Annotated in this window: 55 protein-coding genes (1 of these 55 only partly in view); 30 read left to right on the forward strand and 25 right to left on the reverse strand. The window is 70.3% G+C overall.

The genetic code is table 11. From position 1 onward, the window contains the following. Positions 1-133: 133 nt before the first annotated feature. Positions 134-490, reverse strand: a complete 357-nt coding sequence (locus IT293_19055; protein ID MCC6766764.1) for a Rieske 2Fe-2S domain-containing protein — start codon at positions 488-490, stop codon at positions 134-136. A gap of 38 nt (positions 491-528) precedes the next feature. Between IT293_19055 and IT293_19060 the strand changes: the two genes are divergently transcribed. After that, positions 529-1,131 (forward strand): CoA pyrophosphatase, encoded by a 603-nt coding sequence (locus tag IT293_19060; protein MCC6766765.1) that lies wholly within the window; start codon positions 529-531, stop codon positions 1,129-1,131. A 13-nt stretch (positions 1,132-1,144) separates the two neighbouring features. On the opposite strand, the gene IT293_19065 is transcribed toward IT293_19060, so the two are convergent. Beyond that, positions 1,145-2,416 (reverse strand): VWA domain-containing protein, encoded by a 1,272-nt coding sequence (locus IT293_19065; protein MCC6766766.1) that lies wholly within the window; start codon positions 2,414-2,416, stop codon positions 1,145-1,147. Between the two features lie 117 nt (positions 2,417-2,533). Between IT293_19065 and IT293_19070 the strand changes: the two genes are divergently transcribed. After that, the gene (locus IT293_19070) at positions 2,534-2,836 is read left to right on the forward strand and encodes a hypothetical protein (protein MCC6766767.1); all 303 of its coding nucleotides are present in this window, start codon (positions 2,534-2,536) and stop codon (positions 2,834-2,836) included. 6 nt (positions 2,837-2,842) lie between these two features. On the opposite strand, the gene IT293_19075 is transcribed toward IT293_19070, so the two are convergent. From IT293_19075 to IT293_19090, 4 genes are all read right to left on the reverse strand, one after another. Next, positions 2,843-3,721: a MoxR family ATPase gene (locus IT293_19075; protein MCC6766768.1), complete on the reverse strand. Its 879-nt coding sequence runs from the start codon at positions 3,719-3,721 to the stop codon at positions 2,843-2,845. 167 nt (positions 3,722-3,888) lie between these two features. After that, on the reverse strand, positions 3,889-5,196 hold the full coding sequence (locus IT293_19080; protein MCC6766769.1) for a DUF1015 domain-containing protein: 1,308 nt from the start codon (positions 5,194-5,196) through the stop codon (positions 3,889-3,891). A gap of 10 nt (positions 5,197-5,206) precedes the next feature. After that, positions 5,207-5,824 (reverse strand): threonylcarbamoyl-AMP synthase, encoded by a 618-nt coding sequence (locus tag IT293_19085; GenBank protein MCC6766770.1) that lies wholly within the window; start codon positions 5,822-5,824, stop codon positions 5,207-5,209. Next, complete coding sequence (locus IT293_19090) at positions 5,824-6,492, reverse strand: TVP38/TMEM64 family protein (GenBank protein ID MCC6766771.1); 669 nt, start codon at positions 6,490-6,492, stop codon at positions 5,824-5,826. The genes IT293_19085 and IT293_19090 overlap by 1 nt, the downstream gene beginning before the upstream one ends. Positions 6,493-6,659: 167 nt before the next feature. On the opposite strand from IT293_19090, the gene IT293_19095 reads away from it, so the two are divergent. The 6 genes from IT293_19095 (at position 6,660) to IT293_19120 (ending at position 13,150) form a co-directional block, all read left to right on the forward strand. Beyond that, entirely contained in the window at positions 6,660-8,606 is a 1,947-nt protein-coding gene (locus IT293_19095; protein ID MCC6766772.1) for a potassium transporter Kup, read from the forward strand. A gap of 99 nt (positions 8,607-8,705) precedes the next feature. Then, a complete protein-coding gene (locus tag IT293_19100; GenBank protein ID MCC6766773.1) occupies positions 8,706-9,131 on the forward strand; it encodes a helix-turn-helix transcriptional regulator in 426 nt (141 codons plus the stop codon). Beyond that, positions 9,128-10,531, forward strand: a complete 1,404-nt coding sequence (locus IT293_19105) for an alginate export family protein (protein ID MCC6766774.1) — start codon at positions 9,128-9,130, stop codon at positions 10,529-10,531. Before IT293_19100 ends, IT293_19105 begins: the two co-directional genes overlap by 4 nt. Further along, the gene (modA, locus tag IT293_19110; protein MCC6766775.1) at positions 10,528-11,307 is read left to right on the forward strand and encodes a molybdate ABC transporter substrate-binding protein; all 780 of its coding nucleotides are present in this window, start codon (positions 10,528-10,530) and stop codon (positions 11,305-11,307) included. Before IT293_19105 ends, modA begins: the two co-directional genes overlap by 4 nt. After that, positions 11,256-12,101 carry a molybdate ABC transporter permease subunit gene (gene modB, locus IT293_19115; GenBank protein MCC6766776.1) on the forward strand — a complete coding sequence of 282 codons (846 nt, stop codon included), beginning with the start codon at positions 11,256-11,258 and terminating at the stop codon, positions 12,099-12,101. Before modA ends, modB begins: the two co-directional genes overlap by 52 nt. Continuing rightward, positions 12,098-13,150, forward strand: a complete 1,053-nt coding sequence (locus IT293_19120) for an ABC transporter ATP-binding protein (protein ID MCC6766777.1) — start codon at positions 12,098-12,100, stop codon at positions 13,148-13,150. Before modB ends, IT293_19120 begins: the two co-directional genes overlap by 4 nt. A gap of 142 nt (positions 13,151-13,292) precedes the next feature. Here the strand turns inward: IT293_19120 and purE are convergent, their stop codons facing one another. From purE to alr, 4 genes are read right to left on the reverse strand one after another with little or no spacing between them, the layout of a single operon-like run. Beyond that, positions 13,293-13,853 carry a 5-(carboxyamino)imidazole ribonucleotide mutase gene (gene purE, locus IT293_19125; protein MCC6766778.1) on the reverse strand — a complete coding sequence of 187 codons (561 nt, stop codon included), beginning with the start codon at positions 13,851-13,853 and terminating at the stop codon, positions 13,293-13,295. Further along, positions 13,850-15,136 carry a phosphoribosylamine--glycine ligase gene (purD, locus tag IT293_19130; GenBank protein ID MCC6766779.1) on the reverse strand — a complete coding sequence of 429 codons (1,287 nt, stop codon included), beginning with the start codon at positions 15,134-15,136 and terminating at the stop codon, positions 13,850-13,852. The genes purE and purD overlap by 4 nt, the downstream gene beginning before the upstream one ends. Before the next feature lie 3 nt (positions 15,137-15,139). Continuing rightward, on the reverse strand, positions 15,140-16,747 hold the full coding sequence (purH, locus tag IT293_19135) for a bifunctional phosphoribosylaminoimidazolecarboxamide formyltransferase/IMP cyclohydrolase (GenBank protein ID MCC6766780.1): 1,608 nt from the start codon (positions 16,745-16,747) through the stop codon (positions 15,140-15,142). Positions 16,748-16,759: 12 nt separating this feature from the next. Continuing rightward, complete coding sequence (gene alr / locus IT293_19140; protein ID MCC6766781.1) at positions 16,760-17,878, reverse strand: alanine racemase; 1,119 nt, start codon at positions 17,876-17,878, stop codon at positions 16,760-16,762. 142 nt (positions 17,879-18,020) lie between these two features. Here alr and thiS point away from each other — a divergent pair, with 142 nt between their 5' ends. The 8 genes from thiS to IT293_19180 all read left to right on the forward strand — a co-directional run bounded on the left by thiS (position 18,021) and on the right by IT293_19180 (position 26,913). Beyond that, positions 18,021-18,221: a sulfur carrier protein ThiS gene (gene thiS, locus IT293_19145; protein MCC6766782.1), complete on the forward strand. Its 201-nt coding sequence runs from the start codon at positions 18,021-18,023 to the stop codon at positions 18,219-18,221. Between the two features lie 18 nt (positions 18,222-18,239). Next, on the forward strand, positions 18,240-19,013 hold the full coding sequence (locus IT293_19150) for a thiazole synthase (GenBank protein MCC6766783.1): 774 nt from the start codon (positions 18,240-18,242) through the stop codon (positions 19,011-19,013). Next, positions 19,010-19,666: a thiamine phosphate synthase gene (thiE, locus tag IT293_19155; GenBank protein MCC6766784.1), complete on the forward strand. Its 657-nt coding sequence runs from the start codon at positions 19,010-19,012 to the stop codon at positions 19,664-19,666. The genes IT293_19150 and thiE overlap by 4 nt, the downstream gene beginning before the upstream one ends. Before the next feature lie 208 nt (positions 19,667-19,874). Continuing rightward, a complete protein-coding gene (locus IT293_19160; GenBank protein ID MCC6766785.1) occupies positions 19,875-21,068 on the forward strand; it encodes a right-handed parallel beta-helix repeat-containing protein in 1,194 nt (397 codons plus the stop codon). A 55-nt stretch (positions 21,069-21,123) separates the two neighbouring features. Beyond that, positions 21,124-22,308: a hypothetical protein gene (locus IT293_19165; protein ID MCC6766786.1), complete on the forward strand. Its 1,185-nt coding sequence runs from the start codon at positions 21,124-21,126 to the stop codon at positions 22,306-22,308. 15 nt (positions 22,309-22,323) lie between these two features. Further along, positions 22,324-24,693, forward strand: a complete 2,370-nt coding sequence (locus tag IT293_19170; GenBank protein ID MCC6766787.1) for a tetratricopeptide repeat protein — start codon at positions 22,324-22,326, stop codon at positions 24,691-24,693. Between the two features lie 139 nt (positions 24,694-24,832). Next, positions 24,833-26,041, forward strand: coding sequence for a hypothetical protein (locus IT293_19175; GenBank protein ID MCC6766788.1), 1,209 nt, complete (start codon positions 24,833-24,835; stop codon positions 26,039-26,041). A gap of 77 nt (positions 26,042-26,118) precedes the next feature. Continuing rightward, entirely contained in the window at positions 26,119-26,913 is a 795-nt protein-coding gene (locus tag IT293_19180) for an outer membrane lipoprotein-sorting protein (protein ID MCC6766789.1), read from the forward strand. A 16-nt stretch (positions 26,914-26,929) separates the two neighbouring features. On the opposite strand, the gene IT293_19185 is transcribed toward IT293_19180, so the two are convergent. The 11 genes from IT293_19185 to grpE form a co-directional block, all read right to left on the reverse strand. Then, positions 26,930-27,550, reverse strand: coding sequence for a DJ-1/PfpI family protein (locus IT293_19185; protein MCC6766790.1), 621 nt, complete (start codon positions 27,548-27,550; stop codon positions 26,930-26,932). Positions 27,551-27,553: 3 nt separating this feature from the next. Continuing rightward, positions 27,554-28,204 carry a DJ-1/PfpI family protein gene (locus IT293_19190; protein ID MCC6766791.1) on the reverse strand — a complete coding sequence of 217 codons (651 nt, stop codon included), beginning with the start codon at positions 28,202-28,204 and terminating at the stop codon, positions 27,554-27,556. Between the two features lie 18 nt (positions 28,205-28,222). After that, the gene (locus tag IT293_19195; GenBank protein ID MCC6766792.1) at positions 28,223-29,221 is read right to left on the reverse strand and encodes a GlxA family transcriptional regulator; all 999 of its coding nucleotides are present in this window, start codon (positions 29,219-29,221) and stop codon (positions 28,223-28,225) included. A gap of 100 nt (positions 29,222-29,321) precedes the next feature. Then, positions 29,322-30,740, reverse strand: coding sequence for an AarF/ABC1/UbiB kinase family protein (locus tag IT293_19200; GenBank protein MCC6766793.1), 1,419 nt, complete (start codon positions 30,738-30,740; stop codon positions 29,322-29,324). After that, the gene (gene larB / locus IT293_19205) at positions 30,737-31,489 is read right to left on the reverse strand and encodes a nickel pincer cofactor biosynthesis protein LarB (protein MCC6766794.1); all 753 of its coding nucleotides are present in this window, start codon (positions 31,487-31,489) and stop codon (positions 30,737-30,739) included. The genes IT293_19200 and larB overlap by 4 nt, the downstream gene beginning before the upstream one ends. 11 nt (positions 31,490-31,500) lie before the next feature. Continuing rightward, complete coding sequence (locus tag IT293_19210; protein MCC6766795.1) at positions 31,501-32,661, reverse strand: CBS domain-containing protein; 1,161 nt, start codon at positions 32,659-32,661, stop codon at positions 31,501-31,503. After that, a complete protein-coding gene (locus tag IT293_19215) occupies positions 32,637-33,911 on the reverse strand; it encodes an HlyC/CorC family transporter (GenBank protein MCC6766796.1) in 1,275 nt (424 codons plus the stop codon). Before IT293_19215 ends, IT293_19210 begins: the two co-directional genes overlap by 25 nt. Beyond that, entirely contained in the window at positions 33,908-34,876 is a 969-nt protein-coding gene (gene thiL / locus IT293_19220) for a thiamine-phosphate kinase (protein MCC6766797.1), read from the reverse strand. Before thiL ends, IT293_19215 begins: the two co-directional genes overlap by 4 nt. Before the next feature lie 182 nt (positions 34,877-35,058). Then, positions 35,059-36,174, reverse strand: coding sequence for a molecular chaperone DnaJ (gene dnaJ / locus IT293_19225; GenBank protein ID MCC6766798.1), 1,116 nt, complete (start codon positions 36,172-36,174; stop codon positions 35,059-35,061). A gap of 33 nt (positions 36,175-36,207) precedes the next feature. Beyond that, entirely contained in the window at positions 36,208-38,127 is a 1,920-nt protein-coding gene (dnaK, locus tag IT293_19230; protein MCC6766799.1) for a molecular chaperone DnaK, read from the reverse strand. A gap of 27 nt (positions 38,128-38,154) precedes the next feature. Next, entirely contained in the window at positions 38,155-38,775 is a 621-nt protein-coding gene (gene grpE, locus IT293_19235; protein MCC6766800.1) for a nucleotide exchange factor GrpE, read from the reverse strand. A 138-nt stretch (positions 38,776-38,913) separates the two neighbouring features. Here grpE and recO point away from each other — a divergent pair, with 138 nt between their 5' ends. From recO to IT293_19275, 8 genes are all read left to right on the forward strand, one after another. Then, positions 38,914-39,687, forward strand: coding sequence for a DNA repair protein RecO (gene recO, locus IT293_19240; GenBank protein ID MCC6766801.1), 774 nt, complete (start codon positions 38,914-38,916; stop codon positions 39,685-39,687). Between the two features lie 96 nt (positions 39,688-39,783). Continuing rightward, positions 39,784-41,841 (forward strand): hypothetical protein, encoded by a 2,058-nt coding sequence (locus tag IT293_19245; protein MCC6766802.1) that lies wholly within the window; start codon positions 39,784-39,786, stop codon positions 41,839-41,841. A 128-nt stretch (positions 41,842-41,969) separates the two neighbouring features. After that, positions 41,970-43,286, forward strand: coding sequence for a glycine--tRNA ligase (locus tag IT293_19250; protein MCC6766803.1), 1,317 nt, complete (start codon positions 41,970-41,972; stop codon positions 43,284-43,286). A gap of 73 nt (positions 43,287-43,359) precedes the next feature. Continuing rightward, positions 43,360-46,215 carry a pyruvate, phosphate dikinase gene (locus IT293_19255; protein ID MCC6766804.1) on the forward strand — a complete coding sequence of 952 codons (2,856 nt, stop codon included), beginning with the start codon at positions 43,360-43,362 and terminating at the stop codon, positions 46,213-46,215. Further along, entirely contained in the window at positions 46,212-47,084 is an 873-nt protein-coding gene (aroE, locus tag IT293_19260; GenBank protein MCC6766805.1) for a shikimate dehydrogenase, read from the forward strand. The genes IT293_19255 and aroE overlap by 4 nt, the downstream gene beginning before the upstream one ends. Before the next feature lie 142 nt (positions 47,085-47,226). After that, positions 47,227-47,538 carry a hypothetical protein gene (locus IT293_19265; GenBank protein ID MCC6766806.1) on the forward strand — a complete coding sequence of 104 codons (312 nt, stop codon included), beginning with the start codon at positions 47,227-47,229 and terminating at the stop codon, positions 47,536-47,538. A 166-nt stretch (positions 47,539-47,704) separates the two neighbouring features. Beyond that, a complete protein-coding gene (locus tag IT293_19270) occupies positions 47,705-47,950 on the forward strand; it encodes an antitoxin MazE family protein (protein ID MCC6766807.1) in 246 nt (81 codons plus the stop codon). Further along, positions 47,947-48,276 (forward strand): type II toxin-antitoxin system PemK/MazF family toxin, encoded by a 330-nt coding sequence (locus tag IT293_19275; protein MCC6766808.1) that lies wholly within the window; start codon positions 47,947-47,949, stop codon positions 48,274-48,276. The genes IT293_19270 and IT293_19275 overlap by 4 nt, the downstream gene beginning before the upstream one ends. A gap of 62 nt (positions 48,277-48,338) precedes the next feature. On the opposite strand, the gene IT293_19280 is transcribed toward IT293_19275, so the two are convergent. Continuing rightward, complete coding sequence (locus tag IT293_19280; GenBank protein ID MCC6766809.1) at positions 48,339-48,734, reverse strand: hypothetical protein; 396 nt, start codon at positions 48,732-48,734, stop codon at positions 48,339-48,341. Positions 48,735-48,796: 62 nt separating this feature from the next. Here IT293_19280 and IT293_19285 point away from each other — a divergent pair, with 62 nt between their 5' ends. Both IT293_19285 and IT293_19290 read left to right on the forward strand, forming a co-directional pair. Then, complete coding sequence (locus IT293_19285) at positions 48,797-49,051, forward strand: type II toxin-antitoxin system prevent-host-death family antitoxin (protein ID MCC6766810.1); 255 nt, start codon at positions 48,797-48,799, stop codon at positions 49,049-49,051. Beyond that, positions 48,987-49,454, forward strand: coding sequence for a type II toxin-antitoxin system VapC family toxin (locus IT293_19290; protein ID MCC6766811.1), 468 nt, complete (start codon positions 48,987-48,989; stop codon positions 49,452-49,454). The genes IT293_19285 and IT293_19290 overlap by 65 nt, the downstream gene beginning before the upstream one ends. 30 nt (positions 49,455-49,484) lie before the next feature. Here IT293_19290 and IT293_19295 read toward each other — a convergent pair whose 3' ends face one another. Beyond that, positions 49,485-50,000, reverse strand: a complete 516-nt coding sequence (locus tag IT293_19295; GenBank protein MCC6766812.1) for a hypothetical protein — start codon at positions 49,998-50,000, stop codon at positions 49,485-49,487. Positions 50,001-50,354: 354 nt separating this feature from the next. Between IT293_19295 and cas1 the strand changes: the two genes are divergently transcribed. From cas1 to IT293_19310, 3 genes are all read left to right on the forward strand, one after another. Next, on the forward strand, positions 50,355-52,715 hold the full coding sequence (cas1, locus tag IT293_19300; GenBank protein ID MCC6766813.1) for a CRISPR-associated endonuclease Cas1: 2,361 nt from the start codon (positions 50,355-50,357) through the stop codon (positions 52,713-52,715). Positions 52,716-52,976: 261 nt separating this feature from the next. Then, positions 52,977-53,696: a hypothetical protein gene (locus IT293_19305; protein MCC6766814.1), complete on the forward strand. Its 720-nt coding sequence runs from the start codon at positions 52,977-52,979 to the stop codon at positions 53,694-53,696. A gap of 142 nt (positions 53,697-53,838) precedes the next feature. Further along, positions 53,839-54,171: a hypothetical protein gene (locus IT293_19310; GenBank protein MCC6766815.1), complete on the forward strand. Its 333-nt coding sequence runs from the start codon at positions 53,839-53,841 to the stop codon at positions 54,169-54,171. Between the two features lie 372 nt (positions 54,172-54,543). Here IT293_19310 and IT293_19315 read toward each other — a convergent pair whose 3' ends face one another. Next, entirely contained in the window at positions 54,544-55,695 is a 1,152-nt protein-coding gene (locus tag IT293_19315; GenBank protein MCC6766816.1) for an ATP-binding protein, read from the reverse strand. Between the two features lie 118 nt (positions 55,696-55,813). Here IT293_19315 and IT293_19320 point away from each other — a divergent pair, with 118 nt between their 5' ends. Further along, complete coding sequence (locus tag IT293_19320) at positions 55,814-56,005, forward strand: hypothetical protein (protein ID MCC6766817.1); 192 nt, start codon at positions 55,814-55,816, stop codon at positions 56,003-56,005. A 625-nt stretch (positions 56,006-56,630) separates the two neighbouring features. Here the strand turns inward: IT293_19320 and IT293_19325 are convergent. Beyond that, positions 56,631-56,826 carry the 3' portion of a hypothetical protein gene (locus tag IT293_19325; GenBank protein MCC6766818.1) on the reverse strand. 413 nt of this gene lie beyond the right edge of the window, so the window shows 196 of its 609 coding nt (coding positions 414-609); the start codon falls outside the window, past its right edge; the stop codon is at positions 56,631-56,633.

Genomic DNA, 56,826 nt, shown 5'->3' on the forward strand with positions numbered 1-56,826 from the left:
CGGACGCAACAAGAGCGGCGAGATCTTCTTCTACGACACCGGCGGCGACATCGTCGAAGACCTCGGCACCCTCGAGTACCTGAAGCAGCGGATCATCCGCGCCCACTTCGGCGACGAGCCGGAGTGATCACCGCTACAGATCCTCGGGCACCGTCGCGATCACGCGATCGCCGTCGACGCGCAGCGGAACGCGGATGAGGAAACGTCCGAACGGCGGGCCGGAGACGCACTTTCCGGTATCCGGCTCGTACAGGGCGCCGTGCGTGGAGCACACCACGTAGCGGCCGCTCTCGTCGAGGAAGCGTCCCTCGACCCAGTCCATCGTGATCTCGACGTGCTGGCAGCGGTTCACCCACGCGTGCAGCGTGCCGTCGAGGTTCACGAGGAAGGCCTCGGTCGGATCGCCCGCGGTCGGCAGCAGGAATTTTCGCGTCGTGCCCGGCGCGAGATCGCCGACGGTCGCGACGACGACCTCGCGTGATTGCTCCATGCGCGCGCCTTGCCTAGCATGCCGGTGCCGCGTCACCAATGGACACGCCGCTTCCGAAGCTCCGCGTCGGCGAGATCCGGCGTCGCCTCGGCGCGCACGCGCCGAGCATCCTCGTGCCGAGCGCGAAGCACGCGGCGGTCGCCGCGGTGCTGCACGGCACCGACACCGGCAGCGAGCTGCTCTTCATCGAGCGCGCCGAGCACCCGCGCGATCCGTGGTCGGGCCACATGGCGTTCCCGGGCGGCCGCGTCGATCCGGGCGACGCGTCGGCGCGCCACGCCGCCGAGCGCGAGACGCTCGAGGAGGTCGGCCTGGATCTCGCGGGCGCCGAGCTCCTGGGGCGCCTCGACGACGTCGAGGGCGCGCCGCCCGGGTTCGACTCGCTGGTGGTGTCGGCGTTCGTCTACCATCTCGATCGCCGCGTCGCGGCGACGCCGAACTCCGAGGTGCGCAACGTGCTCTGGGTCCCGATGGCGCACCTCGAGGACCGAGAGCGCCGCGTCCCCTTCTACTGGCCGCGGCAGCAGCACGACGTGCACTATCCCGGCATCCTCGTCGGCCAGCCCGACCGCCACGTCGTGTGGGGGCTCACGTACCGCTTCCTCGAGCTCTTCTTCGTGGCGCTCGGCCGGCAGCTCTAGCCCGGGTCAGGAGCTACACGACCGCGAGCGCGCGCTCGAGCTCGGCGAGCGTACCGCACGCGACGACCGCGTCGACGTGCCGCGCATAGGCCGCGACCACGCTGTCGCCGGTGTTCCAGCGCTCGCGCGGCTCGGGGTTCAGCCAGAGCGCGCGCCGGACGCGCGCCCGAGCGGCCGCCAGCAGGTCCGCCCGCGGCGGGCGGCGGTTGTTGCGCGCGTCCCCGAGGATCAGGAGCACGGTGTCCGCCCCGAGCGCGTCCGCTTCCCGCTCCGCGAGGTCGCGCAGCACCCGGCCGAAGTCGGAGCGGGCCATGAGGTCGATATGCGCCGCCGGGCGCACCTGTCCCTCCACGAACTCGATCTCGACCAGACGATCGACGAAACCGAAGAAGCGGACCCGGCGGAAGCACGGGGCCGCCGGGGCGAGGAGTGCGAGGAAGAAGTCGGTCGCGGTCGCCGCCGACGCCGAGAGATCGCAGAGCGCGACGAGGTCCGGCGCGCCGGGGCGCCGGCCGCGCCAGCGCCGATCGAACGGTACGCCGCCGCGCGGAACCGCGGCGCGGATGGTGCGTCGGAAGTCGAGGCGGCCCCGCGGGCGGGCCCGCAAGCGGCGCCGGAGGCGCGCCGTGATCCGCGCGGCGATCGTACGCGCGAGCTCGGCGCAGGCTTCCACGTCGGCGGCGCTCATCGCGCGGAACGGAAGGCGGAGGAGCCGGCGCTCGCGGTCGAGGCGGGCAAGCGTCGCGCCGCCGCCGGGCGCGGTCGAGGCGTCGTCCGCCGACGCGCGGCGCGCGGCGGCGGGAGCCGCGGATGCCGCAGCGGTCCGGTCGTCGCCCTCTCGTCGCGGCTCCGCGTCGCGCTCGCGCGGCTCCGCGTGCACGGACCGCGCGTCCTCCTCGCGACCTTCCGTTCCGCGCGCGCCGCGCGCCGGCCCCGAGCGAGGCTCCCGCTCCGCGGCCGGCCGCCGTTCGTCGCGCCGCCCGCCGCCCGCCGACGTCGGCGCCCCACCGCCCGTTCCTCCTCCCTCTCCCGCGCCGCGCGCGCGCCGCCGCCTCGCCGCCTCGGCGGCGGCGCCGCGCGCGGGGAAGACCGCCTCGAACGCGGCGACGTAGGTCGCGCGGTCGCGCTCGTCCTTCACGAGCGCCGCGGCGAGCGCTTCGCGGAGCGCCGTCCGGTCGACTCCCACCACCGCCGCCGCCCGCGCGGCATCCATGGCTTCTGCGATGCTGACGGCGACGCCGTCGCGGCGAAGAGCCGCCACGAGCGCCTCGATCCGCGTCCTCATTTCTTGCGACGAGGCGGGCGCGCACCCGCGATCGTGCGCCGCTGCGGCACCCGCCTCCCAGAGAATTCGAGGATTTCCACCAACCTGCGTGGCACCGGCGTTGCTCTCCCGAGGGACGTGCACGGCAGCATCCAGCTCGCGATCCTCGTCGTCCTGAACCTGGCGCTCCAGCTCTTCGACGGCGTCGCCACGTACGTCGGCTGGCAGCAGCACGGCGAGATGAATCCGATCCTGCTCGCGGGATTCGGCCGCTTCGGAGCCGGTCCGACGCTCGTGGCGGCGAAGGCGCTCGCGATCGTGCTCGTGCTCGTGCTCGCCGCGACGCCACGCCGCCGGCTCGCCGTGTTCGGCCTCGCCCTCACGCTCACGGCGTACACGACGCTCTCGTTCGTGCCGTGGACGCAGCGCCTCTTCGGCTGATCCGCCTCAACGTTTGGCCGGCGGCGTCCTGCCGAGGCCGGCGATCGCGGGCTCCGCCTTGCGGAAGTCCTCCTCGTGCTTCAACAACACGGCGAGCGTCCGCCGCACCGGCTCCGGCTCGAGCTCGCGGATGCCGAGCGCGAGGAGCGCACGCGCCCAGTCGAGCGTCTCGGCGATGCTCGGCGACTTCTTGAGCCCGAGCCTGCGGAGCTGCGCCACGAACTCCGCGACCCGCATCCGCAGCTGCGCGTCGAGCGCCGGCACCTTGAGCGCGATGATCTCGCGCTCCTTCTCGACGCCGGGGAAGTCCAGATAGAGGTGCAGACAGCGCCGCTTGAGCGCCTCCGAGAGCTCGCGCCGCTGGTTCGACGTGAGGACCACCACCGGACGCTCGCGAGCGACGATCGTTCCGAGCTCCGGCACCGTCACCTGGGACTCGGCCAGCACCTCGAGGAGGAACGCCTCGAGCTCCTCGTCGGCCTTGTCGATCTCGTCGATCAGGAGCACCGTCCGTCGCGGCGCGCTGATGGCCTTGAGGAGCGGACGCTCGAGCAGGTACTCGCGCGAGAAGATGTGGTCCTTGAGCTCGTCCCAGCCCGCGTGCTCGCGGTCGGCCTGCAGCCGCATGAGCTGCTTCTGGTAGTTCCACTCGTAGAGCGCGTGCGAGGCGTCGAGGCCCTCGTAGCATTGCAGGCGGATGACCTCGGTCCCGAGCATCGCGGCGACGACCTTCGCGAGCTCGGTCTTGCCCGCGCCCGCGGGTCCTTCGACCAGGAGCGGCTTCTCGAGCACGAGCGCCAGGTACACGACGGTCTCGACCCGCGGCGTGGTGACGTAGCGGGCCGCCGTCATGCCCGCCCGCACCGCCTCGGCCGTGATGTCCATGGTGCCTTTCAATCGTCGAGGCCGTAGACGGCAAGGACGGCCATGAGGTCCATGGTACCTTTCAATCGTCGAGGCCGGAGAAGGCAAGGACGGCCGTGATGTCCATGGTGCCTTTCAATCGTCGAGGCCGGAGAAGGCAAGGACGGCCATGAGGTCCATGGTACCTTTCAATCGTCGAGGCAGTAGAAGACGAGCCCGGTCAGGAGCTTCGGGAAGAAGTAGGTCGACTTCTCGGGCATCGTGAGGCCGGCGAGACCGACCGCGCGGAGATCGCCGACGCTCGTCGCGGGAAGGAAGAACGCGGCGGCCGCCTCGCCGCGGTCGACGAGGCCGAGGGCGCGCCGCGCGTCCTGCGTGTACGTGAGGCCGGGCGCGCCGCCGCGCTCGCCGATCGGCAGCCGGAGGATGCCGGCGAGCACGATCTGGTGCAGCACGGTCACGTCGAGGACGCGCAGCGCGGGCGGCACCGTCGTCGCGAACGGCAGCGCGTGCGTCGGCGCCGTGCAGAACCAGAGCTGCGTCGCGCCGCGCACCGCGACGCCGAGGTGCGCCCTGTCGCTGGTGCGGTCGCCAGCCGCCGCGTCGAGGCGGCGGAGCATGGCCGCGAGGCCGTCCTCGGACCACGGCAGCTCCTCCACCGTGAAATGCTCGGCGAGGGCGCCGCGCAGCGCCTCCGGCACGAGCGGCAGCGTCGCCAGCACGCGATGGGTCGGGAAGATCACGAGCCCCGCGTTCTCCATGGTCGTGAGATAGCAGAGCACGTAGTCGTAGGGCGCCTCGCCGAGCGGCGGCGCGCCGGCGCCGGCGGCCGCGCGGCGCTCGTCACGGTAGCGGAGCGCCGTCTCGTAGCGATGGTGACCGTCGGCGATGAAGACCTCGTGCGGCGCGACGCGCGCCTCGATCTCGGCGATCACCCGCGGGTCGTCGAGACGCCACATGCGGTCGTGGGAGCCGTCTTTGCCGCGCACGTCGACGTCGGGCGGCCGGGTCGTCGGGACGAGCGCCGCGAGATCGAGCCCGGGCGCCGACACGAGCCCGAAGATCGGCGAGAGCGAGACGCCGGTCGCTTGCAGCAGCGCGAAGCGGTCGTCCTTGGCCTTCTGCAGCGTCCGCTCGTGCGGCCGCACCTTCCCGGACTCGAAGCTCTCGACCCGGAGCGCGCCGATCACGCCGACGCGGTCGCGCGTCGAGCCGTCGGGAAGCGGGAACTTCTGCGCGTAGAGATAGAGCGAAGGGTTCGCGTCGACAGCGACGGCGCCCTCCTCGCGCCAGGCGGCGAGGGTCGCCGCGGCGCCGCCGTAGGGATCCGGATCGCGACAGAGGTCGATGCGCACGACGTTGTAGTCGCTCTGCGCGTACAGGCGATCGCGCTGCGCGCCGTCAATGACGTCGTACGGAGGCGCAGTGACGGCCGCGGGATCGCCGACGACGCCGGCGTCGTAGCGCAGTCCTGGAAACGATCGAAAAGTAGCCACGGGATCTTCCTTAGACGTTCGAGAGTGGCGTCGTTCCGAGCACGCCTCGGAGCGCGTCGATCGGCGTCGCGCCGCGACGGATGACCCGCGCCGCGTCGCCGACGACGAGTAGCACGGTGGACCCGAGGCCGCCAGCGAGACGGCCGCCGTCCACGTACGCGACGGCGTCGCCGAAGTACCCCCGCGCCTCCGCGACGTCGAGCGCCGGCCCCGCGCCGCCCGGATTGGCGCTCGTCGCCGTGAGCGGCTCGCCGAGCGCCGTCACCAGCGCCCGCGCGATCGGATGGCTCGACACGCGGACGCCGATCATGCCGGTCCCGCCGGTGAGCGCGGGCGGCAGATCGGCGTGCGCGGGCATCACGAGCGTGAGGGGTCCGGGCCAGAACGCGTCGACGAGACGGCGCGCCGGCGCCGGAACGTGCGCCACGACGCGGCCGAGCATCCCCGCGTCGGCGACGACGAGCGCGATCGGCTTCCCCGCATCGCGGCCTTTGAGCCGCGCGATCCCGGCGACCGCCTCGTAGGAAAGGGCGCGCGCGCCGAGCCCGTAGAACGTCTCGGTCGGGTATACGACCGCGCCGCCGCGGCGGAGCATCGCGAGCGCCGCGTCGATCTCGCGCGCCGCCATCAGTCGCTCGGCGTCGCCGGCCACTCGAAGAGCCGGCGGCGAAGGCGCGGCACGGCGAGCGGCACGATCACGGCCGCCAGCAGCACCCCGGTCATCAGCAGGGACTCGGACGACCCCCATTCGCCGATCGTCGACCCGAACGTGGCCAGCGCCGCCGCCCGCGCGTAGCTCGCCGGCACGACGACGGCGAGGAAGGTCGAGGTGGCAAGCGTCGAGCAGCCCGCCGTCCAATGGGCCGCCATCAACGGACCGACGGGATGGAGGGTCGCGACCCCCGTGAAGAGCGCGACCGGCGTCGCGCCGCGCGTCGTCAGGTAGCGCAGCCGCGCCCGCCATTCCGCCGGAACCATCGTGTCGCCGATGCGGCGCGCGAGCCCGAAGTTGACCACGCCCGAGATGATGATCGCGGTGCCGCCGAGCATCGTGCCGAGGGGACCGCCGAAGATGAAGCCGCCCGCCGTGAGCAGCACGACCGCCGGCAGCAGAATCAGCTGCCGTAGGACGACCAGGACGAAGAAGGCCGCCGGCGCGTGCCAGCCGAGGGCCTCGGCCCACGCGCGCACGGCGTCGACCGACGGATGCAGGCCGAGCTCGCTCCGGAGCCATTGCCCCGCGACGACGAGCGCCGTAACGAGGAGCGCGAGGCGCCACCCGGCGCGCGACCTCACGGCGCCGCTCCACGAGCGGGGCAACGCGGCTCGGCCAGAATGATCGCGCTCGGGATCATCGCGCAGCGCGCAATCTAGAGAATCACACGGGCGAGGCCAAGGTCGCCACGCGCTCCGGCCCCCGCTTTGTCGGCGGGACGGAAAGGCGATAGATCGGCCCGACTCGCATGTCCGCGCCGGTTACGGACTCTTCCTCCGAAGACGGATCCACTCCGCACACCGCCAGGCACGGGACCGGCGTGCTGGTGCTCGGCCTCGCCGCCCTCGGCGTGGTCTACGGCGACCTCGGCACGTCGCCGCTCTACGCCATCAAGGAGTGCTTCGGCATCGAGCACGGCCTGCACCCGTCGCACGCGAACGTCCTCGGCATCCTGTCGCTCGTGTTCTGGTCGCTGCTGATCGTCGTCGTCGTCAAGTACCTGACGTTCATCATGCGGGCCGACAACCGCGGCGAGGGCGGCATCCTGGCGCTCCTGGCGCTCTTACGACCCGCCGACCAGCCGCGGTCGCACTTGATCACGCTCGGCCTCTTCGGCGCCGCCCTCCTGTACGGCGACGGCGTCATCACGCCGGCGATCTCGGTGTTGAGCGCGGTCGAGGGCCTGGAGGTGGGCGCCCCGAGCCTCGAGCCGTTCGTGGTGCCGATCACCGTCCTCATCCTGGCCGCGCTGTTCTTCGTACAACGTCGGGGCACCGCGAACGTCGGCGCGGTGTTCGGTCCGGTGACCCTCGTCTGGTTCATCAGCATCGCGGCGGCGGGCGCGCCGTGGATCGCGCGCGAGCCCGGCGTGCTGCTGGCGCTCGACCCCCGCCACGCGGCGACCTTCCTCTTCGCGCACGGCTACCATGGCTTCCTCGTGCTCGGCGCCGTCGTGCTCTGCATCACCGGCGGCGAGGCGCTCTACGCCGACATGGGTCATTTCGGCCGCCAACCGATCCGCGCCGCCTGGTACACGGTCGTGCTCCCCGCGTTGCTCCTCAACTACCTCGGGCAGGGCGCGCTCCTGATCCACAGTTGCGACGGACCGGAAGGCACCGCGGCGGCCGTATGCCGCGCGGCCGTCGAGCGGCCCTTCTACGAGCTCGTCCCGTCGATGCTGCTCTATCCCATGGTACTGATCGCGACGGTCGCGACCGTGGTCGCCTCCCAGGCGCTGATCTCGGGCGCCTTCTCGCTCACGCAGCAGGCCGTGCAGCTCGGCTTCATCCCCCGTGTCCAGATCGTCCACACCTCGGCGACTACCGAAGGACAGATCTTCGTGCCGAGCGTGAACGGCGCGCTCGCGCTCGCGTGCATTGCGGTCGTGATGGTCGCCGGCAGCTCGTCGAAGCTGGCGGCGGCCTACGGTATCGCCGTGACCGGCACGATGGCGGTCACCTCCGTCCTGTTCTACGCGGTCGCCCACACGCATTGGGGGTGGTCGCGTCTGCGCGCGGGAAGCCTCGTCGCGCTCTTCCTCACGGTCGATCTCGCTTTCTTCGGCGCGAATCTCGCGAAGATCTTCCACGGCGGCTGGTTCCCGATGGTGGCAGCGCTCGGCGTGTTCAGCATCATGACCACCTGGCGCATGGGCGCGCGCTGGCGCTACCGCGAGCTCTCGAAGGTGCGCATCAAGTTCGAGGACTTCTTCACGAGCATGAAGCTGCAGCCGCCGGCGCGCGTGAAGGGCACGGCGGTGTTCATGACGCAGGACGCGGAGGGCACGCCGATGGCCCTCCTCCACCAGCTCAAGCACAATCAGGTGTTGCACGAGCAGGTCGTGCTGCTCACCATCGTCACGCTCAACGAGCCGACGGTGCCCGACGACCAGCGCGTGCAGGTGGCGCAGCTGCACGCCGGCTTCTGGCGCGTCATCGCGCGCTACGGCTTCATGGAGACGCCCAACGTTCCCGAGGTCATGACGCTCGCCGCCGGGCAGGGCCTCGCCATCTATCGCGGCCGCACGAGCTACTTCCTCGGCCGCGAGACCTTCATCGCGACCGGCCGCTCGAACATGCCGCGCTGGCGGCGCGTGCTCTTCGCCTTCCTCGCGAAGAACGCCCGGTCGCCGACCGAGTTCTTCGGCATCCCCGCCAACGAGGTCGTCGAGCTCGGCGCGCAGATCGAGATCTGACGGGAACTTCTCTTGCATTCGCTAGCCAGGTAACGATTGACACCTGGCCTTTGCGGGGCTCGTTGCGTCTGAAGCTCGCATATGCGAAGAAGCGGCCCCATGCCTACACGCGCTTCGACGTTTCGCATCGGTGAGGTGGCGACCATCCTCGGCGCCAGCGCGGACACCGTCCGCCGGCTCGCCGACACCGGGAAGCTCCGCACCAGGCGCACCGCCGCGGGCCACCGCGTCGTCGCCGGCGCCGAGCTCGCGCGCTTCCTCGTGACCAACCTCGGCGCACCCGAAGCCGACGTCATCGTCGCCCGCTCGGCGCGCAACCGCTTCCCGGGGATCGTCACGCGCGTCGTCAAGGACAAGGTGGCCGCCCAGGTGGAGATCCACGCCGGCCCGCATCGCATCGTCTCGCTGATGACGCGCGAGGCCGCGGACGAGCTCGGGCTCGCGCCCGGCGTGCGGGCGGTCGCCGCCGTCAAGGCCACCAACGTCGTCATCGAGCTTCCCGGCTCCCGGTCGAAAAACACATGAGCCACCGACGCACGATCGGGGCCGTCCTGCTCGTCTGGGCGTTGGCGGCGGCGCCGCCGCCGGCCCCGGCCCAGATCGCGACGCCGCCGCCGTCCGGCCCCCTGCACCGCCTGCTCGCCACCCCCGACTGGCTCTCGCTCCGGCTCGAGCACCGGTCGCGCTTCGAGCACCTCCAGAACGACTTCCGCTCCGGCTCCGCGGGCAAGGACGAAACCGCGGCCGTCCTGCGGACGCTCCTCGCGGCCGAGCTCCATATCCAGCGCCTCTCTGCCGGCGTCGAGATCGAGGACTCCCGCGCCTACGCCGACGATCAGACGCCGCTCAACACGACCGCCGTGGATGCGCTCGAGGTCCTCCAGGCCTACCTCGGATGGCGTCAGGCGAACGCCTTCCGCGCCGGCGATCAGCTGGCGCTCACCGCGGGACGCATGACCATCGACCTCGGCAGCCGGCGGCTCGTCGCCCGCAACGAGTTCCGCAACACCATCAACGCCTTCACGGGTCTCGACTTGCAGTGGACGAGCCCCGGACGGCACGTGATCCGCGGCTTCGCGACGATGCCGGTCGTCCGCCTCCCGACGGATCCCGAGCGGCTGGAGGACAATGAAATCGAGCTCGATCAGGAAAACGACCGCACGGCGCTCTGGGGGCTCTTCTATGCCTCGCCGGCGCTCTACGCCGACGCGCGTCTCGAGGCCTACGTCGTCGGCATCATGGAGGGGGACCGCCACGACGCGCCGTCGGCGAACCGCCGCCTCGCGACACCGGGCTTCCGCATCCTCCGGCCGCCCGCGACCGGTCGCCTCGACTTCCAGCTCGAGTCGATGCTGCAGGCCGGCGAGTCGCGCGCATCGACCGCGGCGAAGGACACCAGGGACCTCGATCATCTCGCCTTCTCCATCCACGCCTCGACGGGGTACCGTTTCGACGCGCCGTGGACGCCGCGGCTCGTGCTCCAGTACGACGTCGCGAGCGGCGACTCCTCCCCGAACGACCGCGACAACAACCGCTTCGATCCCCTGTTCGGCGCCCGCCGCTTCGAACTCGGGCCGACGAGCCTCTACGGCGCGCTCGCGCGCAGCAACCTGAACAGCCCGGGCCTCCGCCTCGAGGTCGCGCCGCGATCCGACGTCGACGCGTTCGTGGCCTATCGCCCCACGTGGCTCGAAGCCGACCGCGACGCCTGGACGACAGCGGGCCTCCGCGACCCCGCGGGGAACTCCGGCGCCTTCCTCGGGCATCAGATCGAAGGGCGCGTCCGCTGGCACGTGCGACCGAGCCGGCTCGTGCTCGACCTCGGCTGCGCCTACCTCGCCAAGGGCGAGTTCTCCAAGGACGCGCCCGGCGCCGTCGACGCGTCACCGCTCTACTTCTACACGCAGCTCACGGTGACCCTGTGACCACGACCGCCCGCCTCCTGACCGCGCTGCTGCTCGCCTGGACCTCCGTCGCGACCTCGTCGGTAAGGGCGCACGCCGCCGACCCATCGCCCCGGCCGCGGACGCGCGAGGTCGTCGTCTTCGCCGCCGCCTCGCTGACCGCCTCCTTCCGCGCCGCCGCAACCGCGTTCGAGGCGGCGCACCCGGACACCAAGGTCACCCTCAACTTCGCGGGCTCGCCGACCCTCGTGCAGCAGATCCGCGAGGGCGCCCCGGCCGACGTGTTCGCGGCCGCCGACGAAGCGAACATGCGGAAGCTCGTCGACGCGGGCGCCGTCGCCGGGGCGCCGCGCGTCTTCGCGCGCAACGTGCTGCAGATCGCCGTCGCCAAGGGGAATCTGCACCGCATCGCCGGCCTCGCCGACCTCGTCCGTCCGGGGCTCGTCGTGGTGCTGTGCGGGGAGACCGTACCGTGCGGGAAATACGCCCTCGAGGCGTTCGGCAAGGCCGCGCTCGCACCGCCCCCCGGCAGCCGCGAGACCGACGTGAAAGCGGTGGTCACGAAGGTCGCCCTCGGCGAGGCCGACGCCGGCATCGTCTACGCGACCGATGTCCGGGCCGCCGCCGACAAGATCACGGGGGTCGATCTCGCGCCCGCACACGCCGTCGGCGCCGAGTATCCGATCGCCATCCTCCGCGAGGCGACGCACGCCGAGACGGCGCGGGCTTTCGTGGCGTTCGTGCTATCCGGTCCCGGGACGACGATCCTGGGAGCGCACGGATTCCTGCCACCCTGACAAAGCATCATCGCGAGCGGCCGCCGCTCGCCGTCGTGTCGTTGGCGGCGACGGCGACGGCGTTCTTCGCTCTGCCCCTCGTCGGGCTGCTCTGGCGCGCGCCCCTCGCCACGCTCTGGAGCGAGCTCACCGCCCCGCCGATCCTGGCCGCGCTCCGGCTGTCGCTCGTGTGCTCGGTCGCGGCGACCGGGCTCGCCGTCGCCTTCGGCCTGCCGCTCGCCTGGATCCAGGCCCGCACGACCTTCCCGGGCCAGGGGCTCCTGCGCGCCGCGACCACGCTCCCGATCGTGCTGCCGCCGGTCGTCGCGGGGGTCGCGCTGCTGGTCGTGTTCGGCCGCCGCGGCATGCTGGGGGCGTGGCTCGACGCCTGGTTTGGCATCCGGCTGCCGTTCACGGTCGCCGGCGCAACGCTCGCCGAGACGTTCGTCGCGATGCCCTTCTTCGTGCTCACCATGGAGGGCGCGTTCCGCTCGGCAGACCGGCGGCTCGAGGAGGTCGCCCGCACGCTCGGGGCGTCGCGCTGGACCGTCTTCCGGCGCGTGACGCTGCCGCTGGTCCGGCCGTCGCTGCAGGCCGGAGCCATCCTGGCGTGGGCCCGCGCGCTCGGCGAGTTCGGCGCGACGATCACGTTCGCCGGCAACGTCGAGGGTCGCACGCAGACCTTGCCGCTGGCGGTGTACCTCGCGCTCGAGACGCGACCGGAATCGGCCTTCGTCCTGAGCCTCGTGTTGCTGGCGGTGTCGCTCGCCGTGCTGGTGGGCCTGCGGCGCCGCTGGCTCGGAGGCCTCACGTGAGCCTCGACGCCGCGATCGTGGTGCGCCGCGACCGCTTCACGCTCGACATCGGCCTGCGCATCGCGAGCGGCGAGGTCGTCGCGGTGCTCGGCCCGAGCGGCGCCGGCAAGACGACGCTCCTCCGCGCTATCGCCGGGCTCGCCAGGCTGAGCGCGGGGCGCATCGCGATCGACGGCGTGGTCTACGAGGACACCGCGACCGGAACGTGGATTCCGCCCGAGCGCCGGTGTCTCGGGGTCGTCTTCCAGGACGCCCTCCTCTTCCCGCACCTGAGCGTGCTCGACAACATCGCGTCGGGGCTCCGCTTCACGGGCGTCTCCCGCATGGTGGCGCGGAAACGCGCGCGTGAATGGCTGGCGCGCCTCGGGCTCGAGGCGCTCGCCGACGCCCGCCCGGCGTCGCTTTCGGGCGGCCAGGCGCAGCGCATCGCCCTGGCGCGCGCGCTCGCGCCGAAGCCGCGCCTCCTCCTGCTCGACGAGCCGCTCTCGGCCCTCGACGTCGCGACGCGGGCCGAGGTCCGGCGCGAGCTGCGCCGCCAGCTCGCGTCCTTCGGCGGCATCCGCCTCATCGTGACCCACGATCCGATCGACGCGCTCGCCCTCGCCGATCGCCTGGTGGTGGTGGAGGCGGGCCGGGTCGTCCAGGCGGGTGCGCCGCTCGAGGTCACGGCGCGCCCGCGCTCGCGCTACGTCGCGGACTTCGTCGGAGTGAACTGGTTCTGCGGACGGGCGCACGGGGACGTGGTCACGCTCGACGCCGGCGCCGCGCTGACAGTGCCGGACGCCGAGGCCGGCGAGGTGTTCGTCGTCGTCCATCCGCGCGCCGTGGCGCTCCACCGCGCGAAGCCGGAGGGAAGCCCGCGAAACGTGCTGGCGAGCACGGTGGTCGCGGTCGACGACGAAGGGACCCGCGTCCGCGTCCACCTGGCGGTGCCCTTCCCGCTCGTCGCCGAGGTCACACGTACCGCCGCCGCCGAACTCGAGCTCGACCGCGGCGGCGCACTCTGGGTCACCGTCAAAGCGACCGAGATCACGACCTATCCGGCGTGAAACCCGGGACGCCCGGACGAGCGCCGCGACCCCGTCGCGTCTGCCGGGAGCCGGGAGCGCCTCGTCGGGACGCTGTCGCAGCTCGCGGACGGGGTCGGCGACTCCGGAGGATGCCGCCGATCTCGCCGTGCTGCACGCGGCGTTACTTCCTGGACGAACGCTTGGCGGCGATCGCCTCCTGGAGCCGGTGATCCTTCTCGGCGACGCCCTCGGCGAGTCCGACCTTGTGGCCCTCGAGCTCGGCCGCGAGATGCGGGTCGGAGAGGGCGAGGATCTGCACCGCGAGGATCGCGGCGTTGTCGGCGCCGGCCTTGCCGATCGCGAGCGTGCCGACCGGGATGCCGGCCGGCATCTGCACCGTCGCGAGGAGCGCGTCGAGCCCGCCGAGCCCCGACGCGTCGAGCGGCACGCCGAGAACGGGCAGCGTCGTCTGCGCCGACACCGCGCCCGCGAGGTGCGCGGCCGCGCCGGCCCCGCAGATGAAGACGGCGAGGCCGCGCTTCTTCGCGTCGCGAGCGAAGCGCGCGGTCTCTTCCGGCGCGCGATGCGCCGAGAGGACGTGGGCCTCGTGCGCGACGCCGAAGCTCGCGAGCCGATCCGACGCCGCCGACATGACGCCCCAATCGCTGTCGCTCCCCATGAGGATCGCGACCCGCGGCGCCGCCGGCGCCTTCTTCACCTTCCCGTTCGCCGTCTTCTTCATCTCGCCCCTCCGACGCGCGCGAGCGCGCGGTATCCGATGTCCTTCCGATAGTGCATGCCGCGAAAGCCGACGCTCGCGACGACCTCGTACGCGTTGGCGATCGCGCTCGCGAAATCGGCACCGAGCGCGCACGCCGTCAGCACGCGTCCGCCGCTCGTCACGACCTCGGCGCCGCGCCGCGCGGTGCCGGCGTGGAAGAGCGCCCGCTCGGTCGACGCCGGCCGCCCGGCGGCGCCCGCGATCGCATCGCCCTTCGCCGGATCTCCGGGGTAGCCTTCCGCCGCGAGCACGACGCCGGCCGCGGGCCGCGGGTCCCACTCCGCCCGGCAGCCCGCGAGGCGGCCAGCGATCGCGGCCTCGACGAGATCGACGAGATCCGAGCGCAGCCGCATCATCAGCACCTGGCACTCGGGATCGCCGAAGCGGACGTTGAACTCGAGCACCTTCGGACGCCCGTGCGCGATCATGAGCCCCGCGTAGAGCACGCCGCGGTAGACGATTCCGTCGGCGGCGAGCCCGGCGACGACCGGGTGCACGATGGTCTCCATCACCTCCGCCTCGAGGGCGGGCGTGAGCACCGGCGCCGGCGAATACGCGCCCATGCCGCCGGTGTTGGGACCCGTATCGCCGTCGCCGACGCGCTTGTGGTCCTGCGACGACGCGAGCGGCAGAACCGTCGTGCCGTCGGTGAGCGCCATGAACGACAGCTCCTCGCCCGGCAGGAACTCCTCGACGACCACGTGCTCGCCGGCGGCGCCGAAGGCGCGCCGCACCATGATCTCCTCGAGGCCGGCGCGCGCGCTCGCGAGGTCGTCGCAGACCAGCACGCCCTTGCCCGCCGCGAGGCCGTCGGCCTTGAGCACGACCGGCGCGCCGACCGTCTCGAGGTACCGCACGGCGTCCGCGTGCTCGCGGAACGTCCGGTGCGCGGCGGTCGGCACGCCGAGGCGCGCCAGCAGCGACTTCATGAACGCCTTGCTGCCCTCGAGCTCGGCGGCGCGGCGACTCGGCCCGAAGATGCGCCGACCGTTCGCCTCGAAGGCGTCGACGATTCCCGCGGTGAGCGGCAGCTCCGGACCGACGATCGTGAGATCGACGTCGCGCGATTCGGCGAGCGCAACGAGCCCCGCGACGTCGTCCGCGGCGACGGCACAGTTTTCCGCGAGCTCGGCGGTTCCGGCGTTTCCGGGCGCGCAGAGAAGCTCCGGCTTCCGCGCGCTCTGCGCGAGCTTCCAGAGGAGCGCGTGCTCGCGGCCGCCGCCGCCGACCACCAGGATCCGCATGGTCTAGTGCCGGAAGTGACGCCGGCCGGTCAGGATCATCGTCATGCCGTGCTCGTTCGCCGCGGCGATCACCTCGCCGTCACGGACGCTGCCGCCCGGCTGGATGACGGCGCGCACACCCGCCGCCGCGAGCACGTCGAGCCCGTCACGGAAGGGAAAGAACGCGTCCGACGCCGCGACCGTGTTCGCCGTCGCGAGCCCGGCCTGGCCCGCGCGCAGGATCGAGAGCCGGGCCGAGTCGACCCGGCTCATCTGGCCGGCGCCGACGCCGATCACCTGATCGCGGCTCGTCACGACGATCGCGTTCGATTTGACGTGCTTGCAGATGCGCCAGGAGAAATCGAGCGCCGCGAGGTCGTCGGCCGACGGCGCCCGCGTCGTCGCGACCTCGCACTTGGTGACGTCGACCTCGGCCAGATCGCGGTCCTGTACGAGAAAGCCGCCGACCACGCGCTTCACGTCGCGGCTGCGTCCCGCCGGGCCGCGCCAGGCCTCGCGGGCGGCATCGAAGAGGTCGACCTCCTCGTCCAGGTCGAGCGAGAGCACGCGGACGTTGGCGAGCTTCTTCGACGACTGGAACACGTCCATCGCCGCCGGCGCGACGCGCGGCGCGATCACCACCTCGAGGAAGAGATCCTGCATCGCCTCGGCGGTCGCGCGGTCGAGCACCCGGTTCACGGCGACGATGCCGCCGAAGATCGAGACGGGATCGGACGCCCGCGCCTTGGCGAACGCGTCGACGAGCTCGGCGGCGATGGCGACGCCACAGGGGTTCATGTGCTTGATCGCGACCGCCGCCGGCACCCGGAACTCCTTCACCAACTCGAGCGCGGCGTTGGCGTCGACGAGGTTGTTGAAGGACAGCTCTTTGCCGTGGATCTGGCGGGCGTTCGTCACCGACGGCTCGTCGACCGGCGCCGCGTCACGATAGAACGCCGCCCGCTGGTGCGGGTTCTCGCCGTAGCGGAGATCCTGCACCTTGACGCCGACGAGACGCGCGCTCGGCCCGAAGGGCTTGTCGTTCGTCGCCGCCGCGAGGTAGTCGGCGATCGCGGCATCGTAGCGTGCGGTCAGCGCAAACGCCTTCTGCGCGAGCCGGCGATTGGTCGCCGCCGATACCCCGCCGTCACGCGCGAGCTCGGCCATGACCTCCTCGTAGTCGGCCGGATCGGTGAGCACCGTGACGTCGGCGTGGTTCTTCGCGGCCGACCGCACCATCGACGGGCCGCCGATGTCGATGTTCTCGATCGCCTCGGCGAGCTTCGTGTTGGGCCGCGCGACGGTCTGCTCGAACGGATAGAGGTTCACGACCACCAGGTCGATCGGGCCGATGCCGTGGCGCGCCATCTGCTCGCGATGGCTCGGCTCGCCGCGGATGCCGAGGATGCCGCCGTGGATCTTCGGGTGCAACGTCTTCACGCGTCCGTCGAGGATCTCCGGCTGCCCGGTGTAGTCGCTGACCGCGGTGACCGGGATGCCCCAGGCGACGAGCGCCTTCGCGGTGCCCCCGGTCGAGAGGATCTCGACGCCGGCCGCGGCGAGCGCGCGGGCCAGGCCCTCCAACCCCGTCTTGTCGCTGACGCTCACGAGCGCGCGCGCGATGCGTGCCATGTGAACCTCCTCCTATTGCTCGGCTGCGACCCGCGGGACGCGGGCCCCGACGCGGGTCACGAGCTCGTAGGGAATGGTACCGACGGCCGCGGCGACCTCCTCGACCGGCACGTCGCGCCCCCACAGCTCGACCTCGTCGCCGATCGCGACGCCCGGGACGTCGGTCACGTCGATCATGATCTGGTCCATGCAGACGCGCCCCGCGATCGGCACCCGGCCGCCGCGCAGGCTCACCTGCGCCCGATTCGAGAGCGCGCGCGGATAGCCGTCGGCATAACCGACCGGCAGCGTCGCGATCACGCTCGGCCGCGGCGCGACGAACGTGGCGCCGTAGCCGACCGCATCGCCGGCGCCGATCAGGCGGAGCGCGATCACGCGGGTGACGAAGCGCATCACCGGGCGCAGGCGGGCGCGGGCGCGGAGCTCCGGCGCGGGGTGGATGCCGTAGAGCGCGATCCCGGGACGCACGAGATCGAAGTGCGCCGCCGGCGCGACCAGCGTCGCCGCGCTGTTCGCCGCGTGCACGAAGCGGGGCCTGAGACGCGCCGCCTCGAGCGCGCGCACCAGGGCGGTGAAGCGCTCCAGCTGCCGCCGCGTCTCGGGGCCCTCCACGCTCTCCGCGTCGCAGAAATGCGTCATCAGGCCCTCGACGGTGACGCCGTCGATCCCGGCGAGGCTCGCGAGGAGATCCGCCGTATCGGCGGGCGCGATGCCGAGCCGGCTCATGCCGGTATCGACCTTCACGTGGAGCGAGACCACGCGGCCGGCGGCGCGCGCCGCCTCCGCGAGCGCCCGCGGCGTCTCGGCTTCCCAGACGACGGGCGCCAAGCGCGACTCGACGACGGTCGCGTAATCCGCCGGATACACGCCGCCGAGCACGACGATCGTCCCCTGCACGCCGGCCGCCCGCAGATCGCGCCCTTCAGCGGCGGTCGCGACGGCGAAGCGTTCCGCGCCCGCGTCGCGCAGCAGGCGACCGACGAGCGTCAGGCCGTGACCGTACGCGTCGGATTTCACCACGGGCAGCACCCCGACCGTGCCCGCAATCCGCCCGAGCTCGGCGAAATTGTCGGCGAGCGCGCGCCCGTCGATTTCGGCGACGGTCGGCCTCGCCTGCAGCTCGGGTCCCATCTGGAGTGTCGTCGCGAGTCGGAAAACGAAGAACGGACCTCGTAGCCCAGGGTCGGCGGGTTGTAAAGGATTCCTCCCCGCGACGCCGGATTTTGCGCGCACCGCGCCGGCATGGCACGCTCGGGCATCGATGTCGCCCTCGCTGTCTCTCACCGTCAACGGCGAGCCGTACGATCTGCCGGAGCCGATGACGGTCGGCGCGCTCCTCGCGCGCCTCGGCGTCGCCGCCGCGCGCGTCGCCGTCGAGGTGAACGAGGACGTCGTTCCGCGCGGCTCGTACGACACACATCGACTCGCCGCCGGCGACCGCGTCGAGATCGTCCATTTCGTCGGCGGCGGCTGAGCCGCAAAGGAGCACTCCGTGCACGATCCGTTCGTTCTCGCAGGCAGGAGCTACACGTCGCGCCTCATCGTCGGCACGGGGAAGTACCGCGACTTCGAGGAGACCCGCCGCGCCGTCGAGATCGCGGGCGCCGAGATCGTCACGGTCGCGGTGCGACGGGTGAACATCACCGACCCGAAGGCCCCGAACCTGCTCGATCACCTCGACCCCAAGCGCTACACGATCCTGCCGAACACCGCCGGCTGCTACACCGCGGAGGACGCGATCCGCACGTGTCGGCTCGCACGCGACGCCGGCGTCGGCGACCTCGTGAAGCTCGAGGTGATCGGCGACGAACGGACGCTCTTCCCCGACGTCGCCGCAACGCTCGCGGCCGCCGAGAAGCTCGTCGGCGAGGGATTCCAGGTGTTGCCCTACGTCACCGACGACCCGGTCGCCTGCAAGCGCCTCGAGGAGATGGGCTGCGCGGCCGTGATGCCGCTCGCCGCGCCGATCGGCTCGGGCCTCGGCATCCGCAATCCCTACAACCTCCGCATCATCCTCGAGCACGCGAAGGTGCCGGTGATCGTCGACGCGGGCGTCGGCACCGCGTCCGACGCCGCGGCGGCGCTCGAGCTCGGGTGTGACGCCGTGCTCATGAACACCGCGATCGCCGGCGCCGCCGATCCGCTCCTCATGGCCGAAGCCATGCGGCTCGGCGTCGAGGCGGGACGGAAGGCGTTCAAGGCCGGCCGCATCGCGCGGAAGCTCTACGCCACCGCGTCGAGCCCCCTCTCCGGCCTGATCCAATGACCGCGGGCGCGGCGACGCCGCGCGCGCCGCGCGTGATGTTGGTCGTCACCGTCGACGACGCGATGGCGCGGCGGGAGACCATCGCCGCGGCGCTCGCCGCCGGCGCCGACGCGCTCCAGCTCCGCGATCGGCGCGCGGGCGGCGGCGCGCTCCTCGTCGCCGCCCGCGCGCTGCGCGCGCTCACGCGCGCGCACGGCGCAGCGCTCGTCGTGAACGACCGCGCCGACGTCGCGCTCGCGGCCGCCGCCGACGGCATCCACCTCCCGGCGGCGGCGTTCCCGATCGCCGCCGCGCGCCGCCTCCTCGGACCGGAACCATGGGTCGGCCGCTCCACCCACACCCCCGAGGAAGCCGCCCGGGCCGCCGCCGACGGAGCGGACTACGTCGTTCTCGGCCCCGTCTTCGCGACCCCGTCGAAAGAGGCCTACGGTCCTCCGCTCGGGCTCGAAGCCCTCGCCACCGGGGTCGGGCGCGCGGCGTGCCCGGTGATCGCCATCGGGGGTATCACGAGCTCGAACGCGGCCGACGTCCGTCGTGCCGGCGCCCACGGTCTCGCCGTGATCCGCGCCGTCCTCGACGCGCCCGATCCGGCAGCGGAGACGCGCGCGCTCGCGGCGGCGATGCGCGGGCGGGCGACATCGCGATCGCCTTAGGGACCACGCAGGCGCCTGCCGTCGACTGGCACCTGCCGTCGAGCGGAGCCAACGTTCAGGGCGTGAAGGGAATACCTGCTTCGCGCCAGAAAGTTCCCTGACTCCATTGGTATTATTCCCTTGACTCGATCGTCGGCTACCGTCTAAGCCCTGATCGTACTCTCACCTTACGCGGCGTCTTCGGGGCCCGCACCTGGAGGAAATGCAGATGAAGCCAGTCCATTCGGTCACGCTGTTGGGTCTCGCGGTGGGCCTGTCGATGTCATTCGCGCCTGCCGCAGCGACGGCGGCCACGATCACGGTCAACCCCGGCGACTCGATCCAGGCGGCGGTCGACGCCGCGTCGCCCGGCGACACGGTCAAGGTCATGCCCGGCGACTATACCGAGCCTGCACTGTCCGGCCCGGCGGTGCGCATCACCAAGTCGATCAAGCTGCTCGCCAAGAGCAAGCTCAAGGACAACGTTCGGGTGCGCATCCTGGCGGGCCCCGGACAGAGCGACGGCATCCTCGTTGAGCCCGCCAATCCGGGCGATCCGGACATCGTCGGCCTCAAGATCCAGGGCTTCACCGTCGAGGGGTTCCCGGGCAACGGCATCTGGCTGAAGCACGTGCAGAAGTTCACGATCCAGGGCAACGAATCGGTCAACAACCTGGAGAACGGCATCTGGCCGACCCTCTCGGCGAACGGCAACGTAAAGAAGAACGTGTCCTACGGCGCGCAGGACAGCGCGCTCTGGGTCGAGGCGTCGGAGAACGTCCGCGTCATGCAGAACGAGCTCTACGACAGCCCGACGGGCCTCGAGGTCACGATCTCCAAGGGCGTGAAGGCGACGAAGAACTACATCCACGACAACACGGTCGGCGTCGGCCTGTACCATCCCAACGGGGCGGGTATGGTCGCTCCGCCGAACCTCCTCGCCGGCGGCGACTGGGTGTTCAAGAGCAACCGCATCGTCAACAACAACAAGCCGAACACGGCGCCGCCCGGGTCCATGTCGGCGGCGCTGCCGCCGGGCGTGGGCGTCCTGGTGCTCGGCGTGGACGGCGTCACCCTCGAGAAGAACGAGATCACGGGGAACGACTTCGTCGGGGTCGCCGCGCTCGACTGGTGTATCGCGGTGGACGATTCGGATTTCGATTGCGACACCAATCCGCCGGCCTACCAGTCGGCACCGGACAACAACTTGATCAGGAAAAACGAGCTGGGGACCAACGGCGCCAATCCGCCCCCCGGCATTTTCGGGCTCCTCGCGGGGGATCTAGCGATGGCGGCGTTCCCCTTCCCCCCGTACGCGGCGATCGGCGGACACAACAATTGCTTCACCGACAACGAGCCGGTGCCGCCCCAAGCGAGCGTATCGTTCAACAAGATCGGCACGAATGGCATCGAGTGCAACTAGAGCGGCCTAGGCCGGCGGGCGCGCGTTCAGCGCGCGCCCGAGGTGCCGCGCGGGGGTGACAGAGCCCCTGCGCGGCAGCTCGACCATCCTCCGACGCTTCGGTGGGCCGGAGGCGGACGAGCTGACGATCCTCTGTCGTGCCGAAGATCCGTGGAAGAATCCGGCGGCGGAGGCTGAGGCGGCCTACCAATCGCTGGCCGTCCGGCTCACCGGCGAGCAGGCGTCGTTTCGGGATCTCGTCACCGAGACGATCTTTCTGCGCGACATTCGCCGCGACCTGCCCTCGGTGCTCGACGCACGGGCACGTGTCCTGGCGGCGGTCGAGCACGGCGCCGATGCCCCGCCGCCGGCGTTCATGCAAGAAGCGCCGCTCGCCGGCGGGGACGTGGAAATCGCGGCGGCGGCGGTGGTTCCGCGTCGCCGCGACGCCTGGGCGGTGCGCGACGTCGCGGCGGCGCCGGCGTGCCCGTGTGCGGGGTGCGCTCGGTCGGCTGCGCGTCTGGTGCGCCTCGGCGACCAGACGTCGCTCCACACCACCAACGTGCACGGCACGGGCAGCGACGCCTTCGCGCAGGCGCTCGACATGTTCGACGCCGCCGAACGGTTGCTCGCGCGCTGCGGCATGGGGTTTCGCGATGTCGTCCGCACCTGGATTTACCTGCGCAACATCGATCGCGACTACGACGCGCTGAACCGCGCGCGGCGCGAGTTCTTCGAGCGCCACGGCCTCGACCTGCGGCCGGCCAGCACCGGCGTCGCGGGCGTGCCGTTCCCCGACGTGCACGACTTCTCGATCCGCCTGCATGCGGTGCGATCGGCGCGCCCGCTCGCCATCGCGCCGATGTCCACCCCGACGCTCAACGAGGCATGGAGCTACGGCGCCGACTTCTCGCGCGGCCTGCGGGTCGCCGAGGCGAACAAGGTCGCCCTCTACGTCTCGGGCACCGCGAGCATCGACGAGGCCGGGCGGACCGTCCACGTCGGCGACGTCGCGGCCCAGGGCGAGCGCATGCTGCGCAACATCGCGACGCTGCTCGCCGGCCAGGGGGCTAGTTTTGCCGACGTGGCGTCCGGGGTGCTCTACCTGAAGCGACCCGAAGACGCGCCGGTGCTGCGCGCGCTCTGCCGCCAGCGCGGCTTCGACGGTTTTCCCTGCGCGCTGGTCGAGGCGCCGCTCTGCCGGCCCGAGCTGCTCTGCGAGGCGGAAGCGGTAGCCCTGCTCCCCTTCGACGTCGCGTAGGCGTAGATACCTACCATGCTCAGATCGGATCAGTCGGCCGCGATCGCGGCCATCCTCGGGGTGGCGCTCCTGGCGCCGCCGTTCCTCGCCGGCTGCAATCGCGAGCCCCGTACGCAAGCGATCGTCGCCGCCGCCGACACGGCTACGGCGCAAATGAGGATCACCTACCCACAGGAGGGCACCCTCTTCCCGCCCGAGATCGTCGCCCCGACCGTGCTCTGGAACGACGAGACCGCCGGGGTCGATCGCTGGTACGTGGTGGTGCGCGACGACGCCGGCGTCGAGGTGCTGCGCGAGACGGTCGACGCGCCGCGCTGGCGCCCGACCGAGGCGCGCTGGCGCGAGATCAAACTTCGCAGCGCGGAGCGCGACGCCGAAGTCATCGTCGCGGGCGTCAACCAGGCCCGCCTGGGGGACGTGCTGTCCGCGGCGCGCGTTCGCATCCGGACCTCCAGGGATCCGGTCGACGACGCGCTCTTCTACCGCGAAGTGCCGTTGCCGTTCCTCACCGCCGTCCAGGATCCCTCCCGCATCCGCTGGCGCTTCGGCAGCATCGATCAGGAGGCCGGGCCGCCGATCGTGCTGCAGAATCTGCCGGTGTGCGGCAACTGCCACTCCTTCGCCGACAACGGCAGCGCGCTCGGGCTCGACGTCGACTACGGCAACGACAAGGGCGGCTACGGCATCCTGCCGGTGTCCTCGCACATGGTGATGAACGACGAGAAGATCATCACCTGGGCCGACTACAAGCGCGCCGACGGCGAGCTCACCTTCGGCCTGCTGTCGCGCATGTCGCCGACCGGGCGCTACGTGGTCAGCACGGTCAAGGATCGTTCGGTGTTCGTCGCCATCCCCGACCTGATGATCTCGCAGCTCTTCTTCCCCATCAAAGGCATCCTCGTCGTGTACGATCGGGAGGCGAAGACCTTCACCGCGCTGCCGGGCGCCGACGATCCGCAGTACGTGCAGACCAACGCGGTGTGGAGCCCGGACGGCCGCGAGCTCGCGTTCGCCCGCGCCACCGCCTACCGCGCCGAGCGCCTCGAGCAGCAGAACAGCGCGCTCGTGGACGAGAAGGACGTGCCCGAGTTCACCGTCGACAAGAAGCCGTTCCTCTACGACATCTACCGGATCCCCTTCAACGACGGGAAGGGCGGCACGGCGGTGCCGATCGAGGGCGCGTCGAACGACGGGATGAGCAACTACTTCCCGAAGTACTCGCCCGACGGGAAGTGGATCGTCTTCACCAAGTCGAAGAGCTATATGCTGCTCCAGCCCGACAGCGAGCTCTGGATCATCCCCGCCGCGGGCGGCGCGGCGCGGCGCCTGCGCTACAACACGCCGCGCATGAACTCCTGGCACAGCTGGTCGTCGAACAGCCGCTGGCTGGTCTTCTCCTCGAAGGTGAACGGACCGTACACCCAGCTCTTCCTCACCCACATCGACGACGACGGCAACGACAGCCCGCCGGTGCTGCTCGAGCGCTTCACCTCACCGGATCGGGCGGCGAACATCCCCGAGTTCGCGCACCTGCCCGGCAACGCCATCGCCGACATCCGCGAGCAGTTCCTGGACGCCTATTCGTTCCTGCGCGCCGGCCTCGCCAATCAGAACACCGGCGACCGCAAGGGGGCGGAGCGCGCCTACCGGCGCGGTCTGGAAGTCGCGCCCGACAACGCCGAGTTACGCAACGCGCTCGGCTGGGTGCTCTACCAGGACGGGCGGACCGCGGAGGCGGTCGCCGAGTACGAGCGTGCGGTCGCCGCGGACCCCAAGAACGCCAAGGCGCACAACAACCTGGCGCTGGCGCTGGTCGAGCTCGGCAAGCTCGACGATGCCGCCACGCACTTCTCGGCCTCGCTCGCGATCGAGCCCAAGGCGGAGATCCACAGCGACCTCGGATTCGTCCTGGCGCGTCAGGGCCGCACGGAGGACGCGCAAGCCCACTACCGCCAGGCGCTGGCGCTCGATCCGAACTGCGCCTCGGCGCACCTGAACCTGGCCGTGACCGCCGTGCAGGCCGGCGATCTGGCAGGGGCCGAGTCCCACTACCGCCTGGCGCTGCCGGGACGGCCGACCGCCGAGACCCACAACGGGCTCGGTTTCGTGCTCGCCCGCCAGGGACGCGCCGACGAGGCCATTGCCGAGTTCCGCAAGGCGATCACCGTCGAGCCGAAGTTCACCCCGGCGTACAACAACCTGGCGGAGGCGCTGGCCAAGCAGGGCAAGCTCGAGGAGGCGGTGGACTACTACCGGCGCTCGCTCGCGCAGCGGCCGAACCCGACCGTTCACAACGCGCTCGGCGTCATCCTGCGCCAGCTCGGCCGAGAGGACGAAGCGGCGCAGCAGTTCAGCAAGGCCAAGGCCCTACAGTTTGCGCGGTAGCCTGGCTGATCAGGACCTATCCGCCAGCGGAAAAATCCCTTGACTCAGCGAAAGCCGGGAAGGGAAGATGCGGCGGTGGCGCGCCCACGGCCCGCGATGCGCCGATCCCAATCCATAGCCCGCTAGACAGAGGAACCTCATGACCAGACTCGAAGCGAGGACGGCGACGGCCGTGAAGACGATCACCCGACTGACCGGCGGCGCGCTCGCCCTCCTGGCGATGATGCTGCTGTGGATGCCCGACGCGCACGCGTATCCATCGTACAACGACGGGGCCGGCAACGGCTGCGTATCGTGCCACACCGGCTTCACGAATGCCGGTGCGCTCCACTTCCAGCACTACAGCCAGTTCGGCATTCAAGACTGCAACCTCTGCCACCAGAACGGCGGCGGCACCAAGCCCGTGCTGACGTACTGGAGCGGTCCCGGCGGCGGCTACGGCTGCGCCGGGTGTCACGGGCAGGACTACGGCGAGATCTCGCCGAACAGCGGCCTGCCGAAGGCCACCGCCTACGGCCTGCGCCAGTTCCACATCAGCAACGGCTTCGCGACATGCGGGTGCCACCAGCCCGGCACGCTCGGCCATCCGAATCCGTTCCCGGCGCTCTTCGGCGAAAACGTCGCACCGCCGTACTTCCAGCCCATGTTCAGCGGGTTGAGCGACCCGTGCTCGAGCCAGCAAGAGGATATCCCCTACGATCTCGACAGCGTCGGCCTCGACAACGACGGCGACGGCGCGGCCGACTACCCGGCCGACAGCGATTGCCCGGTGCCGGCGACCCCGACGCCCACTCCGACACCCGCCGCCGCCTGCGGCCCGGCGCCCGCCTTGGGCTGCATCGCATCCGGCAAGGGCAGCCTGCTGGTCGACGAAAAGAAGGTCGGGAAGGAGAAGCTGAAAGTCTCGCTCGGCAAGTTGCAGCCGGCCGTCGCGCAAGGGCAGTTCGGCGACCCGGTGAACGGCACCAGCGTCTACGCGGTCTGTATCTACGACGCCGCGAACCAGCTCAGGGGCGCGTACTCGCTCGTGCCGCCGGGGCCGTTGTGCGGCACGAAGCCGTGCTGGAAGACGGTGTCCGACAAGGGCTACATGTACAAGGACAAGGACGCCACGTCGGACGGCCTCGTGCAGGCAAAGCTGACCGGCGGCGACGCCGGCAAGGGCGCGGTCAAGATCCAGGGCAAGAACTCGGGCGGCAATCTGCCGACCGGGGTGGTCGCGGGTCTGCTGAACAACCCGAGCAGCGCGACGGTCCAGATTCTGTCGAGCGACGCCGCCTGCTTCAACCTCGGCCTCACGGAGATCAAGAAGGCCGAGAGCACGGTCTTCCAGGCTGCCGGCCCCTGAGCGTTCGCGACCGCGCTTCGGTAGACCATCGTAAGCCGATGCACGGTGGGCCATCGCATCGGAGATCGGGGAGACGCATGCGGAACTCGCGGGAACGGCGCGGAACGGCGCGGACGCTCGGCATCGTCGCGGGCCTGCTGATCCTCGCGGCGAGGTCCGCTGCCGCGCTCGACGGCGAGTCGCTGCGGCTCCTCCTGCTCGGGGCGCAGGACATGAACACGCCGCAGGTCACCATGCGGGCCGACATCGCGATCGCCCTGGAGACCCATACGGGACCGCGCGCGACCCGGGCGATCGCCTTCTTCGCGCCCGGGAAGGACGCCCGCTGGTACCTCCAACTGGAGGATCCGGCCCTCGCGGCGCTCGTCCGCGGTGCCGAGCGGAAGGTGATGACGCGCACCGCCGGCAGCATCGTGACGAGCGCGATCGGCGAGCCGATCGACGACCTCGGGATCAGCTACGAGGATGTGAGCCGCTTCGTCGCCGACGACTTCAAGCTCTGGCAGATCGCGGACGAAGGCACCGACGTCGTGCTCGCCGGGGGCCATCCTCAGGTGGAGTCCGCGTACGTCTACCGCGCGTACACCTTCGACAAGACGCGAACGATCCCCCTCAAGGTGCAGTTCTACGCGAAGACCCTGAACAATCTGGTGAAGCTCCGGACCGACTCGGACCACATCCTGATCGGCAAGAAGTGGTTCCCGGGCAGGATCGAGATCCAGAACTTCCTCGACAACTCCAAGACGACGCTCACCATCCGCTGGTCCCAGGCGGCCTCGGTTCCGCCCGAGCTGCTCGCGCCCGAGAGCTTCGGAGGCGCCGCACCGGTGTCGTGGAGCACCCCCGTTCCCGCCGCGACCACGACGCCGTAGCCGACCGACCGCGCCGTCAGATCCGGCGCCGGTCGTCCGCGGAGTAGGGATACTCCATGTGACGCGCGGTCTCGCGCGCGACGCGCTCGCCATGGAGCCGCGCCACCACGCGGAGCGCCATGTCGATGCCGGCCGAGATGCCGGCCGAGGTGACGACGTGCCCGTCCTCGACGACGCGCCGGGCGTCCTCGACGACGGCGCGCGGTGCGACCTCGCGCAAGAGATCGAGCGCGTGCCAGTGGGTCGTGGCGCGCCGGCCGTCCAGGAGCCCGACCTTGCCGAGCAGCAACGCGCCGGTGCAGACCGACGTGAGCGTCGGAACGACGGCGCCGCGCGCCGCGATCCAGTCGAGGACCGGCGGGCGTTCGAGAAGCCGGCGCGTCCCCCACCCGCCCGGAACGACCAGCAGGTCGAGCGGCGGGCACTCGGTGAGCGTGCAATCGGGGAGCACGCGCAAGCCGCCGGTCGCGACGACGACGTCGCCGGTCTCGGCGACGAGCCGCACTTCGAAAGGCGACGGCTCCTCGCGGCGCCGCGCCTCGTCGAGCCGTGTCACCGAGAACACCTCGAACGGTCCACAGAAGTCGAGGACCTCGACGTCCGGGAAGACGACGATGCCGACCCTCGTGCGGTCCATGGCTCAGGCCCGCGAACCGGCGGCGCGGCCCCCGGCGCCGAAGGCGCGAACCATTTCCACGATCTCGGGCGCCACCTTCTCGGGTGACCCGGCGTCGAACGGCGGGTCCGGATCGTATTCGATACCGAGCTGCACGGCGCGCGCGAAGTCGTCCCCGACGATACGCTGCGCGAGCCTGAGCGCCATGTCGATGCCGGCGGAGACCCCGGCGGCCGTGACGATCTTGCCGCTCTCGACCGACCGCGCCTTCACGGGCTCCGCGCCGTACTCGCGAAGCACCTCGAGCGACGCCCAGTGCGTCGTTGCGCGGCGCCCGCGCAGCAAACCGGCGGCGGCGAGGATCAACGCCCCGGTGCACACCGATGTCGTCCACGTCGTGCGCTCGTGGATGCGGCGCAACCACTCGAGCGTCGCCGTATGGCGCTGCACGTTGACGTCCCCCGGGCCGCCCGGAACCAGCACGAGGTCGGCGGCCTCCACGTCGGCGACGGCCGCCGTCGCTTCGATCCCGAGAAAGCCGGTGTCGCTCGTGACGATGCCGGCACGCGATGCCACGAATGCGAGCTCGGCGCCGGGCAGCCGCGACAGCACCTCGTAGGGCCCAATCGCGTCGAGCGCCGTGAACCCCTCGTACAGCAGGATGGCGATCTTCATCCTCGTTCCTCCCTTTCTTCAATGAAGCGTGGCGCGGAAGCGATGGCGATACGCCGCCGGCGGCACCCGCACCGTCCGCAGGAACGCTCGCCGCATCGACTCGGCGGTACCGAAGCCGCACGCGCTCGCGATCGAGTCGACGCCGTGCATCGACTCCTCGAGCCGGCGACGCGCGGCCTCGACGCGCACCGACTCGACGAAACGCGCCGGAGTCATGCCGACTTCGCGCGTGAAGACACGGGCGAAGTTCCGCGGGCTCATGGCGACGCGGAGGGCGAGGGCCGGCACCGAGAGATCGGCGTCGGGGTGGTCGCCGATCCAGACCTGCAGGTCGCGCAGCGGCTCCCGATCGGCGACCTGCGCGGCGAGCTGCGCGCTGAACTGCGACTGCCCGCCGGGTCGGCGCAGGAACATCACGAGCTGACGCGCCACCTCGAGCGCGAGCCCGCGCCCGTGGTCGTCCTCGACCAGATGGAGCGCGAGGTCCATGCCCGCCGTCACGCCGGCCGAGGTATAGACGCGTCCGTCGCGCACGAAGATCGGGTCGGGCGCGACCGTGACCCGCGGGTACTGCTTGGCGAGGGTGGCGCACCACGCCCAATGCGTCGTCGCGCGCCGGCCGTCGAGGAGACCCGCCTCGGCCAGCACGAAGCTCCCGCTGCAGACCGACCCGTAGCGGCGCGCGCGGGGAGCGAAGGCGCGGAGCCAGCGCAGGAGATCCGGGTCGCGGACGGCTGCGGCCGTACCGCGGCCGCCGGCGACGAGGAGCGTATCGACGCCCATCCGCACCGCCCGGATCGAGCGCGTCGCGACGATCCGCATGCCCGAGGAGCACGTGAGCGCGCCGGCACGGCGGGCGACCACCTCGACCTCGTACGCCGGAGCCCCGCCGCCGCCGCACTCGGCCAGCAGGCGGGAAGCGCACCCGAACACCTCGAGCGGACCGGTGACGTCGAGGATCTGCACGTCCGGGAAGGCGACCATGACGATGCGGCGCGTGGCCGGATACCGTGACATGCGCCGAGACTCGGCCATTCCCGCTTTGGCCGCAAGGTCATTGACCCAACGAATCCTGCCAATCCATGCGGCCGCGATCCCGCGGCGCGCCGGCGGGAGATCAGCGACGGGACGGCCGGGCGCGCCGCTTCGGCGCCCGCGCCGCGTTCACGCACTCCCCGAACGCGCGCCGCCAGTTCGTGACCGTGCCGAGCTGCTGGATGTACGACTCCAGGCCGACGAGCGCGCGCACCAGGAACACGCGGTGCCCCGGCGCCTTGAAGATTCGGTGCTCGACCGCGATCTGCGCGACCTCCATCGCGCGCTCGAGCGATTGGTACCGCTTCGGATCGTAGTCCGCGTCGACGAGCGCGGGCTCGAACACGATGCGCATGATGCGGATCATCGCCGCCGGGTCGTCGGTGGGGTCGAGGAATCCGAGGCGCACGAAGCACTCGCCCATCGCCGCCGCGTCATCGGCGAGGAGCGCCACGGCGAGGTCGAGGTACGCGCGCCGGATCGGCTCCTCGAAGACGCGCACGCTGCCGAGATCGAGCATGCAGAGCCGTGGATGGTGGGTGACCATGTAGTTCCCGGGATGCGGATCGGTGTGGAGGATCCCGAACTCGAACACCTGGCGCCACAGCACACGGAAGTACTTGAGCGCGACCCAGTCCTTGAGGCTCTGGTCGACCCCCGGCGCCAGGATGTCGGCGAGGGGATAGCCTTCGATCGCCTCCATCGTCAGCACGCGGCGCGACGAGAACTCCGGGACCGGCCGCGGAATCGCCACCTCCGGATCGTCGGCGAAGAGCGCGCGGAAACGCACCAGGTTCTTCGCCTCGTTCACGTAGTCGAGCTCCTCGCGCAGCCGGTCTTCCAGCTCGCGCGCGACCTCGGTCGCGTCGATCTTCTGCTTCATCACGTCGCGCCCGATGCGCACGAGGGTCGCGATGAGGGTCCGGATGTTCTTCAGGTCCTGGACGACCGTGTCCTCGACGCCCGGATACTGGATCTTCACCACCACCGCCTCGCCACTCGGAAGCCGCGCGCGGTGCACCTGACCGAGGGACGCCGCCGCGAACGCCTCCGGCTCGAACTCGGCGAAGAGCTTCTCCGGCGGTCTGCCGAGCTCGCGCACCACCTGCGCGCGAATGACGGCGGCGTCCATCGGCGGGACCGACGACTGAACCGTCGAGAGCACGGCGAGCGCCTCCGCCGGCAGGAGATCGTTCCGCATGCTCAACATCTGCACGAGCTTCATGAAGGCGCCCTTGAGCTCGGTCGATCCTTCGACGATGCGGACGGCGTTCCGGACGTGCGCGTCGAGGAGATCGCGCTCCGTGCGCTCCGACGATTGGAACGGACGCTTCAACGCCTGCCAGAGGTAGCTCCCCCCGACCGAAGTCGTGAGGCTCCCGACCTTGAGCACGCGGCGCGCGCGTCCCGTCGTGAGCGCGGGGCCGCGCCCGCCCGCCGGCGCGGCGCGCTTCCGAGGGCGTGGAGCATCCGGCGGCGGCTGCGGCGCGCGCGGGCTCATGCGATCCGATTGATGCGGCTCGCGGCGACGCCGGCTCCGAACCCGTTGTCGACGTTCACGACCGTGACGCCGGCGGCGCAGCTGTTCATCATCGCGAGGAGCGCGGCCAGCCCCCCGAAGCTCGCACCGTAGCCGACGCTGGTCGGCACCGCGATCACGGGACGCTCCACGAGCCCGCCGACGACGCTCGGCAGAGCGCCCTCCATGCCGGCCACGACGACCGTGACGCGGGCGGCGCGCAGCCGCTCGCCGTGCGCAAGCAGGCGGTGAAGGCCCGCGACGCCGACGTCGTAGACCCGCTCGACGCGGTTCCCCATGAGCTCCGCGGTGCAGGCCGCCTCTTCGGCGACCGGGAGATCGGCGGTGCCCGCCGAGGCCACCACGATCGTCCCCCTCTCCTCCACCGCGGCGGGCGACGCCACGCGCACCGCGAGGCGCGCGTCGGCGTGGTACGCGAAGCCCGGGAGTCGCGCCGCGAGCGCGGCCGCGCGCTCGGCGTCGAGGCGGGTCACGATGGCGCTTTGACCCGCGTCCGCGAGCCGCGCCGCGATCGCGACGATCTGCTCGAGCGTCTTGCCCTCGCCGAAGACGACCTCCGGCATGCCGGTGCGGAGCTCGCGGTGCAGATCGGGCTTCGCGAAGTCGAGATCAGCAAACGGCAGGTCGCGCAACGCCGCGACGGCGCCGGCCACCGTCTCCTCCCCGCGCCGTACTCGCGTCAACAGCTCTTCGAGGCCGCGGAGGTTCACGATCGGGGAAGCTAACCCGCGGCGATCGGGTGCACAATGACCTCGCGCACCGCGCGCGCGTCGGCGCGCGTTACCTCGATCGTCACGCGCGCGAGCTTCACCCGCACGCCCGCGCGCGGCACGCGCCCGAGGTGCGTGACGACGAGCCCCGCGATCGTCTCGTAGTCGCCGGTGGGCAGGCGCCACGGGAAGATCTCGTTCAGCCGGTCGACCTCCATCGCGCCCTCGACGCGCGCCGTGCCGTCGCTACGCGGCTCGAAGAGGATCTCGCGCTCGTCGTACTCGTCCTCGATCTCCCCGACGATCTCCTCGAGCAGGTCCTCGACGGTGACGATTCCGATCGTCCCGCCGTGCTCGTCGACGACGACCGCCATGTTGATGCCGCGCCGTTGCATGAGGCGCAGCTGTTGGTGCGCGAGCCGGTTCTCGGGCACGTAGAGCGGCGGCCGCATGATCGCGCGCACCGGCTCGCCGAGCCGCGTCTCGCCGAGGAGGTCGAAGGCATGGACGACCCCGATGATGTTGTACATGCGCTGATGGAAGACCGGCACGCGCGAGACCTTCTCGCGCGCCGCGAGCGCGAGGGCCTCCTCGATTGGCGCGTCGTCGCGAACCGCGTAGATGTGGATGAGCGGAACCATGACTTCGTGCACGCGGGTCTCGCGGAACTGGAAGATACGGCGGATGACCTGCGGCGACGAGAGCGGGACCTCCTCGCCGGGACGCTCGCGACGCAGGAGATCCGACAACACCTGGCCGAGCGTGGGAATCCAGCGGTCGTCGCGCCCGCCGGTCACGACCACCGCGCCCGACTCTATCCACCGCAGCGGCGTGCAGGCGAGCGCGAGCGTGCGATGCGCGAACGTCCGGATCGGCGCGGGCAGCACCCGGCGCTGCGCTTGCGCGAGCGCGCGCGGCAGGAGATCGGCCACCAGGACCGCGACCGGAGCGGCGACCAGCACGGGCAGCGCGACGACGCTCATGCCGTCGGTCGAGACGAGGAGTGCCAGGCCGCTCGCGCCGGCGGCGACCACCGCGGCCACCGCCGCGCCGGCCTCGAGGCTCGCCGCGGTCCGCGGAGCGAGCGGCGCGTAGAGCGCCGCCGAGCCGCCGGCCGCGATCGCGCGCAAGCCGAGCGCGAGAAGCGCTACCGCGAGGAGGACGACGACCATCGCTGCACGCGCACCAGGGCCACGGCCGGACCGTCGAGCTCCTCGACCGTCATGCGGCAACCGTCCATGTCCACCGACTCGCCGACTGCCGGCACCCTCCCCATGCGGTCCATCACCATGCCCGCGATCGTCGTCCCGTCCTCGGACGGCGGGAGCGCGAGCTTCAAGCGAGCATTCAGCTCCTCGACCGAGACGCGGCCGCTCACCAGGAACGTCCCGGGCCCACGCCGCCGAATCGCCGGCTCCTCGTTCTCGTCGAGCTCGTCGCGCATCTCGCCGAAGAGCTCCTCGAGCAGGTCCTCCATCGTGACGAGGCCGACGAGGCTACCGTACTCGTCGAGGACGAGCGCGATGTGGACCTTGCGGGCGCGGAACTCGCGGAAGAGCTCGCCGACCGGCTTCTCGGCCTGCACGACATAGGGCTGGCGGAGCAGCGGCCCGATGCCGTCGGCGCCGAGGGCCACGCCGAGGACGTCCTTCACGTAGAGGAAGCCGACGACGTCCTCTTTCTCGCCGCGATGAACGGGCAGGCGCGAAAAACCGTACGCGCGCATCACGGTGAGCAGGTCAGCGGGCGCGATGTCGGCCGGCACCGACACGATATCGCGGCGCGGAGTGAGCACGTGGCGCACCGAGCGCTCCCCGAACCTGACCGCCTTGGCGACGAGCGCCCGCTCGGCATCGACCAGCTCCGATTCGCTCTCGCGGCTGAGCGCGGCCATCTCCTCGGGCGCGAAGACGTTGTCACCCGACGGCGCCTCGCCGAGAAAGCCGTGTGCGAGCGCGCGCCCGACCGTCTTGAGCGCGGCGGCGAGCCCCCGGAGCGGCGCCAGCATCCACCCGAGCGCCGGGCCGATCGTAGCGTGGCCGCGCGCGAGCCGCCGCTTGGCGATGCCCGCCGCCGCGCCGCGGAGCACGAGGATCGCGATCGCCGTAGCGACGACGACCGCGACACCGCCGCGCAGACCGTCGTACCGATATCCCGCCGACGCGCCGAGCGCCGCCGCCGTGACCAGTGCGAGCTCGCGGCCGAGCGCGAGCGCGATGACGAGCCGGCGCGGATGGCGGTGCAGCTCGTAGAAGAGCTCGCCGAGCTGGCGCGGGCCCGCGGCGGTGCGCGCCACGTCGCGCGCCGCCGCGAGCGTCGCCTCGGCGCCGGCGAGAAGCGTCCACGCCAGGAGCGCCAGCGCGAAGGGACCCAGCACGGTCCACTCCGACGCCGACGACAGATGCGCGAGTACGTCGCTCACGGCCGGAAGTGTTCGTGGCCCGGAGCGCCCGAGAGCGCGAGCGGCCGCCCGGCGGCGTCGACGACCGCGACGCCGCTGCCGGCCGCGACCGTACCGATGCGGGTGATCGCGACGCCGAGCCGGAGCCGTGCGAGCGCGGCGCGCTTCCGCGGCGATGCCGTGAAGAGCAGCTCGTAGTCCTCGCCGCCCGTGAGCGCGAGCTGCCGAGCGGCCGCGGGCGCGAGCCCGGCGAGGCAGCGGGCGAGCGGCAGGCGCTCCGCCTCGAACGCCAAGTGCCGGCGGCTCGCGCGCGCGAGCCGTTCGGCATCGATCGCGAGGCCGTCGCTGACGTCCATCATCGCCGTCGCAATGCCGCCCGCCGCGAGCGCTTCCCCGGCCCGCAAGCGCGCGACCGGTCGACGCCACCGCCGTCGTGCGGTCTCACCCGCGGAAACACTACGGGCGCCCAGGAGCAGGCGCAACCCGAAGGCCGCGCCGCCGAGCGCCCCCGTCACCCAGACGTCGTCGCCGACACGCGCCCCACTCCGCAGGGCCGGCCGCGCCGGCGCCTCGCCGAGAACGCTCACCGTGAGCGAGAGCTCCCGCGCCTTCGCGAGATTGCCGCCCGCGAGCGCCGCGCCCGCGCGCCTCGCCGCCGCATGGACGCCGCGCACCACGCCGCGGAGCTCCGCGACCGGCCACGACGGCGGCGCCGCGAGCGCGAGCAGCACCGCCCGCACCCTCCCCCCCATCGCCGCCACGTCGCTCGCCGCGACATGGAACCCCCGCCACCCGAGCTCCCACGCCGAAAGCCAGGAACGCCGGAAGTGCACGTGCTCGACGAGCGCATCGGTGGTCAGCAGGAGCGGATGGCGCGATCTCGCGACGACCGCCGCATCGTCCCCCGGCCCGACGGCAACACCATGCACCGGCCGAACGAGCCGCGAGATCTCTTCGAGTAGCGCGACCTCACCAACGTCGCGCAAGCGGCGCGACTTCTTCCTCAAAAGGAATCGGCAACCCCGGCCGGTCGTTCAAAAAGGGTCAGATGCAAGGCGCGAGGGAGCGAGCGCGGAGGCGTAGCGGAGCTACGCCGCACAAGCGAGTCGACCACCCTCACGGGTGCAAGCGAGCAACGCAGCAGATGGCCCTTTTTCAACGACCGGCCTCAGCCGAACATTTCCTTGACTTTGTCGAAGAATCCCCGCGACATCGGATGCACCTCCTGCCCCGAGCTCTTCGCGAACTCCTCGAGCAGCTCCTGCTGGCGCTTGGTGAGCTTGCGCGGCGTCTCGACCACGACGCGCACGACGTGGTCGCCCCGTCCGTAGCCGCGGAGATCGGCGATGCCCTTGCCCTTCAGCCGGAAGAGCGCACCCGATTGCGTGCCGGGCGGGATGCGCATCTTGTGCTTGCCGTCGATCGTCGGCACCTCGATGTCGGCGCCGAGCGCGGCCTGCGGAAAGCTGAGCGGGATGTCGCAGATGACGTCGCTGTCCTCGCGCCGGAAGAGCGCGTGCTCGCGGACGCGGATCACGACGTAGAGATCGCCCGACGGTCCACCGCCACCGCCCGCTTCACCCTCGCCGCGGAGCTTCAGCCGGGAGCCGGTATCGACGCCGGGCGGGATCTTCACGCTGAGGTTCTGCGTCCGGCGCACCGCACCCTGCCCCTGGCACTTCGGACACGGCTCGCCGATGACGCTGCCCTGCCCGCTGCACTGGCCGCACGTCTTCGCGATGCTGAAGAAACCTTGCTGGAACCTGACCTGGCCCGACCCACGGCACGCCTGGCAGGTCTTCGGCTTGGTGCCGGGCTTGGCGCCCTGGCCGTCACAGGTCTCGCACGTCGCCATCCGCGGGACGGTGATCGTCTTCTCGCAGCCGAAGGCGGCTTCCTCGAAGGCGAGGTCGAGATTGTAACGGAGGTCGTCGCCGCGCCGCGCGCGGCTCCGGCCCCGGCCGTTGCCGCGCGCCTGGCCGAAGAAGTCGCCGAAGATGCCGCTGAAGATATCCTCGAAGCCGGCGCCGAAGTCGAATCCGCCGCCGGGACCCTCGAACGCGGCCGCGCCGAACCGGTCGTACTGCGCGCGCTTCTCGGGATCGGAGAGGATCTGGTAGGCGGCCGAGCACTCTTTGAAGCGCTCCTCCGCCTCCTTGTCCCCCGGGTTGCGATCGGGGTGGTACTTGAGCGCCTGCTTGCGGTAGGCCCGCTTGATGTCCTCGTCGCCCGCGTCCCGGGAGACCTCGAGCACCTCGTAGAAGTCGCGTCGCGCGGCGGGCATCAGGCGGCGTTATAGCGGAAGCGGCCGAACCGTCTACTCCTTGACCTCTTCGAAATCGGCGTCGACCGCGTCGTCCCGACCCGGCTGCGTCCCGGCGCCCTCGCCGCCCGCGCTCGTCCCGTCGCCGCCGCCGGCCGCGCCCTGCTGCGACGCCTTGGCGTACATCGCCTCGGCGAACTTGTGGGCGGCCTGCTCGAGCGCCGTCCGGGCCGACTGCATCTGGCCGGAGTCGCCACCCTCCAGCGCCTTCTTCGCGCTGTCGACCGCCGACTGCAGCGCGCCCTTCGCGGCCGCATCGACGTCGGCCGGTGCGTCCGCGATCGACTTCTCGGCGCGATACACCACCTGATCGAGCTGGATGCGCGCCTCGACCTCCTCGCGCCGCTTCTTGTCCTCGGCGGCGTTCGCTTCTGCTTCCTTCACCATCTTCTTGATCTCGTCCTCGGAGAGACCGCTCGACGCCGTGATCTGGATCGACTGCTCCTTGCCCGTGCCGAGGTCCTTGGCGTGGACGTGGACGATGCCGTTCGCGTCGATGTCGAAGGTGACCTCGACCTGCGGCATGCCGCGCGGCGCCGGCGGGATCCCGACGAGATCGAACTGGCCGAGCAGCTTGTTGTTGGCCGCCATCTCGCGCTCGCCCTGGAAGACCCGGATCGTGACCGCGTTCTGATTGTCCTGCGCCGTCGAGAAGACCTGGCTCTTCTTGGTCGGGATCGTGGTGTTCTTCTCGATGAGCTTGGTGAACACGCCGCCCAGGGTCTCGATGCCGAGCGAGAGCGGGGTCACGTCGAGGAGCAGGACGTCCTTCACCTCGCCCTTCAGCACCGCGCCCTGGATGCCGGCGCCGATCGCGACCACCTCGTCGGGGTTCACGCCCCTGTGCGGGTCCTTCCCGAAGAGCTTCTTCACGCGCTCCTGCACCGCCGGCATGCGGATCATGCCGCCGACGAGGATCACCTCGTCGATGTCCTTCACGCCGAGCCCGGCGTCGCGGAGCGCGGTCGTGCACGGCCCCTCGAGGCGATCGAGCAGATCCGCGACCAGCACCTCCAGCTTGGCGCGGCTGAGCTTCATGTTGAGGTGCTTCGGACCCGTCTGGTCGGCGGTGACGAACGGCAGGTTGATGTCCGTCTCCATCGCCGTCGAGAGCTCGCACTTCGCCTTCTCGGCGGCTTCCTTCAGACGCTGGAGCGCCATGCGGTCGTTGCGCAGGTCGATCCCCTGATCCTTCTTGAACTCGTCGGCCAGGTAATCGATGATGCGCTGGTCGAAGTCCTCGCCGCCGAGGAAGGTATCGCCGTTGGTCGCCTTCACCTCGAAGACGCCGTCGCCGAGTTCCAGGATCGATACGTCGAACGTGCCGCCGCCGAGGTCGAAGACCGCGATCTTCTCGTCTTTCTTCTTGTCGAGGCCGTAGGCGAGCGCGGCCGCGGTCGGCTCGTTGATGATGCGGAGCACGTTCAAGCCGGCGATGCGACCGGCGTCCTTGGTGGCCTGGCGCTGGCTGTCGTTGAAGTAGGCCGGGACCGTGACAACGGCCTCGCTGACCGGCTCGCCGAGATGGTCCTCGGCGGTCTGCTTCATCTTCTGGAGGATGAAGGCGGAGATCTCCGCGGGGCTGTACTTCTTGCCGCGAATCTCGACCCAGGCGTCGCCGTTGTCGGCCTTGACGATCTTGTAGGGGGAGATCTTGAGGGCCTTCTGGACCTCCGGGTCCTCGAAGCGGCGGCCGATGAGGCGCTTCACCGCGAAGATGGTGTTTTCCGGGTTCGTGATGGCCTGCCGGCGCGCGATCTGGCCGACGAGACGCTCACCGCCCTCCGTGAACGCCACCGTCGACGGCGTGATGCGACTGCCTTCGGCGTTGGTGATCACGACGGGGTCGCCCGCCTCGACGATCGCGACGCAGGAATTGGTGGTACCGAGATCTATGCCGATGACTTTCGCCATTATCGTGGCTCCTTTGTGAGGCCCTCGTTAAGCATCCTTCGCATCCTTGGCAACGTTCTCGCCGCGCTCGGGCCCGCCGCCGTCGGCGGCGCGGGCGGGGCCCTTGCCGACCGTGACGAGCGCGGGCCGCAGCAAGCGATCGTGCAGGACGTAACCGCGCAGATGCTCGTCGATGACGGTGTTCGGCGGGTGCTCGCTCTCGACGTGGCTGATCGCCTCGTGGAGGTTCGGATCGAATGTCGCGCCGCGGGCCGACACCACCTTCACCCCGTGGCGCTCGAAGACCTCGTCGAAGCCGCGCAACACCATCTGGACGCCGGCGACGATCGGATCGTCGCTCCCGGCGTGCGCGAGCGCGCGATGCAGGTTGTCGATCACGGGCAGCAGGTCTCGGAGGAGGTGCTCGGAGCCGAAACGCAGCGCGTCCTGCTTTTCGCGCGCCGCGCGGCGCTTGAAGTTCTCGAGATCGGCCTGCGTCCGCAGCCAGCGATCCTTGACCTCGCAGAGCTCGGCTCGGAGCTGGAGGCGCTCCTGCTCCTCGAGGGTCGCCTCACGGGTGCCCTCCCCGGATTCCGCCGGATCATCGTCGGCGCCGCTGCCGTTCGACGTCTCGGCGCTCTTCGGGCGCGTCGCGTCCTCGTCCGACATCCGTCTACAGCCCCCTTCTGATTGGATTCGTTGCGGAAATCCTGAAGACCCGCGCGAACCTAAGGCCGATTCGCGCGCTGTCAACCAACCGAGCGCGAGATTTGCGAGTCGCGATGGCGACCGCTACTACAGGAAGCGGTGCCCGCCTCGATCATCCCGCCCGAGGAGATCGTGACCCCGGCGGTCGTCGTCCGCACCCGCGCCTTCGGCGAGTCCGACAAGATCGTGACCTTCCTCACCCGCGATCGAGGCAAGATCGCCGGGATCGCCAAGGGAGCCCGGCGCTCGAAGCGACGCTTCGTGAACGTGCTCGAGCCCTTCACCCACGTCGACGTCACCCTCCGCCTCCGACCGCACCGCGACCTGGCGTTCGTGAGCGCGTGCGTGCTGCGCGACGCGCCGATCGCCCTCGCGCGCGACCTCGTGAAGTTCGCCTATGGGAGCTACGTGCTCGAGCTCGCCGACCGCATGGTCCGCGAGCACGAAGCCGGTCCCGAGACCTACGAGCTCGTCCGCGACGTGATCGCCCTCCTCGAGCAGGGCGATGCGGAGCCCGGCGTGCTGCGCGCCTTCGAGCTGCATCTCCTGCGGCTCACCGGCTACGAGCCCGAGCTCGACCGTTGCCGCCGCTGCGGCACGCCGGCCGGGTCGGAGACGATGATGTACGTACACCCGGCGCGCGGCGGCGTGCTCTGCGTCCGCTGCCGCGGCGAGGGACGCGCGTACCAGGCGTCGCCGCCGGTACTGGAGCGCCTGATCGCGTTTCAGCGCACCGCGTTCAGCGACCGCGCCGGGGAGCACTTCCGGCTCGCCCCGGGCATGGCAGCCGAGGCCCGGGCTCTCGTCCGCTGTTTCTTCGCAGCGAACCTCACCGCCCCGCTCGCGTCCGAGAAGCTCCTCGAATCCCTCTGACACACGGCGGCCGCGCACGCGGCGGCCGCGCACGCTTGACGACGGAGGGCGCGCCGAGCTAACGACCGCCATCCGCTCCCCCACCGGAGGTGCCGTATGCGGCGCTCATCATCGACGCCCTGGAAGCTCTGCACCCGCGTCGCCGCGACTGCCGTCGCGGTCACCTGCGCCGCCATCCTTCACGGCGCCGGCTCCTGGGAGGCCGCCAGAGCCCAGAGCGGTCCAGGGCTCGATCACTTCACCTGCTACCAGGCGAAGCCGTCGAAGGGGTTCCCGAACTTCGCACCGCTCGGGGGCTTGCCGCTCGTCGACGGGCTCGGCGGCGCGCTCGTCGACGTCAAGAAGCCGCGCGCGCTCTGCAACCCCAGCAACGTGAACGGCCAGGATCCGAGCGCCCCCACCCACGACGAGCACCTCGCGAGCTACCAGATCAAGCGCTCCGCAGGGCAGCCGAAGTTCGCCAGGCTCAGGAATCAGACCGTGGTGGACGCGTTCGGCACGCTGACCCTCGACGTCAAGAAGCCGGTGCGTCTCATGGTCCCGAGCGCGAAAATGGTCCTCGCGCCACCCCCGCCGCTGGCGGCGCCGGTTACCGATCACTTCACGTGCTACGCGGTGAGCATCAGCCGCGGCGCGCCGAAGTTCACGCCGATCCAGAACATCCAGGCGATCGACCAGTTCGGAAACCTCACCGTGGGCGCGAAGAAGCCGACGGCGCTCTGTCTCGCAACCGACAAGAACGGCGAGGAACCGGGCGCCGAGACCCACCCCGACCACCTCATGTGCTACCAGATCAGGCGCGGCTCTTCCTTCACGCCGGTCCTCCAAACCTACGTCGACAACCAGTTCGGCCTCGAGACACTCGACGTGACGAAGCCGGCCGAGCTCTGCGTGCCCGCGCTCCTGAACCCGGTCCCGACGCCGACGCCGACGCCGAGCGCGACGCCCGATCCGACCAGCACCGCGACCGCGACGACGACCCCGACGGCGACGTTCACCGCCACGCCAACCGCGACCGCGACCCCGACCGCAACGTCCACCGCCACGCCGACCGTAACCGCGACCCCGACCGGCACGACCCCGACCCCGACGCTGAGCGCGACCCCGACGCCGACGCTGAGCGCGACCCCGACGCCGACCGTCACCGCGACCGCAACCGCGACGCCGACCGCGACGGAAACGCCGACGCCCACCGCGACCGCGACGGCGACGGCGACGGCGACGATCACGGCGACCCCGACCGCCACCCTCACGCCGACTCCCACGCCCACGCCGCTCAGCCGCACGTGCACGATCGGCGGTCCATCGAGCCTCGTCGGACTGCAGTTCAAGGGCGTCCCGCTCTTCGGCAACCTGCGCCTCACCGGCGCCCTGACCGGCTCGCAGACGATGCAGCTCCAGTCGGCGGACGGCAACGGCGTCCGCCAGATCACCGTCCCGGCGAGTTCCATCGTGTTCAACCCGATCGTGATCACTCCGCCGATCGGGTCCCCGATCCGCCTCTGCGTCTCGCCGACCGGGCCCGACGGCGCGGGCACGATCGACTGCGACGGCGGCGAGCCGAACGTCAACATCACGGCGCGGCAAGACCACAACACGAACAACGCGCCCGGCGGCAACGGCGGTCTGCCGCAGGATCCCGAGTGCGACGACACGCGCACGGCCCCGGACGGCAGCGTGTCCGCGGCGTGCCTGGAGTCCTCGGTCACCGGCTGCAACAGCAGCGATCCGCACATGGGCGTCTGCAACAGCCCGGTCGAGCACATCGAGAGCGGCACCTTCGCGAGCGGCAGCTTGCGGGTGGTCGAGTACCTGCGTCTGCGCCAGGTGAGCAACGTCGGCGGGGACGGCGTGCAGTGCACCGGCGACGACACCTACGCCGCGACGACCGACCTCACCGTCTTCCTCACGACCGGCGCGGCGCGCGGCACGATTTACGACGCCAAGAACTCCGCCAACAGCCTCCTCGACCACCAAGCAACCGGGTGCACGAACTGCACGACGCAAGTCACCGGAGCCCCGCGCGCCTGCAGCGCGATCGACGGTCCGAGCGGCAGCCTGACAGGTTTGAAGATCGGTGCCGGCTTCCCCGCCCTCGACCTCGATGCGACCGCCGGCGACGGCGCGGTGACCATCGAGGTGACCTGCCAGTAAGCACGACCGGCGGCGAGTTCGAGGGCGCGGCTCGTCCGTCAAATTGACCCTCCATGGGTGGGGTGATATCGACCCCCCTCTTGGAAACCCCCACCGATAGCGGCTCCGGCGGCCGGCGCGCCGTCACGATGGAGAAGATCGCGAGCCTCTGCAAACGCCGCGGCTTCGTCTTCCAATCGAGCGAGATCTACGGAGGTCTCGGCAGCTGCTGGGACTACGGTCCGCTCGGCGTCGAGCTGAAGCGCAACATCACCGAGGCCTGGTGGCGCGACATGATCACGTCGCGCGAGGACATGGTCGGCCTCGACGCGGCGATCCTGATGCACCCGCGCGTCTGGGAGGCGTCGGGGCACCTCGCCGGCTTCACCGACCCGCTCGTCGACTGCAAGAAGTGCAAGCAGCGCTTCCGCGCCGATCAGCTCTCCACGGAGCAGTGCCCCGAGTGCGGCGGCGAGCTCACCGAGGCCCGCAACTTCAACCTCATGTTCAAGACCTTCATGGGTCCGGTCGAGGACACGGCGAGCGTCGTCTACATGCGCCCCGAGACCGCGCAGGGCATCTTCGTCAACTTCCAGAACGTGCTGAACGCCTCGCGCCAGAAGATCCCATTCGGCATCGGCCAGATCGGCAAGTCCTTCCGGAACGAGATCACGCCCGGCAACTTCCTCTTCCGGACCCGCGAGTTCGAGCAGATGGAGATCGAGTTCTTCGTCAAGCCGGGCGAGGACGAGAAGTGGCACCAATACTGGAAACAGACGCGATTCGATTGGTACCTGAAGTACGGCATCGATCCGGCGCGGCTGCGCCTCCGGGAGCACGGCGCGGACGAGCTCGCGCACTACGCCAAGGGATGCGCGGACGTCGAGTACGAGTTCCCCTTCGGCTGGTCCGAGCTCGAGGGCATCGCGAACCGCAGCGACTTCGACCTGAAGCAGCACGCGGAGTTCAGCGGCAAGGACCTCTCGTTCTTCGACGAGGAGAGCCGCGAGCGCTTCGTCCCCTGCGTGATCGAGCCGTCGGCGGGGGTCGGTCGGCCGCTCCTCGCCTTCCTCGTCGACGCGTACGACGAGGAAGTCGTGCAAGACGAGACCCGCGTCGTCTTGCGTCTCGACCCGCGCCTCGCGCCCGTCAAAGCCGCCGTCTTCCCGCTCATGCGCAAGGAAGGCCAGCCCGAGAAGGCGCTCGCCATCCGCGACCTGCTGAAGCAGCACTTCGCCGTCACCTACGACCAGGCCGGCGCGATCGGCCGGCGCTACCGGCGGCAAGACGAGATCGGCACGCCGTTCGGCATCACCGTCGACCACGAGACCATGCAGAACGACACGGTGACGGTGCGCGAACGCGATTCCATGCAGCAAGTGCGCATGCCCGTCGATCGCCTGGTCGACGAGCTGCGCGCGCGCGTGGCCGCCGGTCGCGCGGGCGTCGTAGCCACAACGCTCTGAAACGAGCACACGAACGCGCGTGCCGCATGCCCCGACGCGCGGCGCGCCCCAGATCGAAACGGAGTTCCTCGACATGGCCAAGAGTTCCCGCGGCAAGAGCAAGACGAAGAGCACGAAGCGGCCCGCGAAGAAGGTCGTCGCGAAGCGCGCGGCCGTGAAGACGCGCGCCGGGGCGAGGTCGAAGGCCGGGAAGGCCGCGAGTGCCGGGCGCGGAAAGAAATACGTCTACGCGTTCGGGGGCGGCCGCGCCGACGGCAAGGCCGAGATGAAGAACCTCCTCGGCGGCAAGGGCGCGAACCTCGCCGAGATGGCGGGCATGGGTCTGCCGGTGCCCCCGGGCTTCACGATCTCGACCGACGTCTGCGCCTACTACTACGACAACCGCCGCGCCTACCCGGCGGAGTTGAAGAAGCAGGTCGCGGAGCACCTCGCGCGTGTCGAGAGTCTGGTCGGCCGGAAGTTCGGCGATGCAACCAAGCCGCTCCTGGTTTCGGTGCGCTCGGGCGCGCGCGCGTCGATGCCGGGCATGATGGACACGGTGCTCAACCTCGGCCTCAACGACGAAACCGTCCGGGGCCTGATCACGGGTTCGAACAACGAGCGCTTCGCCTGGGACTCGTACCGCCGCTTCGTGCAGATGTACGGCGACGTCGTCCTCGGACTCAAGCCCGAGGACAAGCTCGAAGCCGATCCCTTCGAGGTCGTGCTCGAGCACAAGAAGCACGCGCGCGGCGTGAAGCTGGACACCGAGCTCACCGCCGACGACCTCCGCGAGCTCGTCCACGAGTTCAAGGCACTCATCAAGCGCAAGCTCGGCGTCGACTTCCCGAGCGACCCGCACGCCCAGCTGTGGGGCGCGATCGGCGCCGTGTTCGGCTCGTGGCAGAACGCCCGCGCCATCACCTACCGGAAGCTCTACGGCATCCCCGACGAATGGGGCACGGCCGTGAACGTCCAGGCGATGGTGTTCGGCAACCTCGGCGACGACTGCGCGACCGGCGTCGGCTTCTCGCGCGACCCCGCGACCGGCGAGCGCCAGTTCTACGGCGACTTCCTGGTGAACGCGCAGGGCGAGGACGTCGTGGCCGGCATCCGGACCCCGCAGCCGCTCAGCAGGAAGGCCGCGATCGACGACGCGCGGGCGCAGGGCATCGCCGAGGGCGACCGCTTGCCGTCGCTCGAGGAGGTCATGCCCGGCCTCTACAAGCAGCTCACGCAGATCGCCGCGCGGCTCGAAAAGCACTACCGGGACATGCAGGACATCGAGTTCACGATCGAGGGCGGCAAGCTCTACATGCTGCAGACGCGGAACGGAAAGCGCACCGCGCACGCCGCGATCAAGATCGCGGTCGACATGGTGAAGGAGAAGCTGATCGACCGCGACACCGCGCTCATGCGCGTCGAGGCGGGCTCGATCGACCAGCTCCTGCACCCCGGCCTCGATCCCCGGGCGGAGAAGCGGCTCATCGCCAAGGGCGTCGCCGCCTCCCCGGGCGCCGCCGCCGGCGAGGTCGTCTTCAGCGCCGACGACGCCGAGGCCGCGGCCGGCGAAGGCAAGACGGTGATCCTGGTGCGCGTCGAGACGTCGCCCGAGGACATCCACGGCATGAACGTCGCCGAGGGCATCCTGACCGCGCGCGGCGGCAAGGCGTCGCATGCGGCGGTCGTCGCGCGCGGCATGGGCAAGACCTGCGTCGCTGGCTGCAGCGACCTCGAGATCCACTACGAGGGCGAGTACTTCCTCGCCAGGGACGGCGTGCGCGTCGGCCGCGGCGATTGGATCACCCTCGACGGCTCGACCGGCGAGGTCTTCCTCGGGAAGGTCGCGACCGTGCGCCCCGAGGGCGAGACCGGCGACTTCGCGACCCTCATGGGCTGGGCCGACAAGACCCGGACGCTCAAGGTGCGCACCAACGCCGACACGCCGAAGGACGCGAAGGTCGCCCGCCAGTTCGGCGCCGAAGGCATCGGCCTCTGCCGTACCGAGCACATGTTCTTCGACGCCGAGCGCATCGACGTGGTGCGCGAGATGATCCTCGCGACCGACCTCGCCGGCCGCGAGCGCGCGCTCCAGAAGCTCCTGCCGATACAACGCGGCGACTTCGAGGCGATCTTCCGCGAGATGCACGGGCTCCCGGTGACGATCCGGCTGCTCGACCCGCCGCTCCACGAGTTCCTGCCGCAGACCGATGCCGACACCGACGAGCTCGCCGCCAAGATCGGCGTCGACCCGGCCAAGATGCGGGCGCGCCGCGAGCAGCTGCACGAGATCAACCCGATGCTCGGCATGCGCGGGTGCCGGCTTGGCATCGTGTATCCCGAGATCTACCTCATGCAGGTGCGCGCCATCATGGAGGCGGCCTGCACGGTCGCCCGCGACGGCGTCAAGGTGGTCCCGGAGATCATGATCCCGCTCATCGGCCATGTGAACGAGCTCGCCCGGCTCCGCAGGGAGGCAAATGATCTCTGCCAGGCGGTCATCAAAACGGCCGGCCAGAAGGTCGCGTACACGATCGGCACCATGATCGAGGTGCCGCGCGCCGCGCTCACCGCCGACGAGGTCGCCCGCGAGGCCGAGTTCTTCTCGTTCGGCACCAACGACCTGACCCAGATGGGCTTCGGCCTCTCGCGCGACGACGCCGCCATGTTCCTCCCGCAGTACGTCGACAGCGGCATCCTCCCGGTCGACCCGTTCGCGAGCCTCGACCAGACCGGCATCGGTCAGCTGATGGAGATCGCCGTCCGCAAGGGCCGGAGCGTCCGCGCCAACTTGAAGATCGGGATCTGCGGCGAGCACGGCGGCGACCCGAGCTCGGTCGACTTCTGCCACCGCACCGGGCTCGACTACGTCTCGTGCTCGCCCTATCGCGTGCCGGTCGCGCGCCTCGCGGCCGCGCAGGCGGCGCTCGCGAGCAAGAAGAAGAAATGAGCGGAGCGGGTCGACGGGGCTCGACGGCGGGCGTGCGTGGCACGACGCGCGTTTACGGCATCCTCGGCGACCCGGTCGCGCACAGCCTCTCGCCGGCCATGCAGAACGCGGCCTTCGCCGCCGCCGCCATCGACGGCGTCTACGTCCCCTTCCCGGTTGCGCGCGACGACCTGGCGGCCACCGTGGGTGGCCTCTTCGCCGCCGGCGTCGCGGGGCTGAACGTGACGGTCCCGCACAAGGAGGCCGCCGCCCGCCTCTGCGTCGCCCTTCGTCCGCGTGCGCGCGCCTGCGGCGCCGCCAACACGCTGATCCGTACGGCGCGCGGTTGGGTCGGCGACAACACCGACGGCGCGGGACTCCTGGCGTCGCTCGCCGAGCGCCGCTTCGACCCGCGCGGCAAGAACGTGCTCCTGATCGGCGCCGGAGGCTCGGCGCGGAGCGTCGCGCACGCGCTCACGCGCGCCGGGACCCGCCTCCTGATCGTCGCCAATCGCACACCGCAGCGCGCCGCCGACCTGGTCGCGACGCTCCGCCGGCGCGATGCCTACGCCGCCGACCTCCGCGTGCTCGCGAACCCGGAGGTGCTCGGCCGTCTGGATCTCCTCGTCGACTGCACGTCGCTAGGCCTCGGCTCCGGCGCGCCGCCGGCGATCCGCTTCGCCGACACCCGCCGCGACGTGCTGTGCTGCGACCTCACGTACGGGAAGACGTCGCGCTTCCTCGCCGCAGCCCGCCACGCCGGTCGGCGCGCCGTCGACGGCAGCGGCATGCTGCTGCACCAGGGGGCCCTCGCCTTCACCCTCTGGACCGGAAGGCCGGCGCCGGTCGGCATGATGCGGCGGGCGCTCCGCCGCGCGTCGCGTCGGTAGCTCCACGGGACCCGGCCTTCTTTCGCGGCCGTGCGACGACTCCGTCCCAAAGATTCTCGACGCTGCGCAGCACGCCGCGAACATGCTCGGCAATCTCCCGGCATGCTTCTTGTTGCAGTGTGTCGTCCAGGAGGGATCGATCATGACAACCCACAAGAAGACGCTGATCGGTCGCGTCCAAGAACAGGTCGAGAAGAGCGCCACAGCCGCCGAGGAGATCCACAAGGCGATCGCCGACCTTCCGCTGAAGATGCTCGAAGGGAGCCGGATGCTGCGGAAACCGGCCAAGCGGATGAGACGGGCGCAGGATCGCGCCATCGGCGCGCTGTACGAAATGATCCGCAAGGTGACGCACACGGTCGGGGAGTTCGCTTCGGAGCGGTTGGCAGCGACCAGGCGGGCGGCGGCGCACGCGGAGCGGGTCGTCAAGTCGGACCACGCGCACGCCGCCTGAGTGCTCCGGAGCCCTACAACGCCGCTCGCCGCCGGCGCGATCGCGCCGAGCGGACGAGCGGCGTCGAGTCTCAGCGCACGGCGCGTGCGCTGTCGCCGGGCGCGATCCCCAACCCGCTATTCGGACTCTTGCGGTCACCCCGGGGTTACATGTAACCAGGAATCGTATGCCCACGACATCGAGACGCCCTTCGCGAACATCGAAGTCCGCCACTTCGCGCGACAAGGTGCAAGCGCACCGCAGACGTCTGCGGGCGCAGGGTCTTCGACCCATCCAGATTTGGGTACCTGACGTGCGGTCGCCCAAGTTCGCCGCCCAAGCATCGCGCCAGTCACGCCTCGTCGCCGCCAGTTCGCACGCAGCCCAGGATCAAGCCTTCATCGATGCCGTATCGACCGGATCCAACGAGTGAACCGCGGAGAGATCTGGACTGCCGCCGGTGGCATGGATTACGCCGGAAAGCCGCGTCCCGTCGTCGTCGTCCAAGACGATCGATTCGGCGGAACCAACTCCATCACAATCTGCGCCTTCACGAGTGATCCGACCGACGCCCCCCTGTTTCGTATTGCCGTCGAGCCGAGCGAAACCAACGGCCTGAAGGCACCGTCGCGGCTCATGGTGGACAAGATCACCACGATGTCGAAGCACAAGCTCGCGACACGGGTCGGCAGGCTTGCAGACGACGACGTGCTCCGACTGAATCGTGCGGTGATGATCTTTCTCGGTCTCGCCGGCTGAGACGACTCTCGTCTAGCTAGATGCCGGCTCGCTTCTTGGCAGACAAGAGCGCCCTGGCGCGGCTACCGCATACCGGCGTCGACTAGCGCCTGTCGCCGCTGCTCCTCGCGGGGGATGTCGCCGGCTACGGCATCATCGAGCTCGAGCTGCTGTTCAGCGCGCGCAGCCATCGCGACTTCGTCCAGATCCAGACCGATCGGCACGCACTCCCGGTCGTCCACATGGAGCAGGCGGACTTCGACCGAGCCATCGGGATGATGGAACGGCTCGCGCGCCAGGGCAAGCATCGCGCCGCGAGCATCCCGGATCTGCTGACCGCTGCCGTAGCCGAGCGCGCCGGTCTCGTCGTGCTCCACCGTGATCGCGACTTCGACGTCATTGCTTCGGTGACGAAGCAACCCGTCGAGGGGATCGTGCCAGCCGGCACGGTACCCTGACCAGTTGATAGGGATCTTCAACCGATCTTAGCCGATCATCGAAGCGGATTGTCGCCCGTAGCACGCCGTGCTACGGTCTTTCCATGGCGACAGCAATCACCCAGCGAGAGCTTCGCAATGACAGCGGAAACATCATGCGCCGCCTCGACCAGGGTGAAACTTTCATCGTGACCCGCAACGGCACGCCTGTGGGAGAACTCACCCCGCACCGGCGTCATCGCTTCGTCGCGGCGGACGCCGTGGTCGCGATGTTCCGCAATGCTCCCGGCATCGATGTCGCCCGTTTCCGCGCGGATCTCGACGCCGTCGTTACACAGGGCATCGATCCTCGTGGCTGAGACTCGCCGCGCTCGCGGAATTCTCGACACCTCGGTCGTCATCGATCTGGAGCGCCTCGACCCGGAACAGTTGCCGCTCGAGATCGCCATCAGTGCGATCACCATGGCCGAACTTGCCGCAGGCCCCCATGCCACAGCGGACCCCGAAGAGAGATCGCGCCGTCAGGACCGGCTTCAGCGTGCGGAGGCGGTGTTCGATCCGCTGCCGTTCGACTCCGAGGCATCACGCGCCTACGGGCGCGTCTATTCGGCCGTCGTCGCCGCCGGACGCAAGGCGCGTGTCGCAAGAGCGCTCGATCTCCTGATTGCCGCCACGGCGTGTTCGGCGGGACTGCCGCTCTACACCCGCAATCCGGAGGACTTTCAGGCGCTGGCCGACCTCGTCGAAGTCATCCGCGTCTAAACCGCGGACGGACTGTGCTGGATCGAAGGGTCATGCTGGGTGCACCTGCCGTGCCTTCCACGCCAGCACTCTCGTCACGAGGGCATTGAGATAGCCGCGGTCCTTCCGTGTGAGTTTGGCACGCAGCGCGTTGGCGTCGCCGGTCTTCAGGAACTCCTCGACAGCACTCAATTCGGCGGCTGAAGGCTGGATGGTCACGCGCGCTTGTTTGCCGGGGAGCGTCGTGTGGATCGCCGTGAACTCGTCTGCTGTCCGTCCCATCTGCTCCAGTACGGCGTGGACCTTTGGCAGGCCCAGAAGCTTGGGGCGCTTGCGGGGTAGTGGCGGCTCGGATCGTCCGATCCTTGCCAAGTAGCCCGCGACCCTCGTGACGAGACCATTGACGGCAGTTCGGTTCGTCGTGCCGATCCGCTTCATCAGCACGCCCACGTTGCCGTCCTCGACGAATTGCTTCACCGCGTCGATCTCGTTCGGAGTGAAGCCGCACTGCTTCCGCAGCTCGCGTACGACGGCGCCGTTGCAACCAAGCAGGGTCTTCTCTGCCACGCCGACTCGTAGAGCATCGGCCGCGAGCTGAGGCCAGAGCCCGTCAGGGTGAATCACATCCGAACCGGTTGAGACGCCCTGCGTTGAGCGTCTCGAGGTCGTGACTGCCTCGCGCCTCTATGGCGTGCCGACCGCGGGCATGAGCAGCTCGCTGAAGCGCCCGAAGTCTTTGCGGTCGAAGGTGTAGACCCGCCGGATATCGTGGGCCAGCATGACGACGATGAGAGAAGGAGCGCGCGACAAGTCCCCGTTGCCGCAGCGCTCGTGAACTGTGCGTGAGCCGCGCGAACCGCACGTGAGCTGCGACGGACGGCGCGGTCTCGGCTACGAATCCGGCAGCAACGGAGCTGCCGGATGGTGGTCGAGAATCCCCCAACGATCGACGCCGAACTGAGCGCGGACTTCCTCCACGAGGTGTCCGACATCGGACGCTTGCGGGTGGGATGGTCGCATACGCGGGCGGCTCGTGGCGCGCCGGGGGTCGATCGGGTGACCGTGGCCCGGATCATCTCCCAGGCGGAGCAGGTGCTCGCGAGCCTCCAGCGACAGCTCCGCAGCGGGCGCTATCGGCCGCCGCCGCTCCGGCGCACGTTCATGCCCAAGGCCGACGGCACCTTCAGGGTGGTCGGCATCCCGACCGTCACCGATCGGATCGTGCAGGGTGCCGCGACGCTGGCGCTGCACGATCGCCTCGGGCCGAAGTTCTCCGATGCGAGCTTCGCCTATCGCCCACTGCTCGGCCCGAAGCGAGCGGCCGAGCAGCTCGCGACGTTGTTGCGACCGGGATCCTGGGCCGTCATCGCCGACGTCGAACGCTTCTTCGACGCCGTCGATCACGGGCGTCTCCTCGCGCTCGTGTCGGAGGCGGGGGTCGACGCGGCGGGCGTGAAACTGATCGAGGCCTGGTTGCGGGCGCCGGTCGAGGATGGGCAGTTTCGTCTGCAGCCCGTGAAGGGTCTGCCCCAGGGCGGGCCGATCTCGCCGATCCTGACCAATCTCTATCTCACCGGATTCGATCGCGCGCTCGAGCAGCGTGGGGACCCGCACGTGCGGTTCGCCGACGACTTCGTGATCGTCGCGCGCTCCGGGGAGCATGCGCGGGAGATCCTGACGTTCATCACCGATTGGCTCCGCCGCGAGCGCATGCTGGCGATCAAGGCAGCCAAGACCCTGTTTACTCCGGTCGAGCAGGGCTTCGTCTTCGTCGGGTTGCTCTTCACTGCGACGACGCGGACGTTGCCGGCGGAGAAGGCCGAGGGCTTCAAGACCCGGGTCGCGACCCTACTCACCGACCCGCCGACGCTCGAGGTTGCCGAGGTCGTGCGGCGGCACAACGATCTGGTGCGTGGTTGGCGCAACTACTACGGGGCGGTGACGCCGGAGCTGGACGCTCAGCTGCACGCATTGGAGCGCTGGCGGCATGCGCGCGCCACGGCGTTCTGGAAGGCGCGGAACGTCGACGAGCGGCTCGGCAGGGCCGCGCTCGAGTCGTTGAGCGTCGATCCCGAGCGGACGGCCGAGCCCATAGTCGAGTACGCGCGGTGGCCGGAGGCGCCCGACCCGCCACATGCGATCCCCGGCGACGATCCCGATCCGTGGCAGCTCGTGCACTGGCCCCGGGGGGCGCGACCGGCACGTGTCTTCTCGACGAGGTCGGCGCTCCGGAACCATGCGATCGGCGAGCGGCAACGGCCGCTCCTGACCGCGGATCGCGTGCTGCACGTGCCGACCCACGGCTCGTACCTCACGCGGCGGAAGGGCGTGCTCGTCGTCCGGCGGAAGAAGCAGCCGGTCTTCGAATGCGCGCGCCGCGAGGTCGGCCTCGTCACGGTCAGCGGTCAGGGCGTGGCGCTCTCCAGTACCGCGCTTCTCGAGCTCGCGCAGCGCCGTGTCAGTGTCATCCTGACGTCCGCCGGGGGTGCACCGGTGGCGCGCGTGGTGCCCGTGCGGTCGGAGCGGCGCGTCCGGTTGCTGGAGGCGCAGCTTCACGCCCGGAGCGACGTGCGTGGGGCGACCCTGGCGCGCGCGATCGTCGCCGCCAAGATCCGGAATCAGCGCGCGCTGCTGCTCTACCACGCCAAGTACCGCCGGCGGCCAGCCGCCGTCATCCGCGAGCTGGAGCGCGCGGCGGCGGCGATCGGCGAGTGCGTCGTCGCGGTCCATGGTCTGCTCGGGGCGACGCTCGCCGATACGCGGCGCCCGCTCTTCCTGATCGAAGCCCGGGCGGCGGGTCACTACTGGCGCGCGATCGACCGGCTGGTGCCTCCGGACTGGGAGTTTCCGGGTCGGCGTGGACGGGGAGCCCACGATCCAATGAATGCGCTCCTGAACTACGGCTACGCGCTGCTCGCCAATCGGGTGTGGTGGGCGATCGAGCGCCAGGGGCTGCATCCGTATCTCGGGTTCCTTCATACCAGTCGCCGCGCGCGTCCTGGTCTGGTGTTCGACCTGATGGAGGAGTTCCGGCAGCCGCTGGTCGATCGCGCGATCCTCGGTTTGATCGGGCGCGGGAGCCGCGTGGTGATGCGGCAACACGGCCGCCTCGCGATGCGAACTCTCCGCCGCGTCGACCGTGCCATCGAGCGCGGGCTCGAACGGCGGCTGCGACGCCGAGCCGGGAACACGTTGGCCGGCGAGATCGTCGGGAGCGCCCGCGCGATCCGCCGAACGCTGATGGAGGGTGGCTCCTATCGTGGCCACCGGATGGCATGGTGACGCGCCTCATCATCTACGACGTTGCCGACGCCAAGCTGCGGGCGTGGTGCGAGGCGCTGCTCGAATCCCGCGGCGCCGTCCGCGTGTTTCGGAACGTGATGAGGTTGAGTTGCTCGCCCGAGGTCTGGGCGGGCGCACGGAGGATGATGCGGCGGCGGCTCGCGTCGTACCCACACCGCGTGCTGGCCGTCGAGACGACGCCGCGTCAGCTCGCGCAAACCTGCTGGCTCATCGGACCAGTACGAACGGAGGAGGCCGAAGATGCTCTTACACGTCATTGCGGCGTATTCCGCCGACATTCCCGAGTTGCAGGGGAGGCAAGGGGTCATCGTCCGCCGCGCCCGTGACGGCATCGTCACCGCGGTCGAGTGCGCGATCGTGACCGAACAGGGTCGGTCGTTCGCGCGGCCAAAGCAGGTCGTACCCGAGGGGCTGCCAGCCCCCGCGTTTACCCTACGGTTCGCGGTGTTCCGCCGTGAGATTGCCACGCACGGTGTCGGGATCGTCGTCCAACCCGACGATCGCAAGACCAACCTCGATCCTGAGCAGCGGCTGATGGCGCCGCGCTATGCCGGCGACCAGCGCATCTACTACGAGTTCCAGCGCGGCGAGGTGATGTTCGTGTCGCCGAAAGGCGACGTCGAGGTCCGATTGGTCGCGGTGGACTCGCAGACCGGGGAGGTCGGTACGCGGACCGTCGCCCATTTCCACACGCGCTACTTCGGGCTGGTTGCTCGCTGTGAGGCCGAGCTGCGTGGCACCGGGCAGCTGTTTCCCCCGCCCTCTCGGACGAGCGCCAAACGCTTTGCCGTGCCCAAAGGCGAGGTCAATCTCCGGTTCGGCCGCGAGCCGCGCGAGCTGCCGGACGACGAGATCGAAGGCGACGGCCGGGCCGAACATTTCGACCCCTCCGGCGAAGCGGCCGCGCCATCGCCGGCATTCGCCGGCGATCCGGACGGCAACTTCAGCGGGCCGTCGTAGATCGACGGCGCCCACATTTCCTGAGCGGACTTCTCCGGGCAGAGTACGATGCTCGTTGAGAAGTTGCTCGACACGGCGCTCGTATTTCTTCCATCTCAAGCGATAGTCCAGCGGGAATCGTCGTGGTGGGACGACGGCGTACATGTCGTCGGGCTCGACCGACACCGTCTTCAAGATCACCGACGACGGTACGGTTTCAGTGTTCATGGACGCGACCGGGGATGGCGCGGGCCACGCTCTCGACCGTCCGGGATCGATCGACGCGGATGTGAACGGCAACGTCTACGTCGCGGGGGTCGTTTCCAACAACGCCTTCAAGATCACGCCGAGCGGGGTGATCACGCAGCTGATCGACCAGACTGGCGACGGCAAGCCGAACCACACGCTGAGCGGGCCACCGGGAATCGCGGTCGACCCGCAGGGCAACGTCTTCGTGACGAGCCTCCACAACCGCGCGTTCAAGATCTCCCCCTGATCGCGCGCCGAGAGCTTCGTCGGCCGAGCGGCGCCCGCCGATCTGCGCATGAGCCCGCGGCCTCGAACGGGCCGCCACTACCGAAATTTTCCGATCGCTATGGCAAACGGCTGTAACGAACGCGAACGTCCAAGTTTGGTGACTATGTAGCCACCCGGTGAGCGAGCAGGCAGCAAAGACGCTCGCGATGCGGACTGTGTGACTCCGGCGATGGCGTTCTCATCACGTGTCGCCGGGCCAGCGCGGCTGCTCAATCAGCCGAAGGCGTATGCCTCGGTACGGGACCGTCCCTACCAGGCGATGATCGAGCTCCTGTCGGCCGAGTCATTGCAGCGACGGCGGCGGCCTGAATGGGAGCTCCGTCGTGACGTATCAGGTTCCGATCGCCTTCAGGTAGGCCGGGAGGTCGAGCGACCAACGCTCCTTGCCGATGACCGTTTCCGTGGTTCGGCTGATGAGCACCTGGCGTCGCGCGCCGATGAGTGCCGCGACTTTGGCGAGCGCCGTCATGTGTGCGGGTGACGGCGCGGAGGTGAGCTTGATCTCGATGAGCTCGCGCATGCCGTCCGCATCGATCACCAGATCGACTTCCAGGCCGTCGTGGGCTCGGAAGAAATGGGCACTGAGCGACTCTCCTCGTGCCTGTCTCGCGGCGAGGATCTGCTCGATGACCCACCCCTCGAAGCTTGCGCCCACCCATGGTTGGCTCGGGAGATCGCCGTCGTTGGCGAATCCCAGGAGCGCGTGCAGCAGGCCGCTGTCTCGCCAATACAGCTTGGGTGCCTTGACCAGCCGCTTCTTGAGATTGGCTTCGAGGGGAGGAAGCAGCCGTACGAGATACGCACCCTCGAGGTGGTCGAGGTACGATCGCACGGTGTGGTACGACAGCCCGAGACTTTGCCCCAGAGCCGAGGCGTTGAGCGTGCCGCCATGCACCGCGGCCGTCATGCGAAACAGACGCTCGGTCAGCGCCGGCTTGGACGGCAGTCCCCAATTCGGGAGGTCACGGCTCGCGAGCAGACGGAGGTAGCTCTCGTGCCAGGCAGGGTAGGTGCTGCGGCCGAGGACGCCGGCGTCGGGATAGCCACCCAGACGCCAGAGGCGGTCTGCCTTGTCCGCCCCGACCTCTCCGAGGTGGAACGGTGTTAATTCCACCAGTGCGAGCCGTCCGGCGAGCGATTCGGAAACCTGGGTCATCAACGCCGGCGAGACGGATCCGAGCAGCAGGAACCGCCCCATCGCCCGTCGCCGCTCATCGATGGCCCCACGCAGGCGCGGGAACACCTCCGGCCATTCCTGGGCCTCGTCCAAGATGACGAGCTTCGAGCCCGAAACCAGCTTGTCCCAGGACAGATCGAGTCGGGTGCGATCGGCGGGACGCTCGAGATCGAAGTAGTGGCCACCGATCGCGCGCGCGAGCGTGGTCTTTCCGGATTGTCGTGCACCCAGGAGGGCAACCGCCGGAAATTCACCGAGACGTCGCCGCACCAATCGCAAGGAGCTTCGTCGGGTCAGTTGCGACATCAGATGAAAATAAGAAATACGTTTCTATTTTGCAATCCCGGAAAAGATTGCGACGCACCTGGCCGCGGAGCACGGGCTCCAGGCGTCGGTCCAAGACCCGGTCATCCGGCACGACTACGTGTACCAGCACAATCAAACCGACCTGGAATTATTCCTGCGCACCCGCGCCGCGCGCATCGGATTCGAGGTCCGTGTGGAGGATTCCACGCTGGTGTTTGCGCCGGCCCCGCCTCTCGGCGGCCCCGTCGAACGGAGCGTGACACTCGTGAACCCCCGGACCTTCGCCGCCGACGTTGATAAGCATCTTTAGCTGCGTGTTCGCCGTGCCTTCGCCACAGGCGAGGCGACATATTATATGCCTCCCTCCACAGCGCCACCCCACCGATCAAGCCCGCCACGTTCGAGACGATCGTCACGTGCGTCGGCAGCTCGAACTCGAGGTGCTTGGCGTTGCCGCCGCCGATGTAGATCCGGCGCGGGTTCCACACCGGGTCGATCTGACGGATGACGCGCGCGACGCGCTTGTTCCACTTGCGCTTGCCGACATCGTCGAGGGCGCGGGCGGAAACGTACGACTCGTAGGTGTCGCCGTTGCGGAAGGGATGGTGCGCGAGCTCGAGGTTCGGGACGTAGCGGCCGTCGAGGTAGAGGGCCAGCCCATGCCGGTGCCGAGAGCGATCACCATCTCGACGCCGCGCCCCTCGATGACGCCGAAGCCCTGCACGCCGGCGTCGTTCAAGGGCGAACGGGCCGCTTCAAGCGGCGGCCGAGCTCGCACACGATCGGTGAGCGCCGTCCCTTCCACGTCGAGGATCATGGCCTTGAGGCCACTGCCGCCGATGTCGATGGCGAGGGTACGCGGCGTCTTCATTGGTTGCGACGTTGACGCACTCGGGCCGCGCGCGTCAACCCGCGAAAGCTTGTTGGTTTCCGGGCTAGCGGACGGCACCCGCCGGCACCGGCGGCGCAGCGAACACGCCGGTCAACGAGAGGTACGCGCTCACCCCGGCGTCGAAGTCGTACGAGCCGAGCACCTCGATCCGTACCGGCCAGCCGGACGGGCGGAAGGTGAGCCGCGTCCCGAAACCCATGAGGCGAGCCGCCGCGTCGCTGATGGCGTGATCCTCGTAG

This window comes from Deltaproteobacteria bacterium (genome assembly GCA_020848745.1).
Lineage (GTDB): Bacteria > Desulfobacterota > Binatia > UTPRO1 > UTPRO1 > UTPRO1.

What these genes read in the sequence shown, in the direction of transcription:
- IT293_19055 (MCC6766764.1), bottom strand. Translation starts at nt 490, where the DNA reads ATGGAGCAATCACGCGAGGTCGTCGTCGCGACCGTCGGCGATCTCGCG.
- IT293_19060 (MCC6766765.1), top strand. Translation starts at nt 529, where the DNA reads ATGGACACGCCGCTTCCGAAGCTCCGCGTCGGCGAGATCCGGCGTCGC.
- IT293_19065 (MCC6766766.1), bottom strand. Translation starts at nt 2,416, where the DNA reads ATGAGGACGCGGATCGAGGCGCTCGTGGCGGCTCTTCGCCGCGACGGC.
- IT293_19075 (MCC6766768.1), bottom strand. Translation starts at nt 3,721, where the DNA reads ATGGACATCACGGCCGAGGCGGTGCGGGCGGGCATGACGGCGGCCCGC.
- IT293_19085 (MCC6766770.1), bottom strand. Translation starts at nt 5,824, where the DNA reads ATGGCGGCGCGCGAGATCGACGCGGCGCTCGCGATGCTCCGCCGCGGC.
- IT293_19095 (MCC6766772.1), top strand. Translation starts at nt 6,660, where the DNA reads ATGTCCGCGCCGGTTACGGACTCTTCCTCCGAAGACGGATCCACTCCG.
- IT293_19100 (MCC6766773.1), top strand. Translation starts at nt 8,706, where the DNA reads ATGCCTACACGCGCTTCGACGTTTCGCATCGGTGAGGTGGCGACCATC.
- IT293_19105 (MCC6766774.1), top strand. Translation starts at nt 9,128, where the DNA reads ATGAGCCACCGACGCACGATCGGGGCCGTCCTGCTCGTCTGGGCGTTG.
- purE (MCC6766778.1), bottom strand. Translation starts at nt 13,853, where the DNA reads ATGAAGAAGACGGCGAACGGGAAGGTGAAGAAGGCGCCGGCGGCGCCG.
- purD (MCC6766779.1), bottom strand. Translation starts at nt 15,136, where the DNA reads ATGCGGATCCTGGTGGTCGGCGGCGGCGGCCGCGAGCACGCGCTCCTC.
- purH (MCC6766780.1), bottom strand. Translation starts at nt 16,747, where the DNA reads ATGGCACGCATCGCGCGCGCGCTCGTGAGCGTCAGCGACAAGACGGGG.
- alr (MCC6766781.1), bottom strand. Translation starts at nt 17,878, where the DNA reads ATGGGACCCGAGCTGCAGGCGAGGCCGACCGTCGCCGAAATCGACGGG.
- thiE (MCC6766784.1), top strand. Translation starts at nt 19,010, where the DNA reads ATGACCGCGGGCGCGGCGACGCCGCGCGCGCCGCGCGTGATGTTGGTC.
- IT293_19160 (MCC6766785.1), top strand. Translation starts at nt 19,875, where the DNA reads ATGAAGCCAGTCCATTCGGTCACGCTGTTGGGTCTCGCGGTGGGCCTG.
- IT293_19170 (MCC6766787.1), top strand. Translation starts at nt 22,324, where the DNA reads ATGCTCAGATCGGATCAGTCGGCCGCGATCGCGGCCATCCTCGGGGTG.
- IT293_19175 (MCC6766788.1), top strand. Translation starts at nt 24,833, where the DNA reads ATGACCAGACTCGAAGCGAGGACGGCGACGGCCGTGAAGACGATCACC.
- IT293_19180 (MCC6766789.1), top strand. Translation starts at nt 26,119, where the DNA reads ATGCGGAACTCGCGGGAACGGCGCGGAACGGCGCGGACGCTCGGCATC.
- IT293_19185 (MCC6766790.1), bottom strand. Translation starts at nt 27,550, where the DNA reads ATGGACCGCACGAGGGTCGGCATCGTCGTCTTCCCGGACGTCGAGGTC.
- IT293_19190 (MCC6766791.1), bottom strand. Translation starts at nt 28,204, where the DNA reads ATGAAGATCGCCATCCTGCTGTACGAGGGGTTCACGGCGCTCGACGCG.
- IT293_19195 (MCC6766792.1), bottom strand. Translation starts at nt 29,221, where the DNA reads ATGTCACGGTATCCGGCCACGCGCCGCATCGTCATGGTCGCCTTCCCG.
- IT293_19200 (MCC6766793.1), bottom strand. Translation starts at nt 30,740, where the DNA reads ATGAGCCCGCGCGCGCCGCAGCCGCCGCCGGATGCTCCACGCCCTCGG.
- IT293_19210 (MCC6766795.1), bottom strand. Translation starts at nt 32,661, where the DNA reads ATGGTCGTCGTCCTCCTCGCGGTAGCGCTTCTCGCGCTCGGCTTGCGC.
- dnaJ (MCC6766798.1), bottom strand. Translation starts at nt 36,174, where the DNA reads ATGCCCGCCGCGCGACGCGACTTCTACGAGGTGCTCGAGGTCTCCCGG.
- dnaK (MCC6766799.1), bottom strand. Translation starts at nt 38,127, where the DNA reads ATGGCGAAAGTCATCGGCATAGATCTCGGTACCACCAATTCCTGCGTC.
- grpE (MCC6766800.1), bottom strand. Translation starts at nt 38,775, where the DNA reads ATGTCGGACGAGGACGCGACGCGCCCGAAGAGCGCCGAGACGTCGAAC.
- IT293_19245 (MCC6766802.1), top strand. Translation starts at nt 39,784, where the DNA reads ATGCGGCGCTCATCATCGACGCCCTGGAAGCTCTGCACCCGCGTCGCC.
- IT293_19250 (MCC6766803.1), top strand. Translation starts at nt 41,970, where the DNA reads ATGGAGAAGATCGCGAGCCTCTGCAAACGCCGCGGCTTCGTCTTCCAA.
- IT293_19255 (MCC6766804.1), top strand. Translation starts at nt 43,360, where the DNA reads ATGGCCAAGAGTTCCCGCGGCAAGAGCAAGACGAAGAGCACGAAGCGG.
- aroE (MCC6766805.1), top strand. Translation starts at nt 46,212, where the DNA reads ATGAGCGGAGCGGGTCGACGGGGCTCGACGGCGGGCGTGCGTGGCACG.
- IT293_19265 (MCC6766806.1), top strand. Translation starts at nt 47,227, where the DNA reads ATGACAACCCACAAGAAGACGCTGATCGGTCGCGTCCAAGAACAGGTC.
- IT293_19270 (MCC6766807.1), top strand. Translation starts at nt 47,705, where the DNA reads ATGCCCACGACATCGAGACGCCCTTCGCGAACATCGAAGTCCGCCACT.
- IT293_19285 (MCC6766810.1), top strand. Translation starts at nt 48,797, where the DNA reads ATGGCGACAGCAATCACCCAGCGAGAGCTTCGCAATGACAGCGGAAAC.
- IT293_19290 (MCC6766811.1), top strand. Translation starts at nt 48,987, where the DNA reads ATGTCGCCCGTTTCCGCGCGGATCTCGACGCCGTCGTTACACAGGGCA.
- cas1 (MCC6766813.1), top strand. Translation starts at nt 50,355, where the DNA reads ATGGTGGTCGAGAATCCCCCAACGATCGACGCCGAACTGAGCGCGGAC.
- IT293_19305 (MCC6766814.1), top strand. Translation starts at nt 52,977, where the DNA reads ATGCTCTTACACGTCATTGCGGCGTATTCCGCCGACATTCCCGAGTTG.
- IT293_19310 (MCC6766815.1), top strand. Translation starts at nt 53,839, where the DNA reads ATGTCGTCGGGCTCGACCGACACCGTCTTCAAGATCACCGACGACGGT.
- IT293_19315 (MCC6766816.1), bottom strand. Translation starts at nt 55,695, where the DNA reads ATGTCGCAACTGACCCGACGAAGCTCCTTGCGATTGGTGCGGCGACGT.